The 57337-nt window shown below is 61.8% G+C and carries 53 protein-coding genes (1 of these 53 running past the window's edge); 40 read left to right on the top strand and 13 right to left on the bottom strand.

Annotated features, from left to right (window positions below; translation table 11 throughout):
• On the top strand, positions 1-613 hold the 3' portion of the coding sequence (locus WA845_RS00640) for an NmrA family NAD(P)-binding protein (protein WP_112553508.1). The gene continues 227 nt to the left of window position 1, outside the view; 613 of the gene's 840 nt are visible here — the last part of the coding sequence; its start codon lies beyond the left edge, outside the window; the stop codon is at positions 611-613.
• 23 nt (positions 614-636) lie between these two features.
• Here the strand turns inward: WA845_RS00640 and WA845_RS00635 are convergent, their stop codons facing one another.
• On the bottom strand, positions 637-2277 hold the full coding sequence (locus tag WA845_RS00635) for an alpha/beta hydrolase (RefSeq protein ID WP_162719125.1): 1641 nt from the start codon (positions 2275-2277) through the stop codon (positions 637-639).
• 339 nt (positions 2278-2616) lie between these two features.
• Between WA845_RS00635 and WA845_RS00630 the strand changes: the two genes are divergently transcribed.
• The 11 genes from WA845_RS00630 (at position 2617) to WA845_RS00580 (ending at position 11269) form a co-directional block, all read left to right on the top strand.
• Positions 2617-3144, top strand: coding sequence for a hypothetical protein (locus WA845_RS00630; RefSeq protein ID WP_006700089.1), 528 nt, complete (start codon positions 2617-2619; stop codon positions 3142-3144).
• Complete coding sequence (locus WA845_RS00625; RefSeq protein WP_022555855.1) at positions 3141-4400, top strand: DNA-packaging protein; 1260 nt, start codon at positions 3141-3143, stop codon at positions 4398-4400. Before WA845_RS00630 ends, WA845_RS00625 begins: the two co-directional genes overlap by 4 nt.
• A 557-nt stretch (positions 4401-4957) precedes the next feature.
• Entirely contained in the window at positions 4958-5596 is a 639-nt protein-coding gene (locus tag WA845_RS00620) for a hypothetical protein (protein ID WP_112553512.1), read from the top strand.
• 58 nt (positions 5597-5654) lie between these two features.
• Positions 5655-5963: a Dabb family protein gene (locus WA845_RS00615; RefSeq protein ID WP_006700091.1), complete on the top strand. Its 309-nt coding sequence runs from the start codon at positions 5655-5657 to the stop codon at positions 5961-5963.
• Positions 5964-6199: 236 nt separating this feature from the next.
• A complete protein-coding gene (locus tag WA845_RS00610; protein WP_112553623.1) occupies positions 6200-7366 on the top strand; it encodes a phage portal protein in 1167 nt (388 codons plus the stop codon).
• 187 nt (positions 7367-7553) lie between these two features.
• Positions 7554-7874, top strand: coding sequence for a DUF6107 family protein (locus WA845_RS00605; RefSeq protein WP_003509186.1), 321 nt, complete (start codon positions 7554-7556; stop codon positions 7872-7874).
• Positions 7875-7902: 28 nt separating this feature from the next.
• Positions 7903-8493 (top strand): HK97 family phage prohead protease, encoded by a 591-nt coding sequence (locus tag WA845_RS00600; protein WP_004440741.1) that lies wholly within the window; start codon positions 7903-7905, stop codon positions 8491-8493.
• A gap of 31 nt (positions 8494-8524) precedes the next feature.
• Positions 8525-9793: a phage major capsid protein gene (locus tag WA845_RS00595; protein ID WP_112553514.1), complete on the top strand. Its 1269-nt coding sequence runs from the start codon at positions 8525-8527 to the stop codon at positions 9791-9793.
• Positions 9794-9962: 169 nt separating this feature from the next.
• A complete protein-coding gene (locus WA845_RS00590) occupies positions 9963-10532 on the top strand; it encodes a head-tail connector protein (RefSeq protein ID WP_112553516.1) in 570 nt (189 codons plus the stop codon).
• 3 nt (positions 10533-10535) lie between these two features.
• Entirely contained in the window at positions 10536-10877 is a 342-nt protein-coding gene (locus tag WA845_RS00585) for a phage head closure protein (protein ID WP_112553518.1), read from the top strand.
• Positions 10874-11269 carry a tail completion protein gp17 gene (locus WA845_RS00580; RefSeq protein WP_112553520.1) on the top strand — a complete coding sequence of 132 codons (396 nt, stop codon included), beginning with the start codon at positions 10874-10876 and terminating at the stop codon, positions 11267-11269. Before WA845_RS00585 ends, WA845_RS00580 begins: the two co-directional genes overlap by 4 nt.
• 6 nt (positions 11270-11275) lie before the next feature.
• Here WA845_RS00580 and WA845_RS00575 read toward each other — a convergent pair whose 3' ends face one another.
• Complete coding sequence (locus tag WA845_RS00575; RefSeq protein WP_162719126.1) at positions 11276-12475, bottom strand: MFS transporter; 1200 nt, start codon at positions 12473-12475, stop codon at positions 11276-11278.
• 89 nt (positions 12476-12564) lie between these two features.
• On the opposite strand from WA845_RS00575, the gene WA845_RS00570 reads away from it, so the two are divergent.
• From WA845_RS00570 to WA845_RS00475, 20 genes are all read left to right on the top strand, one after another.
• Positions 12565-12972 (top strand): phage major tail protein, TP901-1 family, encoded by a 408-nt coding sequence (locus WA845_RS00570; protein WP_112553522.1) that lies wholly within the window; start codon positions 12565-12567, stop codon positions 12970-12972.
• Positions 12972-13331 carry a gene transfer agent family protein gene (locus tag WA845_RS00565; RefSeq protein ID WP_077986779.1) on the top strand — a complete coding sequence of 120 codons (360 nt, stop codon included), beginning with the start codon at positions 12972-12974 and terminating at the stop codon, positions 13329-13331. The genes WA845_RS00570 and WA845_RS00565 overlap by 1 nt, the downstream gene beginning before the upstream one ends.
• Positions 13328-13573 (top strand): rcc01693 family protein, encoded by a 246-nt coding sequence (locus WA845_RS00560; RefSeq protein ID WP_077986780.1) that lies wholly within the window; start codon positions 13328-13330, stop codon positions 13571-13573. Before WA845_RS00565 ends, WA845_RS00560 begins: the two co-directional genes overlap by 4 nt.
• 44 nt (positions 13574-13617) lie before the next feature.
• Positions 13618-14199 carry a phage tail tape measure protein gene (locus WA845_RS00555; protein ID WP_077986781.1) on the top strand — a complete coding sequence of 194 codons (582 nt, stop codon included), beginning with the start codon at positions 13618-13620 and terminating at the stop codon, positions 14197-14199.
• 94 nt (positions 14200-14293) lie between these two features.
• A complete protein-coding gene (locus tag WA845_RS00550) occupies positions 14294-14932 on the top strand; it encodes a phage distal tail protein, Rcc01695 family (RefSeq protein ID WP_112553524.1) in 639 nt (212 codons plus the stop codon).
• On the top strand, positions 14929-15813 hold the full coding sequence (locus WA845_RS00545; RefSeq protein ID WP_112553526.1) for a baseplate hub domain-containing protein: 885 nt from the start codon (positions 14929-14931) through the stop codon (positions 15811-15813). Before WA845_RS00550 ends, WA845_RS00545 begins: the two co-directional genes overlap by 4 nt.
• Positions 15810-16244 (top strand): NlpC/P60 family protein, encoded by a 435-nt coding sequence (locus WA845_RS00540; RefSeq protein ID WP_112553528.1) that lies wholly within the window; start codon positions 15810-15812, stop codon positions 16242-16244. The genes WA845_RS00545 and WA845_RS00540 overlap by 4 nt, the downstream gene beginning before the upstream one ends.
• Before the next feature lie 17 nt (positions 16245-16261).
• Complete coding sequence (locus WA845_RS00535; protein WP_337322144.1) at positions 16262-20065, top strand: baseplate multidomain protein megatron; 3804 nt, start codon at positions 16262-16264, stop codon at positions 20063-20065.
• A gap of 30 nt (positions 20066-20095) precedes the next feature.
• Complete coding sequence (locus WA845_RS00530) at positions 20096-20302, top strand: hypothetical protein (protein ID WP_004440775.1); 207 nt, start codon at positions 20096-20098, stop codon at positions 20300-20302.
• A 140-nt stretch (positions 20303-20442) separates the two neighbouring features.
• Positions 20443-20697 (top strand): hypothetical protein, encoded by a 255-nt coding sequence (locus WA845_RS00525; protein WP_003497070.1) that lies wholly within the window; start codon positions 20443-20445, stop codon positions 20695-20697.
• A 91-nt stretch (positions 20698-20788) separates the two neighbouring features.
• Positions 20789-21460 carry a response regulator transcription factor gene (locus tag WA845_RS00520; protein WP_003509815.1) on the top strand — a complete coding sequence of 224 codons (672 nt, stop codon included), beginning with the start codon at positions 20789-20791 and terminating at the stop codon, positions 21458-21460.
• Positions 21450-22850: a sensor histidine kinase gene (locus WA845_RS00515; RefSeq protein ID WP_004440792.1), complete on the top strand. Its 1401-nt coding sequence runs from the start codon at positions 21450-21452 to the stop codon at positions 22848-22850. Before WA845_RS00520 ends, WA845_RS00515 begins: the two co-directional genes overlap by 11 nt.
• A 104-nt stretch (positions 22851-22954) precedes the next feature.
• On the top strand, positions 22955-23383 hold the full coding sequence (locus WA845_RS00510) for a membrane protein (RefSeq protein WP_037091716.1): 429 nt from the start codon (positions 22955-22957) through the stop codon (positions 23381-23383).
• A 160-nt stretch (positions 23384-23543) separates the two neighbouring features.
• On the top strand, positions 23544-24707 hold the full coding sequence (gene ccmI, locus WA845_RS00505) for a c-type cytochrome biogenesis protein CcmI (RefSeq protein ID WP_162719127.1): 1164 nt from the start codon (positions 23544-23546) through the stop codon (positions 24705-24707).
• On the top strand, positions 24704-25216 hold the full coding sequence (ccmE, locus tag WA845_RS00500) for a cytochrome c maturation protein CcmE (protein ID WP_004440798.1): 513 nt from the start codon (positions 24704-24706) through the stop codon (positions 25214-25216). Before ccmI ends, ccmE begins: the two co-directional genes overlap by 4 nt.
• On the top strand, positions 25213-27204 hold the full coding sequence (locus tag WA845_RS00495; protein ID WP_004440801.1) for a heme lyase CcmF/NrfE family subunit: 1992 nt from the start codon (positions 25213-25215) through the stop codon (positions 27202-27204). The genes ccmE and WA845_RS00495 overlap by 4 nt, the downstream gene beginning before the upstream one ends.
• Positions 27205-27389: 185 nt before the next feature.
• On the top strand, positions 27390-27845 hold the full coding sequence (locus WA845_RS00490) for a cytochrome c-type biogenesis protein (protein ID WP_034495871.1): 456 nt from the start codon (positions 27390-27392) through the stop codon (positions 27843-27845).
• A 153-nt stretch (positions 27846-27998) separates the two neighbouring features.
• Complete coding sequence (locus WA845_RS00485) at positions 27999-29552, top strand: Do family serine endopeptidase (RefSeq protein ID WP_112553537.1); 1554 nt, start codon at positions 27999-28001, stop codon at positions 29550-29552.
• Between the two features lie 270 nt (positions 29553-29822).
• On the top strand, positions 29823-30581 hold the full coding sequence (locus WA845_RS00480; RefSeq protein WP_004440811.1) for a response regulator transcription factor: 759 nt from the start codon (positions 29823-29825) through the stop codon (positions 30579-30581).
• Positions 30582-30590: 9 nt separating this feature from the next.
• Positions 30591-32000, top strand: coding sequence for a sensor histidine kinase (locus WA845_RS00475; protein WP_048902668.1), 1410 nt, complete (start codon positions 30591-30593; stop codon positions 31998-32000).
• 60 nt (positions 32001-32060) lie between these two features.
• On the opposite strand, the gene WA845_RS00470 is transcribed toward WA845_RS00475, so the two are convergent.
• Complete coding sequence (locus WA845_RS00470; protein WP_072494207.1) at positions 32061-32924, bottom strand: MipA/OmpV family protein; 864 nt, start codon at positions 32922-32924, stop codon at positions 32061-32063.
• Between the two features lie 317 nt (positions 32925-33241).
• Here WA845_RS00470 and WA845_RS00465 point away from each other — a divergent pair, with 317 nt between their 5' ends.
• Complete coding sequence (locus WA845_RS00465; protein ID WP_004440818.1) at positions 33242-36211, top strand: bifunctional [glutamine synthetase] adenylyltransferase/[glutamine synthetase]-adenylyl-L-tyrosine phosphorylase; 2970 nt, start codon at positions 33242-33244, stop codon at positions 36209-36211.
• Positions 36212-36404: 193 nt separating this feature from the next.
• Here WA845_RS00465 and WA845_RS00460 read toward each other — a convergent pair whose 3' ends face one another.
• The 3 genes from WA845_RS00460 to pepN all read right to left on the bottom strand — a co-directional run bounded on the left by WA845_RS00460 (position 36405) and on the right by pepN (position 42081).
• The gene (locus WA845_RS00460; protein WP_037091513.1) at positions 36405-38741 is read right to left on the bottom strand and encodes a PAS domain-containing sensor histidine kinase; all 2337 of its coding nucleotides are present in this window, start codon (positions 38739-38741) and stop codon (positions 36405-36407) included.
• A 236-nt stretch (positions 38742-38977) separates the two neighbouring features.
• Positions 38978-39298: a carboxymuconolactone decarboxylase family protein gene (locus WA845_RS00455; protein ID WP_112553541.1), complete on the bottom strand. Its 321-nt coding sequence runs from the start codon at positions 39296-39298 to the stop codon at positions 38978-38980.
• A gap of 134 nt (positions 39299-39432) precedes the next feature.
• Positions 39433-42081 (bottom strand): aminopeptidase N, encoded by a 2649-nt coding sequence (gene pepN, locus WA845_RS00450; protein ID WP_337322143.1) that lies wholly within the window; start codon positions 42079-42081, stop codon positions 39433-39435.
• Between the two features lie 438 nt (positions 42082-42519).
• Here pepN and WA845_RS00445 point away from each other — a divergent pair, with 438 nt between their 5' ends.
• Positions 42520-43455 carry a DMT family transporter gene (locus tag WA845_RS00445; RefSeq protein WP_004440828.1) on the top strand — a complete coding sequence of 312 codons (936 nt, stop codon included), beginning with the start codon at positions 42520-42522 and terminating at the stop codon, positions 43453-43455.
• 253 nt (positions 43456-43708) lie between these two features.
• Here WA845_RS00445 and WA845_RS00440 read toward each other — a convergent pair whose 3' ends face one another.
• The 3 genes from WA845_RS00440 to WA845_RS00430 all read right to left on the bottom strand — a co-directional run bounded on the left by WA845_RS00440 (position 43709) and on the right by WA845_RS00430 (position 46294).
• Positions 43709-43900 carry a hypothetical protein gene (locus WA845_RS00440; protein WP_004440829.1) on the bottom strand — a complete coding sequence of 64 codons (192 nt, stop codon included), beginning with the start codon at positions 43898-43900 and terminating at the stop codon, positions 43709-43711.
• A gap of 152 nt (positions 43901-44052) precedes the next feature.
• Positions 44053-44952, bottom strand: a complete 900-nt coding sequence (locus WA845_RS00435; protein WP_112553543.1) for a uracil-DNA glycosylase family protein — start codon at positions 44950-44952, stop codon at positions 44053-44055.
• Positions 44953-44995: 43 nt separating this feature from the next.
• Positions 44996-46294 carry an Hsp70 family protein gene (locus WA845_RS00430; protein WP_004440833.1) on the bottom strand — a complete coding sequence of 433 codons (1299 nt, stop codon included), beginning with the start codon at positions 46292-46294 and terminating at the stop codon, positions 44996-44998.
• 414 nt (positions 46295-46708) lie between these two features.
• On the opposite strand from WA845_RS00430, the gene WA845_RS00425 reads away from it, so the two are divergent.
• Positions 46709-47686 (top strand): diguanylate cyclase domain-containing protein, encoded by a 978-nt coding sequence (locus tag WA845_RS00425; RefSeq protein WP_162719117.1) that lies wholly within the window; start codon positions 46709-46711, stop codon positions 47684-47686.
• Between the two features lie 13 nt (positions 47687-47699).
• Here the strand turns inward: WA845_RS00425 and WA845_RS00420 are convergent, their stop codons facing one another.
• Complete coding sequence (locus WA845_RS00420) at positions 47700-48488, bottom strand: SDR family oxidoreductase (protein ID WP_004440837.1); 789 nt, start codon at positions 48486-48488, stop codon at positions 47700-47702.
• A 181-nt stretch (positions 48489-48669) separates the two neighbouring features.
• On the opposite strand from WA845_RS00420, the gene WA845_RS00415 reads away from it, so the two are divergent.
• On the top strand, positions 48670-49590 hold the full coding sequence (locus WA845_RS00415) for a cation diffusion facilitator family transporter (protein ID WP_112553545.1): 921 nt from the start codon (positions 48670-48672) through the stop codon (positions 49588-49590).
• 76 nt (positions 49591-49666) lie between these two features.
• On the opposite strand, the gene WA845_RS00410 is transcribed toward WA845_RS00415, so the two are convergent.
• Positions 49667-49792: a hypothetical protein gene (locus tag WA845_RS00410; RefSeq protein WP_004440843.1), complete on the bottom strand. Its 126-nt coding sequence runs from the start codon at positions 49790-49792 to the stop codon at positions 49667-49669.
• 454 nt (positions 49793-50246) lie between these two features.
• On the opposite strand from WA845_RS00410, the gene WA845_RS00405 reads away from it, so the two are divergent.
• Positions 50247-51911 (top strand): 4Fe-4S dicluster domain-containing protein, encoded by a 1665-nt coding sequence (locus WA845_RS00405; protein WP_112553627.1) that lies wholly within the window; start codon positions 50247-50249, stop codon positions 51909-51911.
• A 350-nt stretch (positions 51912-52261) separates the two neighbouring features.
• A complete protein-coding gene (locus WA845_RS00400) occupies positions 52262-53002 on the top strand; it encodes a pentapeptide repeat-containing protein (protein ID WP_004440847.1) in 741 nt (246 codons plus the stop codon).
• 83 nt (positions 53003-53085) lie between these two features.
• Here the strand turns inward: WA845_RS00400 and WA845_RS00395 are convergent, their stop codons facing one another.
• A complete protein-coding gene (locus WA845_RS00395) occupies positions 53086-54102 on the bottom strand; it encodes a zinc-binding alcohol dehydrogenase family protein (protein WP_022555882.1) in 1017 nt (338 codons plus the stop codon).
• A 103-nt stretch (positions 54103-54205) separates the two neighbouring features.
• Here WA845_RS00395 and WA845_RS00390 point away from each other — a divergent pair, with 103 nt between their 5' ends.
• Entirely contained in the window at positions 54206-54595 is a 390-nt protein-coding gene (locus tag WA845_RS00390; protein ID WP_337322142.1) for a winged helix-turn-helix transcriptional regulator, read from the top strand.
• Between the two features lie 122 nt (positions 54596-54717).
• A complete protein-coding gene (locus WA845_RS00385; protein WP_042936481.1) occupies positions 54718-55554 on the top strand; it encodes an undecaprenyl-diphosphate phosphatase in 837 nt (278 codons plus the stop codon).
• 227 nt (positions 55555-55781) lie between these two features.
• Here WA845_RS00385 and mgtE read toward each other — a convergent pair whose 3' ends face one another.
• Positions 55782-57155 (bottom strand): magnesium transporter, encoded by a 1374-nt coding sequence (gene mgtE / locus WA845_RS00380; RefSeq protein ID WP_112553547.1) that lies wholly within the window; start codon positions 57153-57155, stop codon positions 55782-55784.
• Between the last annotated feature and the right edge of the window lie 182 nt (positions 57156-57337).

Below are 57337 nucleotides of genomic sequence, written 5' to 3'. Positions count from 1 at the left end.
CATCGACGCGCTGACGCCCGTTGTCGAGGAGGCCGCACGCCGGAAGGTGAAGATCGTGTTCCTCAGCGTTCTCGGCGTCGATGCCGACGATTCCATTCCCTATCGCCAGATCGAGCTGAAGATCATCGCGTCAGACACGCCTTACGTCATCCTGCGTCCCAACTGGTTTGCCGATAATTTCCACAGCTACTGGAAAGCCGGCATCGACCACGGCCAGATCGCCGTTCCGGCGGGCGAGGGTAAGTCAAGCTTCATCGATGTGCGCGATATCGCCGATAGCGCTGCCGCCGCGCTGACATCCACGGCCTTTGACGGCAAGGCCTTCAATCTGACCGGACCAAGGGCAGTTGGCTACGGCGAAGCGGCAGCACTGATTTCGCAGGCTATCGGCAAGCCAGTGTTTTATGCCGCCGTTTCGGACGAGGTCTTTATCGGCATCCTCACGGGTGCAGGTGTGCCGCAGGACTACGCGTCCTTCCTCGCCTCGATCTTCCATCCCGTTCGTGAGGGCTGGACGGCGGTGGTGACCGGCGACGTGGAAACGCTGACCGGCCATGCGCCGCGTTCGCTGGAGACCTATATCGCCGACAATCTGGACCGGCTTAAAGGCTGAGACTCAACAAGAGCCCGCCGCGCTTAAGCCGGATCGGTGGAGCCGCGGCGGGCCTTGAAGAACATTTTCAGCCGCTGGATATCCTCGGCATTCCAGCCCTGCGGCGCCGTCACCTCCGTCCAGGCATCGATGTAATGTTCCGGCGCATAGACATGGCCATATCCGATCGGCGCCGTGGTGGCGGCAGCAACATCGAGGCCGAGCTGCAGCAGGGTGACGACCGGGAACCAGCGGAAGGATGTGGAAACGTCTGGCCCGTGATGCACCATCCATTGCGGCCGCCGGTAAAGCGAGGCGGCTTCGAAGAAGGTGATGGGGTCGCTGGCATATTGCAGATAAACGATCCGCATCGGCCCCCAGGTCGCATCAGGCATATGCGCGGTGGTATATTGGTTGGCGAAGCGGATGACGGAGGAATCGCGGAAACGCGGCAGCCATTCCGGCGTGCCCTTCACCCGGCCATTGGTGGCCATGCGCCATGTCGGGCTGGAAAAAGGAGGGCCGCTCCACAGCGCGCCCTGAAAGGGGTCGGAGAGCACATCGTAAAGATCGGAGGACTTCTGCGAGTTGAGCGAACCGAGGCTCAAGCCGTGCAGATAAAGCCTCGGCCGCTTTTCCTTCGGCAAGGTGGTCCAGTAGCCATAAACGGCTTCAAACAAAGCGCGCGCCGTCTCGACGCCGTAATCCGGCTCCGTCAGCAAGGCTATCCAGCTTGATAGATAGGAATATTGCACGGCAACGCTGGCGATATCGCCGTCATGCAGATACTCGACGGTATCGAGCGCTTCCGGATCGATCCAGCCGGTGCCGGTGGGGATGACCACCAGGAGCACCTTGCGTTCGAAGCCACCGACACGTTTCAGTTCCTCAAGCGCCAGGGATGCCCTTTCATCCGGGGTCGAGGCGGAGTTCAAGCCTGCATAGACCCGGAGCGGCTCCTTGGCCGGGCGGTGGGTGAAGGCGGAAATGTCTGCGCTACGAGGGCCTTCAGCGACAAATTCGCGGCCGCGACGGCCGAGCGATTCCCATGTCATCAGCGACGCGCTGCTGCCGGTCTTGAGCGAATCGGACGGGCGCGGCACATCGGGTTCGATCAGCGCATCCACCTGTTTCAGCGAGGAATCGGCAAATCTGAGGCCGATGTCGAAGATCAGCCCGTTGAGCAGCATCCAGGACAGAATGATGGCCGCGGCGATGCCGAGCACATTGGCCAGCCGGCGCGGCAGGAAATGCCGGCTGCGCGTCGCAAAGAAACGGCGGATCAGCTGGAACAGCCGGCCTGCGCCGATGAGAATGGCAGCCACCAGTATGGCGATGGCGCCTGTCTTGGTGGGGTGCGCGCTGGGGAGCGGATCGAGCTCCATCAGCACGCGAATGGAGTTCTGCCAGTCTTTCGCCTGCCACAGAAACGCAATCGCCGTAATCGCGGCGGCAAGCGCAATGAGAAACCGAACGCCGCGGACATTATGACGCGAGGGTTCAGGCAGCTCCAGATAAGCCCAGATCGCATGAAGGGCGACGCCGATCATGTAACCGATCGCGAAAGAAAACCCGCACAGCACACCTTGCATCAGCCATGTTCGCGGCAGGAGCGATGGTGTGAGAGAAGCGCAGAAGAGAACCGTGCCAAAGACGATGCCGGTTGCCGAAAGACCCGCAAACAACCGCTCAACCCATTGTTTTACCAACTTGACTTGTCCCTTCTACTCACCGCCTGTGCTAAGTGTAATATGTGACGGACGAGGGTGCAAATCCCGTGATTAGGATAAAAATCACAGAAATAGGAAAATAATCCTTTACACCGTGACGGTGGTTTGATAGTGTTTGGCTATAGTCGGAGATTTGCGGCTGAACGGCAATGGTTGTCCTTGGGACCGCCCGTAGCGCTTTCCTCACCACCGTGTTCCTGTGCTTGTCACAGGAATGAGGGTGAGTGAGGTGCAAGCAAACTTGCCTTGTTCGCGGCCCCTCTTTATTTGTTCTTTCTCTCGCAGGCCAATCCCATGACAACGTCCAGCAATTGCGATCCGGCGCTCTACAGCGTCTGGCCGGAAACGCCCGCCTATGCGGCTGACGACATGCCGGAAGCCGCGCCCGAGACGAAGTCGCGGGCCGACAGGCTGGCCGCCGAAGATGCGGCGCGCAACGGCAGCCTGCGGCAATTGCTGAATGAGCTTACGGAGGAGATGCGCGAGCAGTTCTGCCTGTACCGCAATCTCCGCCAAGTGAGCGAAGCGGCATTTCTGGCGACAGCGGAGGATGCTTCGGGCAAGCTCGCGCGCGCCGATGTGAAGGCTGCGACGGACCAGCTGTCGCTGATCGTTCGCACGCTGGAGCGGATCGACGCTTTGCAACGGGTGCTGGCGGAAGAAAGGGAAGCTCTTTTCAGCGAAGACGAAACAGAGGTCGGGGATTACGAAGCGGCGGTGGCGCATTTCCTCAATCGCATCGATGAACTGGCTGAACAGAAATGCCGCGCAAAGATGGCAACCGATCCCGCTTGCAGCCCCTTCGCAGAAACCGACACATGACGGATATGTCGACCGGACCCCATCTGCCGGCGCAGGTTTTCAATCTTCTGCGCGACTGGCGTTTCATTGGCAACCTGCCGCAGCAGCCGCCGGAGGGCGACTGGCGGACATGGCTTCTGATCGGCGGACGCGGATCCGGCAAGACCCGCGCCGGGTCGGAGTGGGTTCACGCCGTCGCGTCCGCCGGCAGGCAATCGGATTTGCGCATCGCGCTGGTTGCCGAAACGCTGGGTGACGCCCGGGAGGTTATGATCGACGGCATTTCCGGCATTTGCCGTATTGCCCGCCGCCATCGTCCCGCCTTCGAGGTGTCGCGTCGGCGGCTGCTTTGGCCCAACGGGGCGATGGCGCAGGTGTTCTCATCGGAAGACCCGGAAAGCCTGCGCGGGCCGCAGTTCCACATGGCCTGGGCGGATGAGCTGGGCAAATGGAAATATCCACAGGAAACCTGGGACATGCTGCAGTTCGGCCTGCGTCTGGGTGAATTGCCAAGACAGCTGGTGACGACCACGCCACGGCCCATTCCATTGCTGAAGGCGCTTCTGGCCGATCCTTCGAGCCGGGTGGCCCGGATGCCGACGGCCATGAACGCGCGGAACCTTTCACCGGGTTTTCTGAAAGCCATGCAGGACCGCTACGGGGGCACGCGGCTCGGCCGTCAGGAAATTGGCGGCGAACTGATCGATGAGCGCGAGGGCGCGTTATGGAAACGCGCCGATCTGGAAGCGATCGTTGAGGTTGCGGCTGCGCCGCTTTCGCGGATCGTGGTGTCGGTTGATCCGCCAGCCGGCAGTGGTGAAAATTCCTGCTGCGGCATCGTCGTGGCTGGACTGGGCATGGCCGGGCGTCTCACGGTGCTTGCGGATTGTTCGGTGGAAGGCGAGACGCCGGCCGGCTGGGCTCGCGCCGTCGTCGCCGCCTTCCGCCGCCACGAGGCTGACCGCGTCGTGGCAGAGGTCAATCAGGGCGGCGAGATGGTGCGCGCCATGCTGCAGAGCGTAGACGCCAACCTGCCGCTGACGCTGGTGCGGGCAAGCCGCGGAAAGTTCGCCCGCGCCGAACCGGTCGCCGCGCTCTATGAGCAGGGAAGGGTGCGCCACGCCGCGCGATTTGAAAAGCTTGAGGACCAGATGACGGATTTCGGACCGGAAGGCCTGTCGACCGGGCGCTCGCCGGACAGGCTGGACGCACTCGTCTGGGCGATCACTGCGCTGACGACGATGGTGACCAGCGAACCGAAGGTGCGGGGGATGTGAGACGGTGATTTATTGGCTCCAGGGACCTAGAGCCAATAACGCCTCAAGCGTGCCGCCTGTTTCTCCTCCCGTTGGGCAGAAGGACCGCAACGCGGGATGAAGAGGCAACGGTCAAGATGTGCCGCGAGAGCATGGATGTCAGGACCTTGCCCCCTCGTCTGACCCTCGGGGCCATCTTCTCCCCAGCGGGGAGAAGAAAAAGTGAAGGACCCGCCCGATTTCGGGCGTCGGGCAAATATTATTTCTTCGGAGATTGCGCCGGCTTCGGCTGGGAGCCGGTTTCACGCATCTGGCGCCACTCGTTTTCGAGACGGTCATAAACGGTCTGGGGGATTGTCGCTGTCATGGTGGCATTCCTCCTTGAATGGTTAACGCTGCAGGATTGCGCGGTAAATGGAGTTAGCGCGCTAAGGTTCCGGAATTCAAGGAATTTTTTACTCCAAAACCCCGGTCCGAGGATTAAAATCGATTAAGGTTTTTTCAAATCGATTTAGTCCTGACGGACGTCAGGGGTCATGAACCCCAAGTCATATCAAGTGTCATATCAGGAGCAGGCCATGGTCTTTGACGAGGCGCGATTCGTCACGTCGGTGCGGAAATCCCTGTTCGGCGGGCGGCTGCAGACGGCGCAGCTTGCCGGGATGAAGACGATCCTGTCGGGCTTTGCGACGGCGCTACCCGGCGGCGATCCCCGGTGGCTGGCTTATATGCTGGCGACTGCTTTCCACGAGACCGCGGCAACCATGCAGCCGGTGCGCGAGACTTTGGCGACAACCGATGCCGAAGCGATCGCACGGCTCGACCGCGCCTTTGCCGCCGGCCGTCTGCCGATGGTCCGCAGACCCTACTGGCGGCGTGATGCGGAAGGGAAAAGCTGGCTGGGACGCGGCTTCGTTCAGCTGACCCATCGCCGCAATTATCAGACCATGTCAGTGCTGACGGGGGTGGATCTAACCGGCCGCCCCGCGCGCGCCATGGAAGCGGACGCGGCGACGGCTATGCTGATCCAGGGCATGGTGGCCGGCAGCTTCACCGGCAGACGTCTTGCGGATTTCTTCGGTGCAGAGCGCGAAGACTGGGATGCGGCGCGCGCCATCATCAATGGCAGCGACCGGGCCAGCCTGGTGGGCAATTATGGGCGCGCATTTCATCGGGCGCTTCTTGCGGCGCGGATTGAACCGGCGCGGCCCAGGTGATAACCCGTTACGCAGCGCCGAGAAGGCCGCCTTTGAATTTCGCATGACAGGTGACACCGTGATCCGCCATATCGTCTTTTTCACCGTTCCCGAGGAAAACCGCGACGCCGTCCGCAAGGGCCTTTCCGGCCTCACCGCGATTCCGCATGCGCTGAAGCTGGAAATCGGCGAGAATGTGAAGAAGGACCAATGGGGCAATTCCGTCGATTTCATCGTTTATGGCGAATTCGAAAACGAGGCGGCGCTGGCGGCCTACAAGGCCGATCCCGCCTATGATCTTTCCACCCGCACGGTGAAGCCGCTGCGGGAAACCCGCGTCGCCGCCGATTTCGACAGCGATACGGCAGTAAAAGCACCGATCCGGTAACGGTTCGGTTCAGCTGCGCAAGTGACGGGCATCTGCCCGTCGTCTGCCGAGAGCCGGCGAAAATCTTTTTCCGTTTGGGCTTTGAGTCCCGGTATCCCTTATTTCTGTGCCTGTCGCAGGAAACCAGCCGACGCGTGTCTGCGCGACGACAAGGCTCTCTTCGGCCCAAAGAGCTGAGCTGGATGGTTCCCTGTGACAAGCCAGGGATGAGGAACATCACAAACAAGGACACCGTCATGCGATTTCCCTTTTCCCTGCCGCGCAAGCGCCCGGCGGATGGCAACGCCATGCCCGAAAACCGGAAAATGGCTGGCGGCTTCATGGCCGTGGCCATGCAGGGCGGGCAGGCCTTCTGGTCCGGCCGGTCCTATGCGGCGCTTGCCCGTGAGGGTTTCATGAAGAATCCCGTAGCCCACCGGGCTGCCCGCATGGTGGCGGAAGCGGCCGCGTCGGTGAACTGGCTGCTTTACGACGGCGATGACGAGATAGGCGATCATCCGCTGCTGGCGCTTCTGGCGAGGCCGGGCGCCCACATGGGCGGGCCGGATTTCTTCGAGGCGCTTTATGGCCACCTCATGCTGGCCGGAAACGCCTATGTCGAGCCGCTTGTGATCGGCGGGCGGCTGCGTGAACTGCATCTTCTCCGGCCTGACCGGCTCAGCATTGTCGAAGGGCCGAATGGCTGGCCGGCGGCTTATGATTACCGCGCCGAAGGCCGGGCCACGCGGCGCATCGCCGCCGAGCGGGACGGGCTGGGGCTGCTGCATCTCAAACTGTTCCATCCGCTGGATGACCGGGTGGGGTTCGCGCCGCTCGCCTCCGCCGGCGCGGCGCTTGATCTTCACAACGCGGCCAGCCAGTGGAACAAGCGCCTGCTCGATAATTCCGCCCGGCCTTCCGGCGCGCTGGTCTATCAGCCGCGGGAAGGCGGCAATCTTTCCGCCGAACAATATGAACGGCTGAAGCGCGAGCTGGAGGAGGGCTATCAGGGCGCCATGAATGCCGGCCGGCCGCTGCTTCTGGAGGGCGGGCTGGACTGGAAGGCGATGGGACTATCGCCGCGCGACATGGACTTTCTGGAAGCCCGCAACGGCGCGGCCCGCGATATCGCGCTCTCACTCGGAGTACCGCCAATGCTGATCGGCATTCCCGGCGACAATACCTATGCGAATTACCAGGAAGCAAACCGCGCCTTCTATCGCCTCACCGTGCTGCCGCTCGTCAACCGCACGGCGGCGAGGCTTTGCGGCTGGCTTGCGCCGATCTTCGGCGTGGGCCTGCGACTGGAAGCCGATCTTGATCGGATTGCCGGGCTCGCGGGCGAGCGGGACGCGCTCTGGACACGCATCGGCGCAGCCTCGTTCCTGAGCGACGAGGAAAAACGCGAGGCCGTCGGTTATTGAACGGACGGCGTTTCTTTCGCTTTGACGGTTCAAGCATTGTCTGAAGAAGCGGATTCTCTTTGTGAGCTCATCCGTCCAAGCGATTCCGAAGATTCGTAAAATCACCCGGTGCAGGCGCGCAGGAAGCGGCTGCGTGCGACGCGGCGCGTCCGCCCGATGACAACATCCTAGAACGGAATGATTACCCATGTCTGAATTCGCCAATGAGGCCGGCATCTGGGCCGCCCGCATCACCGGCGCCGTGGCGGGCGCGGGTGTATCGCTCGTTTATCTCCTGCCGAAAAGCAAGCGCGAGGCCGCGAGCCGTTTTATCACCGGGGTCTCCTGCGGCATGATCTTCGGCGGGCCTATCGGCCTGTGGATCGTGCAGCAGCTTGATATTGCCGGCGCGCTTTCGGGTCGCGAAATCATGGTAGCGGGTTCCGCCGCCGCCAGCATGGGGGCCTGGTGGGGGTTGGGCGTGCTGGTGCGCATCGCCGACCGTTACAGCGCCCGCCCGCGCGCCTGATATTCCCCTCACATCGCAGGAGTTACCCATGCACGCCTATCGCGGGCCGCGTCCCGCCACGCGTAAATTCGCCAATCTGGAACTGCGCGGCATTGCCGGCGACGGCACTTTTTCCGGTTACGCCAGCGTCTTTGGCGAGATCGATCTCGGCCGCGATGTGATCGAGCGCGGCGCCTTCCGCCGCTCCATCGAGGAGCGCGGTGCGTCCGGTATCCGCATGCTCTACCAGCACGATCCGGCCCAGCCTATCGGCGTCTGGCGCACCATCCGCGAGGATGAGCGTGGCCTTTATGTGGAGGGTATCCTCACGCCCGGCGTCGCCCGGTCGAGGGAAGTCCATTCGCTGATGAAGACCGGCGCTCTGGACGGGCTGTCCATCGGTTTCCGCACGGTTCGTTCGAGTAGGGAAGGGCGTTCCGGCAAGGCGGCCCGCGCCGGCGTCCGGCGCATTCTGGAGGCCGATCTCTGGGAGATCTCCGTCGTGACTTTTCCGATGCTTCCCTCGGCTCGCGTCTCCGATGTCAAGCATGCCCGCTTCTTCCGCGACCGCGACACCGAACTGGTGCGCAGCATGCGCCGCGCCGCCCGTTCGCTTTTCGATACCGCCTTCAAACGCTGATTTCCGGACAAACCGCAACAAGGAAAACCACATGACAGAGCAGACAACGACACCGGCCCCGATGACGGTTGCGCCGCAGCTGAAGGCCGTCCCTGATACGATGACGGCCGCCTTCGACGAGTTCATGGAGGCCTTCGAAGCCTTCCGTGAGACCAACGATCAGCGGCTTGCCGATATCGAGCGCAAGATGGGGGCTGATGTCGTGACCCGCGACAAGCTCGACCGCATCGACAGGGCGCTCGACGACAACCGCAGGCTCATGGACGATCTGGCTTTGAAGAAGGCGCGGCCCGCGCTCGGCCGGAAGGACGCGCTGTCGCAGGATGCCGAAGAGCACAAGACCGCTTTCGAGGCCTATATCCGCCGGGGCGAGGAAGCCGCGCTGCGAGATCTCGAGGCAAAGGCCTTTGCCGGCTCGGCCGGGGCGGACGGCGGCTTTCTTCTTCCGACCGAGACGGATGGCGAGATCGGCCGGCGTATGACGGCGATTTCGCCTGTCCGGGCGCTCGCCACGGTGCGACAGGTTTCCGCTGCCGTGCTGAAAAAACCCTTCGCCGCCGGCGGGCTCGCCACCGGCTGGGTTTCGGAAACGGCGGCGCGCCCGGAAACGGCGACGCCGAAACTGTCGGAGCTTTCTTTCCCGACCATGGAGCTTTATGCCATGCCTGCCGCCACCCAGGGCCTGCTGGACGACGCGGCGGTCGATATCGAGGCGTGGATCGCATCCGAGGTGGACATCGCATTCGCCGAACAGGAGGTGGCGGCTTTCGTTGGCGGCGACGGCATCAACAAGCCCAGGGGGTTCCTCGCCTATACGACCGTTGCCAATAACGACTGGAGCTGGGGCAATATCGGTTATGTCGCGACCGGCGTATCGGCGGGCTTTTCCTCCGCCGGTCCCATGGACGTGCTGCTCGACGCCATCTATGCGTTGAAAGCCGGCCATCGCCAGAACGGCACCTTCCTGATGAACCGCAAGACGCAGGGTGCGCTTCGACGCTTCAAGGACACGACCGGCGCCTATCTTTGGCATCCGCCGGCTGCCGTCGGTCAGCCCGCCTCGCTGATGGGCTTTCCGGTGACGGAAGCCGAGGACATGCCCAATGTGGCGGCCAACAGCTTCGCCATCGCCTTCGGGGATTTCCGCGCCGGTTACCTCATCGTTGACCGAACCGGCGTCCGCATCCTGCGCGATCCTTATTCGCCCAAACCCTATGTGCTTTTCTACACCACCAAACGCGTGGGCGGCGGCGTGCAGAATTTCGAGGCGATCAAGCTGGTGAAGTTCGGGGTGAATTGAACCTCGACGGTGCCGCGCGTTTCTTCCCCCGCCGATGCCCGACAGGGCAGATGAGGGGGCAAGCTCTCGGTTTACCCTGACCCTTGCCCCCTCAACCCGCTGCCGCGACCTTCTCCCGGCGGGAAGAAGGCGAAAGACACAGCCGCTCGCCCTAATCTCCGGAGACCCCATGACCTATGCCCTCATCCATCCGCCGCAGGCGGAGCCGTTGACCCTTGCCGACGTCAAGGCGCATCTGCGTCTCGACAGCGGTGACGAGGACACCTTGCTTGCCGCGTTGATACGCGCGGCCCGCGAGCATCTGGAACGCACCACCGGGCTGTGCCTCCTGCGCCAGACCTGGCGGCTTTATCTTGATCGGTGGCCCGAAACGGGCGTGATTCTGATTGGCAAGACGCCGGTGCAAGCCATCGAAACGATTCTGGTTTTCGACGGGCAGGGGCACGCGGCAGACATCACCGCCACCGAAAAGCTGCTCGACGGCGCGGCGTGGCCGGCACGGCTGTGGCTGCGCGAACCGCCGGCCCCGGAACGAGAGCTGAATGGCATCGAGATCGATTTCACCGCCGGTCATGGCGAGGCCGCGACGGATGTGCCCGATACGCTGAAACGCGCCATGCTGATGCATGTGGCGCAGATGTTCGCCTTTCGCGGCGCCGTCGCGCCGGAAAACCAGCCGGCCGCCGTTCCGGCTGGTTATGAGCGGCTGGTGTCTCCTTTCTGCCGTCTGGGGCTTTAGGCCATGAACCTCGTCTTTCTTGATCCTGGCAGGCTGACGGCGCGACTGGAACTGGAAGTGCGGTCGGAAACGCCTGATGGACAGGGCGGCGCCGCCGAAAGCTGGAAGGCCGTGCGCGCGTTGTGGGGCGCCATCGAGCCGGTTTCCGAAGCCTCGCACGAGCGGGCTTCGGCCGAGGGGGCGACGATTACCCATCGTGTCTGGCTCGCCTGGCGCAACGACATCGACATCAGCACCGGGATGCGCTTTCGCAAGGGTTCCCGCATCCTCAACATCCGAACGGCGATGGATCCTGACGAAACCCGCCGCTTCATCGTCTGCCGTTGCGAAGAGGAAGACCGATGAGCGCCGCGAACCCGCTTCTTCAGGCGATCGTCGCAAAGCTCGCTGGCGATGCCGAATTGGCAGACCTCAACCCCGGCGGCATCGTCGACCGGCTTCTGACGCGTGGCCTTTTGCCATGTATTGTCTTCGACGAGGTCGAGACCCGCGATTATTCGACGGCGACGGAAAGCGCGGAGGAGCATTTTCTGACGCTGCAAATCTGGGGTGATGCCAATCGCCGCAGATCCACGAGTGAGATCGCCGCAAGGGTAAAAGCGCTGCTTGATGATGCCGCGCTGCCGCTCGTCGGCTTTTCGCTCGTCAACATGCACATGCTGTCCAGCCGCTCCCGCCGTGAGGCGAAGTCGCGGAACTTCGTCCTTGAAATGCGGTTCAGGGCGGTAACGGAATGAAGGGCCCTACGCTCTCTGGCCGGCCACGGTTTTCCACAGCAGGATCAGCAGCAGCAGCGAAAGGGTGATCAGGATGGAAGCGATGCCAAGCATCGCCGCCACACCGCCGCGATCGAGCGCCATGCTGAAAATGACAGGTGCAAAGGCGATGGCGAGATTTTGCGGAAGCGAAATCCGTGCGGCCTGAAGGCCGTATTGCTGCGGAGAAAACACTGCAAGCGGCAGAACGGCGCGGCTGACCGTCAGCACACCCGCGCCAAACCCGAACAGGGCGATGAAGCCGGCAAAGGCTGGTATGGCCGGAGAAAAGACGAGCAGGACCAGAAAGGATGTCAGCAGAAGACAGAGGCCGATCAGGCAGGTGATGAAGGGATTGCCGCGTTTTCCCAGCAGGAAATCTAGCCCGCGCGCGGTAATCGCCAGCACGCTGCGCACCGATGCCAGCTGGATTGCGAGCGCTTGCGATGCGCCTGAATGCACGAGAAGCAAAGGCAGAAGCGGCGAGAAGCCAAAGGCGGTGAAGGCACTGAGCGTGGTCATTGCCGCCAGAAGCAGGAAGGCGCGCCGCGTATCCAACGGCGAGGCCGGGATTTCACCAGGATGCGGGCGCTGGCCTGGATTGCCGCCCTTTCTCTTCGGAAGAACGAAGAGGTAAAGCGGCAGAAGCAGGAACAGCTGCAGACAGCCGTAGAGGATGAGGGTGCCGCGCCAGCCGAGATGCTGCTCCGCAAAGGCTGTAACGGGCAGGAACACGGCCGCCGAAAGGCCGGTAAAGACCATCAGCAGCGTCAGGGATCGACCGCTTTCCGCCCCGACGCGCTCCACCACGGCGGTGTGTGCCGCCGTTGTCAGCCCGCAGGCGCCGGCAAAGCCCATCACCGCCCAGCCCAGCAGATAGCTTGTCACGCCGCCTGCAAAAGCAAGCAGCGCAAAGCCGCAGGCAAAAAGCAGGGTGCCGCTGACCAGCACCGGCGCTGCGCCGTGGCGCACAAGCATCCGCCCGAGCAGCGGCCCGCAAAGCGCACTGATGGTCATCATCACGGTCAGGCCCGCAAAAACGACTTCGTTGGCGATGGCGAGTTCGCTGCCCATTCGTGGACCGAGAATGGCCAGCATGTCGAAACCGGAACCCCAGCTGACGACCTGCCCAAGCGCCAGCACGCCGATAAGGCGTGTACGGAACGTCGGGGAAGCAGCATCGGACATGGCAAGATCGCACAATGCGAGGGCAAGGAACATTTTTGGTCGCAGGCCCGCAACACCCTGCAACCGCAATCGAAACGGAAGGAAACAGGATGGTGGCGCAGAAGGGCAAGGATTTTCTGCTGAAATTCAACAATGCCGGAACATATGTCACTGTTGCCGGGCTCAGAACGCGGCGGCTGGCCTTTAACGCCCAGGTGGTGGACGTTACCGATGGGGAAAGCGTCGGGCGCTGGCGCGAGTTGCTGGCGGGTGCCGGCGTGCAAAGGGCCGCGCTGACGGCGTCAGGCATATTCAAGGATGCGGCGAGCGATGCGCTCGTGCGCGGCGCGTTTTTCGCGGGCACCATTCCCGGCTGGCAGATCGTCATACCCGATTTCGGCACGATTATCGGGCCGTTCCAGATCGTGGCGCTGGAGTATTCCGGCCGTCACGATGGCGAAGTGCAATTTGAGATCGCGCTGGAATCGGCCGGTCTTTTGACCTTTGGAGCGCTGTGATGCCGCAAGGGTTGCGTTACGGGCGGGCGAACCGCCATCGCGGCGAGATCGAAGCGCTGTTCGACGGCGAGAGGCGCATATTGTGCCTGACGCTCGGCGCGCTTGCCGAGCTCGAAACCGCCTTCGAAGTCGACGACCTGACAGCGCTCGCCGAACGTTTTGCGAGCGGACGCATGAAGGCCACCGACATGATCCGGGTGATCGGCGCGGGGTTGCGCGGCGCCGGCAATGTTTTTTCGGATGAGGATGTTGCCAGCGCCACGGTGGAGGGTGGCATTGTCGGCCATGCCGCCATCGTCGCCGAACTTCTGACCGCCACCTTCGGCGGTTTGAAAGGGGAGACGCCGCGGGACCCCTGAATGCCGCAGCAGGCGATGCGACGCCGCGCCCCTTTCCCTGGGATGCGGTTCTCCATGCGGGTTTCTGCCTGCTGCGGCTTTCTTCCGAAGTCTTCTGGCGGCTGACGCCCAGAGAGTTTTTCGCCATGACGGGCGGCGTGCGCTCCGGTTCACACGGCCCCGATCGACAGGAGATGGAGGCGATGATGCGGCGTTTTCCCGACAGGGAGGCATCCGATCATCGTTTCGCGAAGATGTTTTAATTCAAATACTTGAAGCTCCAGTTTGAATCGGAAAGGCAGGTACGATGGCGGGTGAAGGATCGATCGCGGAAAATCGGGAGGAGGCGGAAGCCCTGTCCGAAGTGATGGGCGATCTCGAACGCCGCTCCGAACGGTTCGGAGCGGCGCTGACGTCTGCACTGCAGGCGGCAACGACAGGCGGCAAAGGGCTGGACGATGTGCTGCGCGGCCTTGGGCAGCGGCTGTCGGGCATCGCGCTCTCCGCCGGGCTCAAACCCTTTGAGGCCATGATTGGCAATGCCGTCGGCGGGTTGTTGAACGGCGGCGGCTCGCTCTTCGCTTTCGCCGACGGCGGGATGCCGGGGCGCAGCGTCACGCCTTTCGCCGAGGGTGGTGTCGTCTCCAGCCCGGCGTTTTTTCCCATGGACGGCGGGCTTGGCCTGATGGGAGAAGCAGGGGCGGAAGCCATATTGCCTCTGAAGCGCGGCCCGGATGGTGCACTCGGTGTTGCGGCGCCTTCCGCCGGCGGCGGGTCCCAGATCATTTTCAACGTCACGGCGACGGATGCGGCAAGCTTCCGCAAAAGCGAAGGCCAGATTGCCGCAATGCTGGCGCGCAGCGTCGGGCGCGGCCAGCGTGGATTGTAATATGCAGACCTTGTCCCTGTCCCGCATGGACAACCGCGAAGGATGAGGGCCTGCGGCACCCCCCGAACAGCGAAATGAATCCAGGAACAACGATATGGTGGCATTTCATGAAGTACGGTTTCCGCTGCGGCTGGCGCTCGGTGTGAGCGGCGGGCCGGTGAGACGGACCGACATCGTCAATCTTTCCAATGGGCGGGAAAGCCGCAATCAGCGCTGGCGAAATGCCAGGCGTGCCTATGACGCCGGCTCGGGCATCCGCTCGCTCACCGATCTCTATGAGGTGCTGGCCTTTTTCGAAGCACGGCGCGGCGAGCTTTACGGCTTTCGTTTTCGCGATCCCGTGGACTTCAAATCCTGCCCGCCGGGAGACACGCCGGCATCGACCGATCAGAGGATCGGCGTGGGTGATGGCGTCACGGTGCGGTTTCAACTGGTCAAGACCTATGCCGATGCGGGTGGCTTCTTCACCCGCCGGGTGGAAAAGCCTGCCGAGGGCTCCGTCTTCGTATCGGTCGAGGGTGTCCCCGTATCCGCTTCGGATGTGTCCTGCGATTACGCGACCGGTATGGTGACATTCGGTTCCGGAAAGGTTCCGCCCGCCGGCGCGGTGGTCCGTGCCGGCTATGAATTCGATGTACCGGTACGGTTCGCGACCGACCGCATCGACATCAACCTCACCGCCTTCGAAGCCGGGCGAATTCCCGCCATTCCGCTGATGGAAATCCAGCCATGAAAACGATCGCTCCCGCCCTTGCCGGGCATCTTGAAAGCGATGCCACGACCACTTGCCATTGCTGGAAAGTGACGTTGAAGGATGGCGCCGAAATCGGATTCACCGATCATGACGAGGCGCTTTTCTTCGCCGGCACGGCCTTTCTGGCCGCCAGCGGTTTTTCGGCCAGCGATAATGACAGCGAAACCGGGCTCGGCGCCGGCGCGGGTGAAGTGGCAGGCGGTTTTTCCAGCGAGGCGATTTCGGAAGAGGATCTTGCCGCCGGCCGTTTCGACGGAGCGAGAGTGGAGCTTCACCTCGTCAACTGGCAGGCTCCGGAAGAGCATGTGCTTCTCTCCCTGCGCGAGATCGGCGACGTAACCCGGGCGGGCGGGTCCTTTCGCGCCGAACTGCGCAGTTTCGCCCACCGCCTCAACCAGCCGCAGGGGCGGGTTTATGGACGGCGCTGCGATGCCGAGCTGGGAGACGCACGCTGCGGCGTGGCTCTGGCGCGGTTCACCGGCAATGGCCGGGTGGCGGCGGTGGACGCGGCCGGCAATCTCGTCGCAACCGGGCTCGATGCTTTCCCGGATGGTTTTTTCAACGGGGGAAAGGTGCGTTTTCTCACCGGTCCGCTTGCCGGGCGCGGGTTCGATCTCGATGGCCATGAGCAGCGCAATGGCGGCGTGCTTCTTTCTTTCTGGCTTCCACCGGATGAGGCGCCGTTGCCGGGAGACAGCTTTTCCGTCACGGCCGGTTGCGACAAGAGCTTCGCCACATGCAGGCATACATTCGCCAATCAGCTGAATTTCAGGGGCTTTCCCCATCTTCCAGGGGCGGATTTCGCCTATTCTTATGCCAGCGGCGGTCACACCCACGACGGCGGGGCCTTGTTCCCATGAGCGAGACGGGAGACAAGGTGCTGGCGCTGGCCGAGCCGTGGATCGGCACACCCTATCGGCATCAGGCGTCGCTAAGGGGCGTTGGCTGCGATTGTCTCGGCCTGATCCGAGGCGTCTGGCGCGAACTCTACGGCAGCGAACCGGAACTTCCGCCGCCCTATGCGCCTGACTGGGCCGAGCGCTGTGGTGAGGACCGGCTGATGGCGGCCGTGCAACGGCATTTTCCCGGCGTTTCGGGCCTGGACGAGGCAAAGCCCGGAGACCTGCTGCTGTTCCGCTGGCGGGCCGATGCGGCGGCCAAACATCTCGGCATCCTCGCGGAATCCCGGCATTTCATCCACGCTTATGAGCAGGCGGCGGTGGTGCGTTCCGCCTTGGTGCCATCCTGGAAACGGCGCATCGCCGGCATTTTCCGCTTTCCCGATCCCTGAGATTTTTTGAGGCAGGCATGGCAACCATACTATTTCAGGCAGCAGGTGCGGCGCTCGGCGGTATTTTCGGGCCCGTGGGAGCGATCATCGGGCGTGCGGCCGGCGCGCTGGCTGGCAACGCCGTGGATCGCGCCTTGCTTTCAGACGGTCGTACCGTGTCCGGGGCACGGCTCTCGGCCGCGCGTATTCCCGGTGCGGATGAAGGCGCCGCGATAAACCGGCTTTACGGTACGGCGAGGATCGGCGGCACCCTGATCTGGGCGACACGTTTCGAAGAAAGCCGTGTCGTGCAGAGACGTGGTGGCAAAGGCAACCGCGGCCCAAGGGCGGAGACCTATCGATATTTCGCCAATCTCGCCATCGGTCTCTGCGAGGGGGAGGCGGCCCTCGTGCGGCGCGTCTGGGCCGATGGGCGCGAAATTGACCTGACCGGCATCGAGATGCGCTTTTATCCCGGCAGCGCAACGCAATTGCCCGATCCGCTGATCGAGGCGAAACAGGGGAGCGGCAATGCTCCCGCCTTTCGCGGCCTCGCTTATGTCGTCATCGAGCGCCTGCCGCTTGAAGCCTATGGCAACCGCATTCCGCTCATGCAGTTCGAGGTGGTGCGGCCGGTCGGCGGGCTGGAGAAGTCGATCCGCGCCGTGACCGTCATTCCGGGCGCAACCGAACATGGTTACGCAACGGTACCGGTTTCCGAGCATACGGGCATGGGTGAAAGCCGCGTGATGAACCGTAACGGCCTGACGGCCGAGACGGACTGGCGCGCTGCCATCGATGAATTGCAGGCGCTTTGCCCCGCTCTTCAAAGCGTGGCGCTGGTGGTGAGCTGGTTCGGCACGGATATGCGGGCGGGCGAATGCCGCATCCTGCCGGGTGTTGAAGTGGGGGACCGGGAGGGCGAGACGGCGCCGTGGTCCGTTGCCGGCCTGACACGCGCCGGGGCGCATCCGGTCAGCCATCATCATGGCGGTCCCGCCTATGGCGGCACGCCGAATGATGAAGGTGTGCTGCAGGCGATAGCCGACCTCAAGGCGCGGGGCCTGAAGGTCTGCCTTTATCCCTTTGTGATGATGGACGTGCCGGCGGGCAACGGGCTGCCGGATCCCTATGGCAAGGCCGAACAGGACGCCTATGCCTGGCGGGGGCGCATCACCTGCTTTCCCGCACCCGGGAGGCCCGGATCGGCCGATCGTACCGCCGGTGCGCGGCTGGAGATCGATCGTTTCTGTTCCCGCGCCGAGGGCTATCGACGCATGGTGCTGCATTACGCCGACCTTTCGGTAAAAGCGGGAGGCGTCGACGCCTTCCTGATCGGTTCCGAACTGCGGGGGCTGACGGGGTTGCGCGACGACAACGGCGCCTTTCCCTTCGTGGAGGCGCTGGTGCGGCTCGCGCGCGATGTACGGGCTGTCGTCGGAAGGGCGACGAAACTAACCTATGCTGCGGACTGGAGCGAATATTTCGGTCACCAGCCGGCCGACGGCTCTGGGGACGTGTTCTTCCATCTCGATCCGCTCTGGGCGAGCCCCGACATCGACGCCATTGGCATCGACAATTACATGCCGCTCTCCGACTGGCGCGACGAAGATGCCGCAAACGGCAATCCTGACGGCATGACCGGCCCGGATGACGCTGTGGCCTTCCGCCGCGCCGTTACGGCTGGCGAGGGTTTCGACTGGTTTTATGCAAGCGAAGCCGACCGCACGGCCCGGCGGCGAACCCCCATTGCCGATGGCACAACCGCAAAGCCATGGGTATTCCGCTACAAGGACCTTCGAAACTGGTGGGAAAATCTCCATTACGATCGGCCCGGCGGGAAGGAGAGCACCACGCCGACCGCATGGAGGCCGGGCTCGAAGCCCATCTGGTTCACGGAACTCGGCTGCCCGGCGGTGGACAAGAGCGCGACACGCCCCAATGTCTTTCCCGATCCGAAATCGGCGGAAAACGCCTTTCCCCATTTTTCCCGCAAAAGCAGGGCGGACAGCCAGCAGCGGCGTTTTCTGGAGGCGCATCTGGGGCACTGGGAAAATGGCGATGCCGCGATGGTGGATACGAGCCGGATCTATCTGTGGACCTGGGATGCGCGGCCTTTCCCGGCTTTTCCGCAAAACGGTGCGACGTGGAGCGATGGCGGTAACTGGCGCACGGGCCACTGGCTTAACGGCCGGCTGGGAACGGCGACGCTTGCCGACACCATCGCCGCCATTTTGACGGATCACGGCTTTTCCGCTTTCGACGTCTCCGCCATCAGCGGCGATCTCATCGGTTATGTGCAAGGCGAGGTAACTTCGGCCCGCAGCCTGCTGGAGCCGCTGATCGCGGCATTTCAGCTGGATGTGGCGGAGGATGCCGGCACCCTGCGTTTCCGCTCCCGCAACGGGGCTGTCACGCCCGTTCGGGATATTTCCATTCTCGCCGATCCGGAGGGTGAACCGCTGTGGTCGGAAAATCGCGGCCACGACAGCGATTTCCCCGCGGAAGCCGTTCTGACCTCGTTCAACCCGGCGCTGGAGTACGAGCAGGCGAGCGTGCGTTCGCGGCGCGTGGAGAATGCCGGCAGCCGTGTCATGCGGCTCGATCTCAACGCCGCTCTATCTTCGGAAACGGCGCAAGCGGCGATCGAGGCGGCCTTGCGCGACAGCCGCCAAGCACGGCGCAGCCTGCGTTTTGCCCTGCCGCCGGGGCAGATTGCGCTGGAACCGGGTGACTGCATCCGTCTCTCAACGGATGCCTTTCCGCAGGCGCCCGCAGGTCGGTTCATGGTCAGCCGTATCGAGGATGGCGCGGTGCGGCAGGTGGAAGCGCGGGCCTTTTCCCCGGCCTTGTCAACTTTTGCCGGTGTGGCGGACGAGCGACGTGCCCGTGGCGCAAGCGGCAGCGAGGGTTTCGCGCCGGAAGTGCTGTTTCTCGATCTGCCGTATCAGGACGGTGCGGCGGCCGAGCAGTCGGCGCGAGTTGCCGCCTTCGCGAAACCCTGGCGGCACATCGTCGTCTCGGCCTCATCAGGCACGGAAGGATACGGCCAGCGCGTGACGCTCGACCGTCCGGCCAGGATCGCAACGCTGGCAATGCCGCTGAAGCCTGGACCCTCCGGTCGCTTCGACCGTGCAAATACCATCGTGCTCGATCTGCCTTTCGGCGAAGTTGCATCGGCCGAACCGCTTTCGGTGCTGAACGGCGAGAACCGCATCGCCGTGAGGGCGGCGAATGGTGTCTGGGAAATCGTCGCTTTCGCGAAGGCAGAGGAAACCGCGCGGTCGCGCTGGCGGCTTTCTGTTCTCCTGCGCGGCCTTGCCGGCACGGAAGACGCGTTGGCCATCGGTGCGCCGGCAGGGGCGCCGGTGGTTGTTCTGGATGCCGCGGTACAGCCGCTCGGTCTGCTCGCCGGAGAGCGTGGCCGGCGAATGAACTGGATTGTCGAGGCAGCGGAACAGGCCGGCGCGCCGGTCGGGCCTTTCTCCGTCGAGGCCGGATTTCGGGCGCTGACGCCGCTTGCGCCGGTGCATCTTGGCGGGCTGCGAAAAACGGATGGCGTTCTCATCAGCTGGAAACGCCGGGGGCGGATGGACGCCGATGGCTGGGACGCAAGCGAGATTCCGCTGGATGAAGCTTTCGAACGTTATCGGGTGGAGGTGCTGGACGGCGACGAGGTGCGGCGTACCGCCGACGTCTCGGAACCCTTCTGGTTTTATCCAGCAACAGCCGAACTCACAGATTTTCCGGCGCTGCGGGATCACATTTCCGTGCGAGTCCGCCAGCTCGGCCGCGCGGTGCCCCTGGGAGTGGCGGCACAGGCCGTTCTCCCGCTTTCATAAATGCCTGAAAACAAAGCAAAGGACGACAAGATGGACAGTACCAAACCGTGGTATCAATCCCGCACGATATGGGGCGCGCTGATTGCGGTCTTCGCCCCGCTTTTCACCATTGCCGGCTTTGATCTGCCCGCCGGACTTCACGGTGAGCTGGCCGACGGCCTGATGACCGTGGCCGGCGGAATTGGCGGTCTCATCGCGCTTTACGGCCGCCTTTCGGCGACCCGTGCGATCCGCTGACGCAGCCCGCGCAAGCGCCGCTCCCGTTCCGTCTTCCCGCTGCGGGGGCGGCATTCATTTGCCATTCAGACGCTTTGCGCTACATATTCGGTCACAATACGGTTCAAGACGCACCCGTTTTTTTTGTGGAAGTTTGTAGAATGGCATCACCTCTCATCATCGCGACGCTTGCAGCCGGGCTTTCCGGTTTCACGGCGCCCGAGGCTGATTTGCAGGGCCACTACATTCTCGCTGCCAGCGACTGCGGCGCGGCCGTGGCCCGCGTTGTACGCGAAACCGGCGGCCAGCTTCTTTCTGTCTATCCTTCCGGCGACGGTCAGTCCTGTGTCGTCACCGTTCTCGTCCAGGGAAATGGCGAGCGCCCGCGCAAGGTGACGATGCGCGTGCCGATGTAGCTTGCCCGCATCGCCGAAATATCGGAAAACGATCCGAGACATCTAGCATGACCGGCCACGCACGCGGGCCGGGAACAGGAAAGGGCGGACAATGCGTATTCTCGTTGTTGAGGACGATGCCAATCTCAATCGTCAGCTGACCGATGCTCTCAAGGAGGCCGGTTATGTCGTCGATCAGGCATTCGACGGCGAGGAAGGCCATTATCTCGGTGACACCGAGCCCTATGACGCCATCGTTCTTGATATCGGCCTGCCGCAACTCGATGGCATCACCGTCGTCGAAAAATGGCGCGCGGCCGGAAAGGCCATGCCTGTTCTCATCCTGACCGCCCGCGACCGCTGGAGCGACAAGGTGGCGGGCATCGACGCCGGCGCCGATGACTATGTGACGAAGCCTTTCCATGTCGAGGAAGTTCTTGCCCGTGTGCGCGCGCTCATCCGCCGCGCAGCCGGCCACGCTTCTTCCGAACTCGTCTGTGGCCCGGTCCGGCTCGACACAAAGTCCTCCAAGGCGACCGTCAACGGCACGACGCTGAAACTCACCTCGCACGAGTTCCGGCTCCTGTCCTATCTCATGCATCACATGGGTGAGGTCGTATCGCGCACGGAGCTGGTCGAGCATATGTACGATCAGGATTTCGACCGCGATTCCAACACGATCGAGGTATTTGTCGGACGTCTTCGCAAGAAGCTCGGGGTTGATCTGATCGAGACGATCCGTGGTCTCGGTTACCGGATGCAAGCGCCGGCAGATGCGAAGTAATTCTCTCACCGCCCGCGTCCTGCTGCTCGCCTCGCTCTGGTCGGTGCTGGCGCTGGTGGTGATCGCCGTCGTGATCTCGACGCTTTACCGCCAGGGCGTGGAGCGCAGCTTCACCGATCTTCTCAGGGCACAGCTCTATAACGTCATCAATTCCGTGACGATTTCCAACGAAAATACGTTGGCCGGCAGCCCGCAGCTTGGCGATCTGCGCTTTTCGCAGCCCGATACCGGCTGGTACTGGGTTGTCGAGCCGCTCGGAAATTTCCAGACCGCGCCGCTGGTCTCTTCCTCGCTCGGCGTTTCCACCCTTCCGGTGCCGAGCATTCTCGACGCCCCCTTCGACAACCGCTACGAGCGCTTTTATGCCGTCACCGACGAGGCCGGCAATCAGGTGCGGGTGGCGGAAACCGAAGTCGTGCTGGATGGCGAGGGGCGTGCAGCGCGTTTCCGTGTCTCCGGCAATCTGAACGTCGTGGAAGACGATGTGCGGGACTTCTCCAACAGCCTCTATCTGGCGCTTGCCGTTTTTGGTGTCGGAAGTCTTGTCGTCAATGGTCTTGCCATTCTCTACAGTCTGCGGCCGCTCGATCAGGCTCGCGTCGCACTTGGCAAGATCAGGGGCGGAGAGGCGGAAAGCCTCGAAGGCGAATTCCCGCGCGAAATTCAGCCGCTCGCCAACGAGGTCAACGCACTGATCGATAGCAACCGAAGGCTTGTGGAGCGCGCGCGCATGCAGGTCGGCAATCTCGCCCATTCACTGAAGACGCCGATTGCCGTTCTCCTGAACGAAGCCCGCACGCTCGATCCGCAGCACGGCGATCTGGTGCGGGCGCAGGCGGACGCCATGCAGGCGCAGGTGCAATCCTATCTCTCCCGCGCCCGCATCGCCGCCCAGCGCGGCTCCATCCTTGCCCGCGTGGAGGCCGAACCGGCGCTGGAACGGCTGGTGCGCGTCATGCGCCGCCTGAACCCTGACAAGCAGTTCGTGCTGAATTTCGAGCAACCCGGCGCGGTACTCGGCATGGAGCAGCAGGATCTGGAAGAGGTCGTCGGCAATCTTCTCGAAAATGCCGCGCGTTTTGCACAGACGCGTGTGGTCATTACGCTGGCGACCGGTACGCACCCATCCTCCGACGCCGAAATCGCCCGTCGCGCCTGGGTGGAGCTGACGGTGGAGGATGATGGGCCGGGGCTTGAGCCGGAACAGATCAGCGAAGCGATGAAGCGTGGGCGGCGATTGGATGAGAGCCGCCCCGGCACGGGCCTCGGATTGTCGATCGTTTCAGAGGTGGTGTCAGAGTACCATGGCCGCTTTTCGCTGTCGCGCAGCGCCATCGGCGGGTTGAAGGCAGATCTGATTTTGCCCGGCCTTTCGAAAGAGCTTGCGTGAGCCGAGAAAAAAGGCAAGAAATTCAACGCTGGTATATTGATGCAATGCGGTAGGAAAGAGGACAGGGTTTGGTTGACGTGTATGATGGCTGCCGCTCCGTGACGATGCGTTCGCTGGTGTCACGCCCGGCACTTCTCTCGATCCTGTGCGTTTCCATGCTGAGCGCCTGCACCACCACGGGCACCCGCCCGGCAGGCGGCGGTCTTTTCGGCCGTTCGTCACAGCCCTCCACGCCCTTCCTTGCCAATCTGGAAGGCGGTATTGTCGGGCGAAGCGGCGTGCAGCTTGACAGGGGTGACCAGACAAAGGCGCTGGAGGCCGAATATAAGGCGCTGGAAACGGCCCCGGTCGGCACGCCTGTCACCTGGACGGGCGATGACGCCAGGGGCCAGGTGGTCGCCAATGCGCCCTATCAGGTTGGCAACCAGAACTGCCGGCAATATTCGCACACCCTGACGGTAGACGGACGCGAAACCCGGGCGCGTGGCGCAGCCTGCCGCAATGCCGATGGAAGCTGGTCGCCGCTGACATAACCGGTTTGACGCAAATCAAGGTCACGGGCCCTTTGCGATGACAAGAGAGGCATGGCGGTGCAGCCGGGGGAGGGGCCTGCGGTGCGGCGTGATGTCTCAAATTCGCGTCATCCCTGCGCTTCATGTTTCCATGTGCCGCGCATTCGAGTAATTGAGCCTTATGTTCTGGATTGTCGTTGCGATATTGACGGCGGCTGTTGCCATCGTCCTGATGTACCCGCTGATGCGGAAGACCGAGGCGCCGCAGACGCGCCGTGACGGTGAGGTTGCCGTTTATCGTGACCAGCTGGCCGAACTGGACCGCGAACGCGCCGCCGGCCTGATCGGGCAGACCGAGGCGGATTATGCCCGCGCCGAAATCGGCCGCCGTCTGCTTGCCGCCGCCGAAGCGGAGGAGCAACCCGGCAAGGAAACCCGGCCGCGCCGGCACAATCTCGCCGCCAGCCTGATCACCATTCTGTTGCCGGCGCTGGGTCTCTGTCTCTACATCTGGAACGGCAGTCCGGAGGTGCCGGACATGCCGCTCGAGGCACGCCTTGAAAAGCCCGGCAACGACATGAATCTGCTGGTCGCAAGGGCCGAAAGGCATCTGGCGCAGAACCCGGATGATGGCGCGGGCTGGGACATTCTGGCGCCGATCTATTTCAAGATGCAGCGGCTTGGCGACGCCGAGCTCGCCTATCGCAATGCGCTTCGCATTCTGGGCCCGAGCGCCGAACGATTGACGGGCCTTGGCGAAACGCTGGTGGCCGGCAATGACGGTATCGTCATCGAGGCGGCGCGGGATGCATTTGCCGAGGCGGAAAAGCTGAAACCCGGCAACCCGCGTGCCCGCTTCTATCTCGCGCTGTCGCTGGAACAGGCCGGCAAGGCGGAGGAAGCACGCGCGGCCTTCACTCAGCTGGCGGCAGACGCCCCGGCTGGCGCGCCATGGCTGCCCCTGGTGCGCGAGCATATTGCCCGGACTGGCGGCGAAACGAAGCCTGCCGCACCCGGCCCGACGACCGAGGACATGGCGGCGGCAAAAGACATGACGGCGACCGACCGGCAGGCGATGATTGAAGGTATGGTGGCGAGCCTCGACGCCAAGCTGAAGGATAACCCGGCCGATTTCGAAGGGTGGATGCGGCTCGTGCGTGCCTATTCTGTGCTGAAGAACGAAGCCAAGGCCGGAGAGGCGCTGCGGGCGGGGCTGAAAGCTTTTCCGCCGGAGGGTGAGCAGGGCAGGCAGCTTCTGGCGCTGGCGAAGCAACTCGGCGTTTCCGCCGGACCGATCCGCATGAACGGGAAACACGATGCCGCGCCGCAGGGAGTGACACAATGACCCGCAAACAGAAACGACTCGCGATCATCGGCGGCGGCATGAGCTTCATCGTGGCGGCCGTGCTGCTGGTCATGTTCGCCTTCGGCCAGTCCATCGCCTATTTCTACATGCCGGCCGATCTGGAAAAAACGCCCGTCAACCCCGGCACGCGCATCCGCCTTGGCGGGCTGGTGGCGGAAGGGTCGATCAAGCGCGGCGAGGGCCGCACGGTGAGCTTCACGGTGACGGATGGCGAAGCGACCGTGCCGGTCAGCTATACCGGCATCCTGCCCGATCTCTTCCGCGAAGGGCAGGGCGTGGTGACCGAAGGCATGTTCGATGCCGCGACCCACGGTTTCGTGGCCGACAGCGTGCTTGCCAAACACGACGAGAACTACATGCCGAAGGAAGTTGCCGACCGGCTGAAGGACAAGGGTCTGTGGCAGCAAGGCGCAGAGGGAGAGAAACCCGCGGCCGCAACGCCGGCCGCCGGCACGGCTTCGACTGACAAGACCGGAGCAACCAAATGATCAACGAGATCGGCCATTACGTTCTGGTGCTGGCGCTTGGCGTGGGGCTGATCGTGTCCACGCTGCCGGTCATCGGCGCGCGCCGCAACGACCGGGCGCTGATGGACATCGCTTCGCTCGGCTCGGTGCTGATGTTCCTGCTCGTTGGTTTGTCCTTCGCGGCGCTGACGCGGGCCTATGCCGTCTCGGATTTTTCCGTGCGCAACGTCTGGGAAAACTCCCATTCGCTGATGCCGATGATCTACAAGCTGACCGGTGTATGGGGCAATCACGAGGGCTCCATGCTGCTTTGGCTGCTCATCCTCGTGTTTTTCAGCGCGCTCGTCGCCACCTTCGGCCGCAACCTGCCTGAAACGCTCAAAGCCAATGTTCTTGCCGTGCAGGCATGGATTTCCGTCGCCTTCCTGCTGTTCATCCTGCTCACCTCCAATCCGTTTCTGCGGCTGGAGCCGGTGCCGGCCGAAGGGCAGGATCTGAACCCCATCCTTCAGGATTTCGGCCTCGCCATTCATCCACCGCTGCTTTACCTCGGTTATGTCGGCTTTTCCGTCTGCTTCTCCTTCGCCGTTGCCGCATTGCTGGAAGGCCGTATCGATGCCGCCTGGGCGCGGTGGGTGCGGCCATGGACGCTCGCCGCCTGGACCTTCCTGACCGCCGGCATCTCCATGGGTTCCTACTGGGCCTATTACGAACTCGGCTGGGGCGGCTGGTGGTTCTGGGACCCGGTGGAAAACGCCTCCTTCATGCCGTGGCTTGCCGGCACCGCGCTGCTGCATTCGGCGCTGGTCATGGAAAAGCGCGAGGCGCTGAAAATCTGGACCGTGCTTCTGGCGATCATGACCTTTTCGCTCTCGCTGCTCGGCACCTTCCTCGTTCGCTCCGGTGTTCTCACCTCCGTGCATGCCTTCGCCACCGATCCGAGCCGCGGCATCTTCATTCTCGGCATTCTGACCGTCTTCATCGGCGGCGCCTTCGCGCTCTTTGCATGGCGTGCGCCGTCGCTCAAAGCCGGCGGGCTATTTGCGCCGATTTCGCGTGAGGGATCGCTGGTTCTCAACAACCTGATCCTGACGGTCTCCACCGCGACCGTGCTGATCGGCACGCTCTATCCGCTCATTCTGGAAACGCTGACAGGCGAAAAAATCTCGGTCGGTGCGCCTTTCTTCAATCTCACCTTCGGCCTCCTGATGATCCCGATCCTGATCGTCACCCCGTTTGGGCCGATGCTCGCCTGGAAACGCGGCGATCTCCTGGGCGCATTCCAGCGGCTCTATGTGGCGGCAGCGCTCGCCGCTCTGGCGGGACTGACGCTCTGGTACATTGAAAATGGCGGCCCGGTACTGGCCGCACTCGGCATCGCTGCCGGTTTCTGGCTGATCCTCGGCGCATTTGCCGATCTCTGGTATCGCGCCAATTTCGGCAAGCTCGCTTTCGGTATTGCGTTTCGCCGCCTCAAAGGCCTGCCGCGCTCGGCCTTCGGCACGGCGCTGGCGCATATGGGTCTTGGAATCACCGTTCTCGGCATCGTCATCGTCACCACCTATGAGACCGAGACGGTGCTGGAAATGAAAGAGGGCATGGCGGCGGAAGCGGGCGGCTACAGCCTGACCTTCGACGGCATCCGCCACGCCGTCGGACCGAACTTCACCGAGGATCGCGGCCATTTCACCGTGCGCAAGGCAGGCGTGGAAGTTGCGGATGTCTGGTCGTCCAAGCGGCTTTACACGGCCCGGCGCATGCCGACGACGGAAGCCGGCATCCTGACCTTCGGTCTCAGCCAGCTCTATGTCTCGCTTGGTGACCCCATGGCGGATGGCGGCATGGTGGTGCGCATCTGGTGGAAACCCTTCATCCTGTGCATCTGGGGCGGCACGCTGTTCATGATGGCGGGCGGGTTCATTTCTCTCTCGGACAGGCGATTGAGAGTGGGGGCGCCGAATCGCAAGGCGAAGCCGGTGCGGGCTGCAATGCCGGAGGCGGCGGAATGAGTGTGGAGCGTGCGGCAGGTTTCTTCTCCCCCACGGGAAGAAGTGCCGAGCAAAGCGAGGCGATGAGGGGGAAGCCGCATACACTGAGAGTTATGGCTGGCGTGGTCCCCCTCATCCGACCCTTCGGGCCACCTTCTCCCCGGCGGGGAGAAGAAATGCGCCGCACTCTTTCGGGATTGCCTCGGATGCTGGCGGGTTTTCTGCTTCTCTTCGCTGTGCTTGTCTCAGCATCTCCCGCTTCCGCCTTCAACCCGGATGAAGTCCTCAAGGACCCCGTGCTCGAACAGCGAGCCCGCAACCTCACCTCCCAGCTTCGCTGCATGGTATGCCAGAACCAGTCGATCGATGACAGCAACGCCGAACTGGCGCGTGACCTGCGCGTTCTGGTGCGCGAACGGCTGGTCGAGGGTGACAGCGACAAGGCGGTCATCGATTATGTCGTGTCGCGCTATGGCGAATTCGTGCTTCTCAAACCGCGCCTCAGCCTGCGCACCGTGCTTTTGTGGGGCGCACCCATCGGCCTCACGCTCGTGGGAATTTTCGCCGTCTTCGTCTTTTCGCGTCGCCGCGCCACCCTTGAACAGCCACAAAAACTGAGCGCGGATGAAGAAGAAAGAATTCGCAACCTCATTGAAAAATAACTGTTTTTCATTTTTTCCCACGGTTCTTTTTCAACATTACGGATTTTTCATTCCTCAGACACTTCGCCGTAAGGTGTCGCCTCCTATATCTTCATCATCCACCGCTTCCCCGGTCACACGGGTTCCAGTCTGAATGAAGAAAGAAGGTACACCATGTCTCATTCGCAAAAAGGCCATTCCTCGCTGAAGACAGCCCTGAAGGCCACGACGGTTGGCGGCCTTGCGGCGCTGATGCTTTCCACCGGCATTGCCGCACCTATCCTCCACTCTTTTGCGGCCCCCGTCGAGGTGACTGCGCCGCAGGTTCCGAGCTTCGCCAATGTGGTCGATGCGGTATCGCCCGCCGTCGTCTCCGTTCGCGTTCAGTCGAACGTGCAGCCCGCTTCCGATGATTCCAGCAATTTCTCCTTTAATTTCGGTGGCCGTGGCCTTGACCAGCTTCCGGATGACCATCCGCTCAAGCGCTTCTTCAAGGAATTCGGCGGCCCGAACCAGGATCGCTCCGACCGCGGCCCCAATCGCCACCGTGACGGCAAGGGTCCGCTGCGCCCCGTCGCTCAGGGCTCCGGCTTCTTCATTTCCGAAGATGGTTACATCGTCACCAACAACCACGTCGTCGATGACGGCTCCGCCTACACGATCGTGATGAATGACGGCACCGAACTCGACGCCAAGCTCGTCGGCCGCGATCCGCGCACCGATCTGGCGCTCCTCAAGGTCGATGTGAACCGCAAGTTCACCTACGTTCAGTTTGCCGATGACAGCAAGATCCGCGTCGGTGACTGGGTCGTCGCCGTTGGCAATCCCTTCGGCCTTGGCGGCACGGTGACTTCCGGCATTATCTCGGCCCGTGGCCGTGATATCGGCTCCGGCCCCTATGACGACTACCTGCAGATCGACGCCGCCGTGAACCGCGGCAACTCGGGCGGTCCCGCCTTCAACCTCAACGGTGAAGTGGTTGGCATCAACACCGCCATCTTCTCGCCCTCGGGCGGCAATGTCGGCATCGCCTTCGCCATTCCGGCATCGGTCGCCAAGGACGTGATCGCCGACCTGCAGAAGGACGGCAAGGTAGAGCGCGGCTGGCTCGGCGTGCAGATCCAGCCCGTCAGCAAGGACATCGCCGAATCGCTCGGCCTTTCCGAAGCCAAGGGCGCCCTGGTCGTTTCGCCGCAGTCCGGCTCGCCGGGCGACAAGGCAGGCATCAAGCAGGGTGACATCATCACCGCCGTCAACGGCGAACCCGTCAAGGATGCCCGAGACCTGTCACGCCGCATCGGCGGCATGGCGCCGAACAGCAAGGTGGAAATCTCGCTGTGGCGCGGTGGCAAGTCTCAGTCGGTCACGGTGACGCTCGGTGATCTCGCCAGCGACGATGCCTCCAAGGCGACCCCGAGCCAGAACGACGATAAGGGCGGTCAGTCTTCCAGCGAGAAGGTGCTGTCCAGCCTCGGCCTGACGGTGGCCCCCGCCGATGACGGCAACGGGCTTGCCATCACCGATGTCGACCCTGACAGCGATGCCGCTGCCCGTGGCCTGAAGACGGGTGAGAAGATCACCTCGGTCAACAACCAGCAGGTCGCATCCGCCGCCGATATCGAGAAGATCCTCGAGCAGGCGAAAAAGGACGGACGCTCCAAGGCGCTGTTCCAGATCCAGACGGATGACGGCAGCCGCTTCATCGCTCTGGATATCGACCAGGGTTGATAGGCTGAAAGGCGATGCCGGTTCTTTCGGGAGCCGGCGTCGCTAAGGAATGTGTCTCGCCTATAGGACGAGGCAGAACATATGGAGTGAGCGCGTGCCACTTGTTTCTTCTCCCCGAGGGGAGAAGGTCGCGGCAGCGGGATGAGGGGGCAAGGGTAGCGATAGACTGCGCGCTTGCCCCCTCATCCGACCCGTCGGGCCACCTTCTCCCCTGCTGGGAGAAGAAAGGACCCGCAACGCCGGTCCGGGCAGTATCGCGGAGGAAACCTCATGGAAAACAAGGTTCAGGAAATGTCTGTCGCATCTGTTTCCGGTTGTGCGGAAAAGGGCGAGGGCGCTATTGTCCCGCACATGAAGATTCTTGTCATTGAAGACGACCTCGAGGCTGCGGCCTATATGACCAAGGCGTTCCGCGAAGCCGGGATCGTCGCCGACCACGCCAGCGATGGTGAAAGCGGCCTGTTCATGGGCTGCGAGAATGTCTACGACGTCATGGTGATCGACCGCATGTTGCCGCGCCGCGACGGGCTTTCCGTCATCAGCGAACTGCGCCGCCGCGGCATCGAGACGCCGGTTCTTATCCTTTCAGCGCTGGGGCAGGTGGATGACCGCGTGACCGGCCTGCGTGCCGGCGGTGACGATTATCTGCCGAAACCCTATGCCTTCTCCGAACTGCTCGCCCGTATCGAAGTGCTTGGCCGACGCAAGGGCAAGCCCGAGCAGGACATGATCTATCGCGTCGGCGATCTCGAGTTGGACCGCCTGTCCCACGATGTGCGCCGGGGTGGCAAGGAAATCCTCCTTCAGCCGCGCGAATTTCGCCTGCTGGAGTATCTGATGAAGAATGCCGGTCAGGTGGTGACCCGCACGATGCTTCTCGAAAATGTCTGGGATTACCATTTCGATCCGCAGACCAATGTCATCGACGTGCATGTTTCCCGCCTGCGCTCGAAGATCGAGAAGGACTTCGAGAAGCCGCTGCTGAAGACCATTCGCGGCGCGGGCTACATGATGAAGGACGAGGGCTGATTGCCGAAAATGGCCCGCCTCAGAATATTGTTCAGGTCGACAGCGGTGCGCCTTTCGGCGCTCTATATCCTGCTGTTTGCGCTCTGCGCGGCGTTCCTTGTTTTTTATGTCACTGCGCTTTCCGAAAGGCTGCTGAACCAGCAGACGCGTGACGCTGTGCTGCAGGAAGTCTCGGATGTGCAGCGCATCTATAATCGCGGCGGTATCAATCCGCTGCTGAGGATGATGGAGCGCCGTGCCCGCCAGCCGGGAGCGAGCCTTTACATCATCGCCGGACCGAATGGTGAAATTCTGGCCGGCAACGTCGCCTCCGTGCAGCCCGGTGTTTTCGACAAGGAAGGCTGGACCGGCTTTCCCTTCCGTTATGAGCGTTATTCCGAGAGCGGCGACAGCGTGCAGCATCTTGCCACGGCCAATGTTTTCGTTCTGGACAACGGGCTGCGCATCCTGATCGGCCGCGACCTCGGCGAGCCGACCAAATTCCGCGCCCTGGTGCGTAATGCCCTGATGGTGGCGCTCGCCATCATGAGCGGCGGCGCCCTGCTGATCTGGTTCGGCATCGGCCGCAATGCACTGAAACGAATCGACCGCATGTCGGCGGCAACCAAGAAGATCATGGCCGGCGACCTTTCGCAGCGTCTGCCGCAGGGCCGCTCCGGCGATGAGTTCGACAGGCTGTCCGGCTCGCTTAACGCCATGCTTGGCCGCATCGAGAAGCTGAATGAAGGCCTACGGCAGGTTTCCGACAATATCGCCCATGACCTGAAGACGCCGCTGACGCGCCTGCGCAACAAGGCCGCCGCGGCACTGGACGATGATGACGAAACGAAACGCCGCGCAGCCCTTGAAGGCATTATCGCCGAGTCCGACCAGCTCATCCGCACTTTCAATGCGCTGCTGATGATTTCCCGTGTCGAGGCCGGTTCCATCGCCGCCGAAATGACTGAAGTGGACGTCTCGGCGATTGCCGAAGACAGCGCCGAACTCTACGAGCCGGTGGCCGAGGATGCGGGGCTCGCGCTGGAAACCGAAATCGAACAGGGCCTCATCGTCAAGGGCAACCGTGAATTGATCGGCCAGGCGCTTTCAAACCTGATAGACAACGCCATGAAATATGCCTGCGAAGGCGAGGGTGACAAAAAACTCGTCGTTCGTCTGGCAAAGGCCCCTGGCGCAATCCTGCTTTCCGTTGCCGATAATGGTCCCGGTATTCCTGCCGACAAGCGCGGCGAGGTGCTGAAACGCTTCGTGCGGCTGGATGAAAGCCGCTCCAAGCCCGGCACGGGCCTTGGCCTGTCGCTGGTAGAAGCGGTGATGGAACTGCATGGCGGGTCGCTGGAGCTTTCGGACACCGACGCTTCCAACACCGCCTGCCCGGGGCTGACAGTCTCCATGGTTTTTCCAGACAATGGCCGCTGAAGAGAGCCGGCGAGTGTATTCCGGCGGGGAGTTGTGCCCCGCCAGACGACAATCCTCGCGTTAGAATGTGTAGGCCAGGCCTACCATCGCAAACGGCTGGATATCTTTTTTGGACAGCGGGCTGTCCTTGGCATCGCCCAGCAGGAAACCGACGCCTCCGGTGCCGGTGATCGACCAGTTCTCGGTCATCAGGTAGGTGACGGAAGCGCTGGCGTCGACGCGCTTGAAGCCGGATTTGGCGTCGAAGCGACGCAGGCCCGAACGGGCGGATTGCGCCGAGGTCACACCGAAATAGGATTTCATGTGCTTGTCGTCAGCCCAGGTGGCGGAGAGGTCCGCTCCGAGGATGAACTGGTCGACCTTATGGGAAACGCTCGCGCCGATCGAGGCTGTCAGGCCCTCGCTGCCATTGATGGTCTTGTCGACCTTGGCGTAGATTTCGAAGGGTTCAGCGTCATAGGCGATAACGCCGCCAATGACGCCGCCCGCCTTGATATCGCCCATCCCGCGCAGGTTTTTCCTGTCGTCCTTTTCCTTGCGCCCGGGCTCCCAGCCGCCTTTCACTCCCAGCCGGAAGCCGTTGCTGTTCAGCAGGTTGACGGTGACGCCGCTGAAATCGATGCTCAACATGTCCCCATAGGCGACGGAGACCAGCGGCACGGCGCCGGCCTCCAGCTTGTCCGACCCCTCATATTTCGGGGCATAGGCGGCGCCGACACCGAGCGTGATTTTCCAGTCGCTGGAACTGCTGTAGCGGGAATTATCGAAACCGGTCTGCGGATCGGCAATGCGGTCCGATTTCCCGATATCGGCGGCGAAAACCGGCGCGTAGACCGCTTGTGCCACCGGCAGCGCCGTCAGGCAAAGCGCCATGGCGCACAGGCTCTTTTGCCATTTCATTGTAAAAATCTGTTTCATGATCATATCCGTTGCAGCACCGCGTGTTTGAAAACCGGGGAGTCGGGTTTCGTTGAGGAGAACGCTACGTGGGCACAATTGCGGAGACATTACGCGGCATTGCGATGCGCCGCCGAAACCGCGGTCGCGCCAGCAGGGTTTCGGAAAATTCGGCAAAAGCGGTTTTCCTGATCGCAAAGCGCGCCGCATTTGTTACAACGCAGGTGATATGTGCCTGCAGGCTTCGGTGATGCAACGGCAGGATGGCTACCGTGGGAGAGCGGCCCGTCCTGAAAATCCGGTATGGCCGAAGGACAAATGGGCTCGGGAGAGGGAGAGAAGCATTGACGAAACCGGAAAGCGCCGAAAGGCGGCTGAACGACGTGCTGGCGGGCGTGATCCGCCCCTATACGCAGACCGAGCTGAAATCCGTGCTCTCCACTCTGAAAGACATCGGCAGAAGCGAGCCGGCGGTGGCCGCGCTGCTTGCCGACGAAAGCGCCCTGAAAGACTTCGTCGCCGCGGCCTTCACGCTCTCCCCCTACCTGCGCGACATGGCGGCGGCCGATGAGGGGCTGTTGTCACTGGCCATTTCAAAACCTCTGGAGCCACTGCTCGCCGATCTCGTGCGTCAGGCGCGCGATTGCTGGAAACCGGGAGAGGACGGCGGCATACCGAGCGAAAACGAGGTAATGTCGAGGCTCCGGATCGCCAAACGGCGGCTCTCCTTCGTCGCGGCACTTGCCGATCTCGCCCGAATCTTCACTGCGCGTGACACGACCCGCTGGCTGAGCGACATGGCGGATGCAGCACTCTCCGCTGCCATCGATCATCTTCTGCTGTCGGCCCATGAGAGTGGCAAGCTGAAACTGAAGGATGTTGCCGCCCCCAGCGAAGGATCGGGCCTCATCGTGCTCGGCATGGGTAAGCTCGGTGCCCGCGAACTCAACTATTCCTCCGATATCGACGCCGTAGTGTTTTTCGAACCCTCCGCCGGGATCATGGACGACCCCTATGACGCGACGGAGAATTTCGGACGTATGATGCGCCGTCTGGTCCGCATCATGCAGGAGCGCACGGCCGATGGTTATGTCTTCCGCACCGATCTGCGGCTGCGGCCAGACCCGGGCTCCACACCGCTCGCCATCCCCGTGGAAGCGGCCCTGCTTTATTACGAGGGCAGGGGCCAGAACTGGGAACGCGCTGCCTATATCAAGGCACGGCCGGTGGCGGGCGATATCAAGGCGGGTGAGAATTTCCTGCGCGAGCTCACGCCCTTCATCTTCCGCAAATATCTCGATTATGCGGCGATTGCCGATATTCATTCCATCAAGCGGCAGATCCACGCCCATAAGGGCCACGGCGCGATTGCGGTGAAGGGCCACAATGTCAAGCTCGGGCGCGGCGGCATCCGCGAGATCGAGTTTTTCGCCCAGACGCAGCAGCTGATCGCCGGCGGCCGAATGCCGGCGCTGCGGGTGCGCGCAACGCAGGAGGCGCTGGCGGCGCTGACCGAGGCGAAATGGATCGACGCCGAGACCCGTGACAGCCTGACGGATGCCTATTGGTTCCTTCGCGAGGTGGAACATCGCATCCAGATGGTGCGCGATGAGCAGACCCATGTGCTGCCCGATACCGAAGCCGAACTGAAGCGCATCGCCTTCATGCTGGGTTTCGAGGATACCAAGGCCTTCTCGGAAAAGCTGGAAGAGGTGCTGCGGCTGGTGGAGCGGCGTTATTCGGCGCTGTTCGAACAGGAAGTGAAACTGTCAGGCGAGGCCGGCAATCTGGTGTTCACCGGTCAGAAGGACGATCCCGATACGTTAAAGACGCTCTCCGCCCTCGGTTTCGAGCGGCCGGAGGATATCTCCCGCGTCATCCGCACCTGGCACAATGGCCGCTACCGGGCGACGCAGTCGGTCGAGGCCCGCGAGCGGCTGACGGAATTGACGCCGGACCTGCTGCGCGCCTTTGGTGAGAGCAAGCGGGCCGACGAGGCGCTGCTGCGCTTCGACAATTTCCTCTCCGGCCTGCCGGCAGGCATCCAGCTTTTCTCGCTGCTCGGCAACAACCCGGCGCTGCTCGACCTGCTGGTAACGATCATGTCCTCCGCGCCGCGTCTGGCCGAAATCATCGCCGCCCGCCCGCATGTCTTTGACGGCATGCTGGACCCGGCTTTGATGAGCGACATCCCGACACGCGATTATCTCGCCCACCGCATGGGCAGTTTCCTCTCCAATGCCCGCCATTACGAGGATATTCTCGACCGGCTGCGCATCTTTGCCGCCGAGCAGCGCTTCCTCATCGGCGTCAGGCTTCTGACCGGCGCGATCCGTGGCGAAGTCGCCGCCCGTGCTTTCACCCATCTTGCCGATCTGGTGATCGAGGCGGCGTTGAATGCGGTGCTGGCGGAGATGGAGGCGGCACATGGGCCCTATCCCGGCGGCCGTGTCGCCGTGATGGGAATGGGCAAGCTCGGCTCCTTCGAACTGACGGCCGGATCGGATGTCGATCTCATCCTGCTTTACGATTATGATGATGCCGCCCATGAATCGACCGGCGCAAAACCGCTCGATGTGGTGCGTTATTTCACCCGCGTGACCCAGCGGTTGATTGCCGCCCTGTCGGCCCCCACGGCAGAAGGCGTGCTTTACGAGGTCGACATGCGGCTTCGCCCCTCCGGCAACAAGGGGCCGGTGGCGACCCGCATTTCCGCCTTCGAAAAATACCAGCGTGAGGAGGCCTGGACCTGGGAACATATGGCGCTGTCGCGCGCCCGCCTGATCTGCGGCGATGCCTCGCTGATGGAAGATGCGCGCCGCATCATTGCTTCCGTCCTGTCGCAAAAGCGGGATGTGGCCAAGGTCTCGGCCGATGTGCTGGAAATGCGCAGCCTCATCGAGCAGGAAAAACCGCCGGAAAATAATTGGGACTTCAAACTCATCAATGGCGGCCTGATCGATCTCGAATTCATCGCCCAATATCTGGCGCTGGTAGGGCCTGCGAAGGGGCTTGCCGCGCACGAACCGGGGCGCAACACGGCCGAGGCGCTTCAGGCGCTCGCCGCTCCGGTGATGGAGCCGCAGGCCTTCGATGACTGCATGGCGGCGATGGGGCTTTATACCGAGATATCGCAGATCGTAAGGCTGTGCATCGACGGCACGTTCAATCCGAAGGAAGCGCCGGCGGGCCTCACTGATCTCGTGTGCCGAGCGGGGGATTGCCCTGACATTCCGACGCTGGAGGGAGAGGTGAAGCGGCTGGCGAAGGCGGTGCGGAAGGCGTTTGTGGCGGTGGTGAAGAATGGGGGGTGATGTCGGTGGGTGTGGCTTACCCCCCTCTGCCCTGCCGGGCATCTCCCCCACAAGGAGGGAGATCGGCAAGATGCGCTATCGCCACTTCATTCTCTAACGTCGAGATGGGCAAAACCTTGCCGCATATCTATCTCCCCACCTGTGGGGGAGATGCCCGGCAGGGCAGAGGGGGGTGAACCACGCCCACCAAGCTTCAATGCACCGTCCCACAAACCCCCGCCGCATGCGGAATAATAATCGTCACCACCGTCCCACGCCCCTCACACGAGCGGATCTTCATCGTTCCGCCATGCAGCTTCACCAGCGAGCGGGAAATCGCAAGCCCGAGACCGGAGCCGCCCTGGCTCTTGGCATATTGGCTCTGCACCTGCTCAAAGGGCTGACCGATCTTTTCCAGCGCCTGTGTCGGAATGCCGATACCGGTGTCGGCGATGGTGAGGATCATCGCAGCCTCATGCACATGGGTGCGCAGCGCAATGCTGCCGCCGTCGCCGGTGAATTTCACGGCGTTGGAGAGCAGGTTGAGCATGATCTGCTTCATGGCGCGGCGGTCGCCCTGCATGGTGAGGCCGGCGCAGACCTTCTGCTGCACGGTGATGTTCTTCTGTTCGGCCTGGATGGCGGTCAGACGCAGGGTCTCTTCGATCAGCGGCGCGAGATCGATGGTCTCGCGGTTGATGCGCATATGGCCCGCCTCAATCTTCGACATGTCGAGAATATCGTTGATGACGTTGAGCAGATGTTTGCCACTGTCATGGATGTCGCGCGCATATTCGGAATATTTGGGAGAACCCACGGGGCCGAACATCTCGTTCAGCAGTATTTCGGAGAAGCCGAGGATGGCGTTGAGCGGCGTGCGCAGCTCATGGCTCATATTGGCAAGGAATTCCGATTTCGCCCGGTTGGCGGCCTGGGCGCGCTCTTTTTCGGCAAGGTAGTTGGCGTTGGCGTCAGAAAGCTCGGTCTTCTGGCGCTCCAGCTTGTGCTGCGAGGCGGAGAGATCGCCGATGGTGGCCATCAGTCGCCGCTCGGAATCGCGCAGCCGTTCCTGGTGGCGCTTCAGAAGCGTGATGTCGGTGCCGACTGAGACGAGGCCGCCATCGCGGGTGCGGCGTTCGTTGATCTGCAGCCAGCGATCGTCGGCAAGCTGCACCTCCGTGGTGCGGGACAGGCCGGACTGATCGGGATCGGCAACGCGACGTTCGACGACCGGCCGGGCTGCTGCGGCATAAACCGTGGATTTCTCCGTGCCTGCCACCAGCACGCTGTCCGGCAGGCCATAGGCCTTCTGGTAATGGGTATTGCACATGACGAGACGGTCGTTCTTGTCCCACAGCACGAAAGCTTCGGACGTGGATTCGATGGCGTCGGCAAGGCGCTGGTCGGCCTCGGCATAGCGCTGCGCAAGGCGGTGCTGTTCGGTGACATCCATGGCAATGCCGATGACACGCGGCCCATTATTGGTGCGGATGACCTGGGCGCGGGCACGCAACCAGACATAATGGCCCTTGGTGTGGCGCATGCGGAAGATCTGGTCGATCTGGCGCAGGTTGCCGCAGCCGACAGCCCGGGCGAGCTCATAGAGATTGCCGTCTTCGGAATGCATCATTCGCGCCGCATCGGAGAAGGAGAGCGGTGTCGCCCTGGGCGGCATACCGAGAATCTCGTAAAGCGAACCGGACCAGAACATGCGCCGGGTGGAAAGGTCGAAATCCCACAGGCCGCAACGGCCGCGCGAGAGCGCCGTCTCTACCCGCAGGTTGGATTCGGCGAAGATGTCGTCGGCATCGCGGGCGCGCTTCACCTGCATGTAATAGGCATAGAGCACCACGAGCAGGATGGAGGAAATGCCCGCGAACAGCGTGACATTCATGGCGATTTCGCTGCGCCAGAACGAGCGGATCGGCTGCAGCGACCGCGCCGCGATGACCATGGCACCATCGTTTCCGAAGGGGATCATCGTCGCGTAATGCTGCTGGCCGTCTATATTGGTCTCGATGGTTCCGGGAGCGCCGGGAAAACGCTGCACGATGGCGATTTCCGGCAGCAGGGCAGGCAGGGAGGTGCCAATGTAAAGCATTGCCTCCTTGCCGGAACCGGCAAAAATACGACCGTTGCTGCCCGACAACAGCACCATGGTGCCATCGGCAAGACTTCCCTGCGGCAACGCGGCGACAAGGCTTGCCTCGGCGCGGGTGCGGTCCTGCGAGGTGAAAACAGTGCCGTCGTTCAGCAGGGCCGCCTTGGCGGTCAGCGCCGTCAAAGCCGTGGAGTGGCGGGCGGCTTCTTCCATGCGGCTGTATTCGGCGACGATGCCCAGCATGCGCGAGGCCGCCACGACCACCAGAAATGCGAGGATGAGAATGGGAATGAGGCGCTTCAGCAGGGTCTCGACCTGCGGCATGGGCCGTTCCGCGCCGCTCATCAAACCCATCAGGTCACTGGAAAGCTTTTCGCCCCAGGCCGCTAGATCAGAAAATTTGGCATACGGCCGCTCATCGCCCGCAGTCGCCCGCCGCACGTTCGTCATTGTCCCGCCTTTTAGATGTCCCCGTGATTCGAAGCGCCGCCGCTCGAATATCTCTAATGAATCAAATGCGATTCGCCCTGTCCAGAGGCAAAAGTTAAAAGAATTTTAACCCCTTGAACCGACTCCGTATTTTTTCGGGACAGTCTGCTTCCGCTTCGGCAAAAGCGGGATTCATGAAGAAAAACAGTGAGCCGGCGCTTCAATTCCGGCTGCTTGGGAACGCCGCGTGTAACGTTTCAGGCTCCGTCGAAGGCATCGAGAGCAGGACCAAGCGCGCTGATCACGCCATTTCCGGCGGCAGGAAGACCGGTGAGCACCGCGCTGATGATATCGTCACGGCTCGCACCGCGCGCCTTGGCTTCCATCACATGAAAACCGACGCCGCTTTCCAGGCGGAGGGCGGCAAGGATGCCGATGTAGATCAGGCTCTGTGTCTTCACGTCGAGCGTGGACGCGGTCCCGAGGGCCTGCACGGCCTGAAACCACGCCGCCTTATGGTCTGGAGCATCGCTGATGAAACGCTGAAACGAAGCGCTTGTTCTGGACATATCCGTCATCTGAGGTTCCTGTCTGATCCCGGGCCAACCGCGGCCCTTCGCACGAAGGATGCTGCATGATGCACGACGCCGCCTTGATGGAAATCAAGACGGCGTCGCGGAATGGGTCAGAATGTCGGAGCTTCGGCGGAAAGTCAGCCCTTCAGGATACGCCCGACGATATCGCTTACATCCGTCGAGAGGCCTTTCGCCTCGGCAATGGTGGAAAGCGCTGCTTTCGCATGGTCGGCGCGGCTTGCCTCAAGTGAGCGCCAGGAGCGCATGGACGTGAGAATGCGGGCGGCAAGCTGCGGATTGCGTTTGTCGATGGCGATGATCTGCTCTGCGAGGAACCGATAGGCGGCGCCATCGGCACGGTGAAAGCCGGTAGGATTGGAAAAGGCGAGCGTGCCGACGAGCGAACGTACCCGGTTCGGATTGGTGGCGATGAAATGTTTCGATTTCATCAGTGCCTTGATACGATCAAGCGCGCCTTCGCCGGGAATGGCGGCCTGCAGCGAAAACCACTTGTCGAGCACCAGTGCATTGTCGGCGAAGCGTTTTTCGAAAGCGGCAAGCGCTTCCTTCGTTTCCGCGCTGTCGGGGAAGCGCTGCGTCAGCACGCTGAGTGCATGGGCGAGATCGGTCATGTTGGTGGCGCCGGCATAGGCCTTCGCCGCCCGCTCCGGCGTTCCCTCGGCAAAGGCGAGGAAGGTCAGCGCACCGTTGCGCAGTGAACGCCGCCCGGCGCTTCCGGCATCGGGGCTGTAGGCCTCGCCATTGGCAGCATCGTCGGCAAGCCGCCGCAGTGTGTCCTGGCCGGCTGTCGCAATCGCCGTGATCGTGGCGTTGCGCGCCTTGTGGATGGCATCGGGATCCGTGTTTCTGCCGAGTTCGCGGGCGATATCGGTCTCGCTGGGCAGGGCGAGTGCCTGCGCCCGGAATGCCGGTTCAAGCGCGTCGTCGCCGATGATTTCGATGAGCGTCGCGATCAGGTCGGCATCGGTGCGGACGTCTTCGCCTTTCTGCACCGCCTTGGTGGCGGCGATCAGCACGGGCAGGGCGAGATCGGTCAGCGCCTGGAAACGCGCGAACATATCCGTCTCATGCCGGGCAATCTGCACCAGGTCGGCAGCATTCTGCTCGAAATGCAGGTTGATCGGCGCGGAGAAGCTGCGGTTGATCGACAGCACCGGCCGCGAGGAAATGCCGGAGAAGGAGAAGGTCTGGTTGCGCTGGGTCAAATGCAGTACGCCGTCGCGATACTCGCCGCCTTCGACGGCCTGCGGTTCGGCGATCTGACCATTATCGAGGATCAGCGCCAGCGAAAGCGGAATGTGGCGTGGCTGCTTCACCGGCTGGCCGGGGGTCGGCGCGGTCGTCTGTTCCAGCGTCAAGCTGAAAGTGGCCTTGCCGGCATCGTAAGCGGACGAAACGGAGACTAGCGGCGTGCCGGCCTCGGTGTACCATAGCGAGAACTGCGAGAGATCGCGACCGCTGGCATCGGCAAAGCTCCTGACGAAATCTTCGACCGTTGCCGCTTCGCCGTCATGGCGTTCAAAATAGAGGTCCATGCCCTTTTTGAAGTCTTCAGCGCCGAGGATCGTGGCGATCATGCGGGTGACTTCGGCACCCTTTTCATACACGGTCGTCGTGTAGAAGTTGTTGATTTCGCGATAGGTATCCGGGCGCGGCGGATGCGCCAGCGGACCGGAATCCTCCGGGAACTGCTCCGACTTCAGGTGGCGCACATCGGCAATGCGCTTCACCGGCCGCGAGCGCATGTCGGAGGAAAATTCCTGATCGCGATAGACCGTCAGGCCTTCTTTCAGGCACAGCTGGAACCAGTCACGGCAGGTGATACGATTGCCTGTCCAGTTGTGGAAATATTCATGCGCAATGATGCGCTCGATATTGGCATAGTCCGCATCCGAGGCGGTTTCCGGGTCGGCCAGCACGAATTTGTCGTTGAAGACGTTGAGACCCTTGTTCTCCATCGCGCCCATGTTGAAATCCGACACGGCGACGATCATGAAGATGTCGAGGTCGTATTCGCGGCCGAAGCGCTCTTCGTCCCATTTCATCGAACGCTTCAGCGCATCCATGGCATAGGCAGCGCGCGGCTCCTTGCCGTGCTCGACATAAATCTTCAGCGCCACTTCCCGTCCGGACATGGTCGTGAAAGTATCTTCCACCACGCCGAGATCGCCGGCAACGAGAGCGAACAGGTAGCTCGGTTTCGGATGCGGATCGAACCAGGCCGCGAAGTGACGGCCTTCGTCGTAATTGCCGCCGCCCAGGAAATTGCCGTTCGAGAGCAGCAGCGGATTACCTTCCTTTGCCGCGATGATCGTCACCGTATAAGGCGCCAGAACATCCGGACGGTCGGGGAAATAGGTGATGCGGCGGAAACCTTCCGCTTCGCATTGGGTGCAATAAACGCCATTGGTGCGGTAAAGCCCCATCAGCTGCGTATTGACCTGCGGGTTGATGTAATTGGTGACGCAAATCTCGAAGGGAGATTCAGCGGGAAGGTCGCGGATGGTCAGGCTGTCCGGTGTGGCCTCATATTGAGCGGCGGGCAGCTCCACCTGGTCGAGCAGCAGGCTGGAAAGCTTCAGCTCGTCGCCATCAAGAACCAGCGGTGCATGCCGGTCGGCGCTTTCGCGCCGGTGGAAGATCAGACGGGCTTCGACCTTGGTATTTTTAGGGTCGAGTTCGAAGGTGAGATCCACCCGCTCCAGAACGAAATCGGTGGGGCGGTAATCCGCCAGGTGAACGATCTGGCCCGTGTCTGTTCGCATGACTGTCCCTGAATAACTTTGCGTGGTCTTCCCGGCATCATGTCGTCATAAGGCCCGGATGTAAAATGGGTAGAATATTCGTCACGATCATGTGCGCGTCGGAGGACATTCTGTCCCGCCATGGAAGGCTTTGCCGGCCATGCAGACGATCCTCCCCGCTGCCGGACCAACGGACCATCGCAGCAAATGTTGAACGATTGCTGAAATTATATTTTATTTTCTTCAAATTTTAGCGCGTGCCACTTTTTGCCTTCGCGCCTGCCTTGCGAGGCTTCGATTTCTCCACGCCATCAACCGAATTCAGGGATAAATCACAATTTTTGTTGTAAAGCGCCGGAGGAATGCTCTAGCCTTGCGCAAATCCAATTCCCCCGCGTCGTCTCCCCCGCATGAAACCTCCCGATGGCGTGTCTGCGCAGCCGATATGAGTAACTGCTAATGAACGCCGAACCGATGAATCCCTTCCGCGGGATCAGCATGAAGCTGATTTCGGTTGGCTTTTTTCTTGTCATGCAGACCTGTATAAAGGCCGCGGGGGATGTGCCGGCCGGCCAGATCACCTTCTTTCGTTCGGCTTTCGCCATCATTCCGATTGTCGTTTATCTTGCCTGGCTTCACGCGCTCGCAAGTGCGCTGCACACCAACAATCTCCTCGGCCATTTCAAGCGCGGTTTTCTTGGAATCCTCTCAATGGCCTGCGGCTTTTACGGGCTGACCATGCTGCCGCTGCCGGAATTCATCGCCATCGGTTATGCCTCGCCACTTCTCGCGGTGGTTTTTGCCGCCTTTATCCTGCATGAGAAGGTGCGTATTTATCGCTGGAGTGCAGTCTTCGTGGGAATGATCGGCGTGCTGGTCATTCTCTGGCCGAAGATGACGCTTCTCAGGGAAGGCGGGTTTGCCGCGGGTGAGGGGCTGGGCGCCATTGCCGTGCTGTGTGGTGCCGCCCTTGGCGGGCTGGCGATGATCCAGGTGCGGCAACTGGTGGAAACGGAAAAGACGCCAACCATCGTGCTTTATTTTTCGCTCACCGCCACCCTGCTGTCGCTCATCAGCGTTCCCTTCGGCTGGAGCGTGCTGACAGTGACGCAGACCCTGCTTCTGATAACCAGCGGCATCTGCGGCGGCGTCGCGCAAATCTTCCTGACGGAGAGTTACCGGCACGCCGAGGTCTCGGTCATCGCGCCCTTCGAATACAGTTCCATCGTCTTCGGCATCGTGGTTTCCTACGTCCTTTTCGGAGACATACCCACGCTGACGATGCTCATCGGCACGGCGATCGTGATCCTGGCCGGCATCTTCATCATTTTCCGTGAACATCAGCTGGGATTGGCGCGACGCGCGGCGCGCAAGGCCTCGACGCCGCAGGGGTGAGGAGCGCTATTGCCGGTGTTTCAGGGCAACCGCTTCCGTCATCCCGGCCTTGAGCCGGGATCCAGCCGACGCGCGTCCGCGCGGCGAAGGAGTACTTTCAGCCCAAGGACTTGGGCTGGCTGGATGCCGGATCAGGTCCGGCATGACGGAGACTTATGATCGTACACCCACAAAAGCAAAAGGCGCCTTCCCGAGGAAAGACGCCAGCGCGCAATCATATCTGTAAGCCAGTGTAAGCCGGCCTGAGTGCTTCTCAGCGCTCGCGGAAATCCGCGAAGACTGCCGAGGGACGCGTCACGCGGACCTGCTGCATGGCAGCGCGTGCGGTCAACTGTTCGTTAGCGGCTGCGCCGAAACGATGGTAGCCCTGACTGGAGCGAGGGCCGAGGCCCGCCAGGCGGAGCGATTCAAAGCCGGAATGTACCGGACGGAAGCGAGTGGTCATTGCCTTGGTTCCTTTAACCGAAATTCCTCCCAAGACATGGCCGTATATCGCAGCGCAGCATGGATTCGGCAAGTTGACCAAATGCGCCGCTGTTATGCGTAATGCGCATGGCTATTTTCATAATTCATTTACATTGAGCAGGAATGAGGCAATCAGCCTTCGGCGATCTTTGCCTGAAACATCAATAAATCCTGCCATGCCAAGGACTTACTGGCCGGGGCGTTCAATAGTTCCTGGGGGTGCAGGCTGGCGAGCGCCGGCAAAACAAGGTGTCCGGCTGCGACATCACGCCACTGTCCGCGCAATGTATGGATCGTGCCGGTGCCGCCAAAGAAGAAACGTGCGGTAAAGTTGCCCAGAAGCAACAGGTGTTTTGGCTCCGCAAGGGCGATCTGGCGCTCGATGAAGGGGCGGCAGATATCCATTTCGGCTTGGGTCGGCGGGCGGTTGCCCGGTGGCCGCCACGGCACCACATTGCCGAGCATGATGGTGCTGCGCTCAAGGCCGATGGCCGCCAGCATCCGGTCAAGCAGCAGGCCGGTCTTGCCGGCAAAGGGCAGGCCCTCGCGATCGTCATCCGCATCCGGCATGGGGCCGATGACCATGATGCCCGAGGAAGCGTCACCTTCGGTGAAGATCGTATTGCGGGCGCTGTTCTTGAGGTTGCATCCGGAAAAACCCTCAAGCGCGGTTTTCAGTTCGGCAAGCGATCTCGCGCTTTCTGCGGCAAAACGCGCCGCTGCCACCGCCTGCTCATCCGGCATGGCGACATTCTGCTGAACGGCTGGACTTGCCGGCGCTCCGCGCGCGGGAGCACTGCGCGTTGCTCCCTGCCGCTGCGGCACATCGGCGCCGCGATCCGCGGGCCTTTCAGTCTGCCGTGCAGATGTCGCCGCCGCCTGAACAGGCGCGGACCGGGCAGGGCGGGCGGCGGCAAATTCGGCGAAACGGTCTACGGGCGCCTCTTCCAGCAACCAGTCGACGCCCGCATCCGCATGGAAATGCAGGAGGGCGGCGAGTTCGGCCGGGGAGAGGTCTTGAGCGGCGATCATGGGCGGAAATTACCCCATGTTCCCCGCCCGGGGAACCCGCAAATCACACTGTCCAGCGCTGAATATCGCCGCTTTCGCCGATCATGGCCAGACCATGGGCAATCGAAAGCAGCTCGCCGCCGCTTTCGATGCGGTCGGCGTCGAAACGGCGGGTGAAAAGCTCCCGCACCGCCGGCACGAAGGAGGTTCCGCCGGTCAGGAACACCTTGTCGATCGCATCTGGCGAAACCTGCGTCTTTTCCAGAACCTCGTCGAGCGCTTCTTCTATCTTGGCAAGGTCCTCGGCGATCCAGCTGTTGAAATCGCTGCGCTTCACCATCTTGCGTCCGGCCTTGCCGAGCGGCGCAAAGTTGAACTCCGCTTCTTCGGCCGAAGAGAGCGCCATCTTGGTGGCGGAAATAGCCTGATAGAGCGGGTAGCCCTCATCATGCTCAACGAGGTCGATGAACATTTCCAGCTTTTCCGGCTCCAGCGCCGAGCGCACCAGCGACTTCAGATCGGTAAATTCCTTCGAGGTCTTGAAGATCGACAGCTGGTTCCAGCGGCCGAAATTCACGTAATAGCCTGAGGGCACATCCAGCACCTTGTCGAAACTCTTGAACTTGCTGCCCTTGCCGATCTCCGGCGACACCAGATTGTCGATCATGCGGAAGTCGAAATGATCACCCGCAACACCGACGCCGGAATGGCCGATGGGGGTGGCGGAAAGCTTGCCGGCATGGGTTTCGAAACGGATGAGCGAATAGTCGGTGGTGCCGCCGCCGAAATCCGCCACCAGCACATTGGCGTCCTTCTTCAGGCTTTGTGCGAAATAATAAGCGGCCGCCACCGGCTCATAGACATAGTGGATTTCGGGGAAACCGGCCCGGCTCAGCGCCTCGTTGTATCGGGCAAGCGCCAGCGTCTCGTCCGGATTGCTGCCGGCAAAACGCACCGGCCGGCCGGCAATGACAGTCGATACATCATCGGGCCATTCCGTCCCGGCATAGGTCTTCAGCTTGCGCAGGAACACTTCCATCAAATCCTCGAAGCTCTGCCGCTTGGCGAAGATCAACGTGCCCTGAAACAGCGGTGACGCCGCAAACGTCTTGATCGATTGCAGGAAACGGCAGTCGCCGGCATTGTCGATGAACTGGCGGATAGCGGCGTGGCCCGCCTCCACATGCAGGGCGGCCGCGCCGAGGCCGGCGTCCTTCATGAAGGAGAGGGCCGTGCGCATGCTGTCATCCGTGCCGGCGCTGCTGGTAAAGCGCATGGAATGGCTTGCGCCGCCATTGTCGGAAAGAGCCATGACCGTATTTGTCGTGCCGAAATCGAGGCCGAGAGCCCGCTTTTGCGTCATCGCCATATTCCTTGTGTCGATAGAAGAACCCGCCCGGCCTTGGATGGCCCGGCGTGAAAATAAGGGATGCTCTTGGCACCCCGATGTCAGAGGAGGGCGGTTGATTGCACAGGGCGGGCGGAATGGCAAGCGCCGTGGGTCTTTTTTCGGTCGAACGCCCGTGCCCGCGCGCCAGTCGCAAAGTTGCGGCAATCCTGGCAACGCATGGTAAACGGGATTACAATTCCTTTAAGAAAGAACAGTGTAGTTCTAGGCGACGGCTTTAAGGGAATTCTGTTAAAGTCAGCTTTGTCGAAGTAAGCGGATCGAAGACGTATCCACTTTGCTGTCGAGCGTAAATATTTATTAAATTTCGGAATGTCCATATGGACATGCTGTATTTGGTTTTCGGTCGTTTTTAGTTTTGGAAATTATATGCCCCACAAAATCAGCCAGCATGCAGTGGAGGATGCAGCGCCGGACGATGCCGGTGTCGTTCAAGGCGATATGGGCGTTTTCTCCCGGCAGCTCATGGCCCTTCTGGAAGCATCGCAGCAGGGATACGCTTTGTTTGATGGCGGCGATGAGTTGCGGTTCGCCAACAGCGCCTTCCGCGCCGCGCTCGGTATCGGACAGCGCGATTTCCCGAGCTGGGTGGAACTGATGCGCAGTGGTTTTCGCAACGCGACCGGTACGGCCATCGAGACATCGGATTTCGAACTCTGGCTGCGCTCGGCCAAGACGAGGCGCGGCAAGCTGCCGTTCCGGACCATTGAGACCAGTCTCAATGACGGGCGCTGGATACTGACGACCGAGACCACGCTGCCGGGAGGCTGGATGCTATGCGTGGTCACCGATGTTTCCGAACTTGGCATCGAATTGCGCGATCTGCGCCAGGAGCGGGACAGGGCGCTGAAATCCGCCCTGAGCGACGAGCTGACCGGGCTCGGAAACAGACGTTACGCCATGGATGCGCTCAACCACCTGCTTGGGCCCAACAAGGCGCAGGCGCTCGCCGTCATCATCATGGATATCGACCACTTCAAGAGCGTCAACGATCGCTTCGGCCATGCCTACGGCGATCTCGTGCTGAAGGATTTCGCAGGACGACTGTCCGCCGCTGCCGGGCGTGACGACCTTCTCGGCAGGATTGGCGGGGAAGAGTTTTTGCTGGTGCTCAGTGGCTCGCGCATGCACGGCGCCGAAAGCCTGATGCGGCAGCTCCTGTCGTCACTGGCCGATGCAGCCCCTCTGCGCGACATGCCCGAGTTTCGCTACAGCTGCTCCGCCGGGATCGCCTTTGCCAATCCCGGCGAGAGTACAAGCGACGTTTTGCGCCACGCCGATACCGCGCTTTATGAAGCCAAGAATACCGGGCGGAACCGCTACGTGATTTACGGAACGGCGTCGTGACAGCACCCAGTCGTCAGTTCGACTTTGCCGCGCCGCCATCTACCCTGAGCATCGTGCCGGTGATGTAGCTTGCGGGCACCGAGCAGAGGAAAGCGCCGGCGGCAGCGAACTCCTCCACCGTGCCGAGGCGGCCAGCGGGAATGCTCTTGACCGAGGCCTCGCGGATTTCCTCGATGCTCTTGCCGAGACGCTTTGCATTGGCGCCATCGAGCTCATCGATGCGGTCGGTGTGGATGCGGCCGGGCAGAAGCAGGTTTGAGGTGATGCCGAAACCGGCCACTTCGGAGGACAGCGTCTTGCTCCAGCCCACAAGCGCGCCGCGCAAGGTGTTGGAAAGGGCGAGATTGGCAATCGGCTCGAATACGCCTGACGAGGCAACGGTGAGGATGCGGCCGAAACCCTGCTCCTTCATGCCGGGCAGAAGCGCATTGGTCAGCGTGATGACCCGCAGCACCATCGACTGGAAGAACGTATCCAGCTTCTCCGCCGTCATCTCCTGAGCGAGGCCCGGCGTCGGGCCGCCGGTATTGTTGACGAGAATGTCGATGCCGCCGAGCTTTTCCCTGACGGCCTGAACCATGGCCTCGACAAAATTGTCGTCGGCAAGATCACCCCAAACCCAGTCGGCCTTGCCTTTGCCAAGGGCGTTGATGGCCTTGCAGTTCGCTTCCAGCTTTTCACCGCTCCTGCCGACGAGAAGGACATTTGCACCCTCCTTTGCCAGCGCCGTCGCAATGCCAAGCCCAAGGCCGCGTGAAGAGGCGAGAACGAGGGCGCGTTTGCCGGAAATGCCGAAATCCATGGGTTTTGTCCTGTCTTGTGAGTGCTGTATGTGGTGTTTATAGAGCATTTCCAAGGAAAAGTGGACCCCGGTTTTCCGTCTGGAAATGCGCCGAAACAAAGAGTTAGGCGTTTTCTCGATTCGAGGAAAAGCAAAATCCCCCTGTGAAGGCGGGCCCTGTTTTGAAGGTCGAACAAGTGTCATGACAGAACAATCTTTGCTGAAATTCTCGATTGCCGTCACGGTTCTGCTGGCGTTGTTCGGCATCGGGGCGGGCCTGTTTTCCGGCTCCTTCGCGGTCGTCTTCGACGGTGTCTACGCCCTGACGGATGCTTTCATGACGATGCTCGCATTGCTCGTGGCGCGGCTGATCGCCGCCGCCGCGGCACCCAGGCCGGGCGGCCGGCTGGTGGAGCGCTTCACCATGGGCTTCTGGCATCTGGAGCCAATGGTGCTCGGCCTCAACGGCACGCTTCTGATGGGGGCGGCGATTTACGCGCTCATCAATGCCATCGACAGCCTGATGGATGGCGGCCGGTCGATCGAGTTCGATTACGCCATCATCGTCACCTTCGTCAGCTTTGCCGTCTCGCTCGCCATGGCATGGTTTGTCAAACGGCAGAACCAACGGCTGAAATCCGCCTTCGTGGCGCTGGACGCTAAAAGCTGGCTGATGAGCGCGCTGCTGAGCGTGGCGCTGTTCATCGCTTTCGCCATCGGTTACGGGCTGACGGGAACGTCGCAGGCATGGCTGTCGCCCTATGTCGACCCGGCCGTGCTGGCGCTGGTCTGCCTCGTCATCATTCCCATGCCACTCGGCAATGTGAAACAGGCGCTAGCCGACATACTTCTTGTCACCCCGCTGGAGTTCAAGCAGCATGTCGACAGGGTGGCAGGGGAGGTCGTGGCGAAGTTCGGCTTTTCCTCGCATTACTCCTATGTGGCCCGGGTTGGCCGCGGTCGCCAGATCGAACTCTTCTTCATTGTTCCCAGAAACTGGCCGCCGCGGCGCCTTGAGGAATGGGATGCGATCCGCGACGAGATCGGCGAAGCGATAGGCGGCGAGGGGAGTGACCGTTGGCTGACGATCGTGTTCACGACGGATGAAGAATGGGCTGTTTGAGCGGGGTGTGGAAAGCAAGGTCTGCTTCGTCCCCGGGAGTGGGCCAAGTGCCCCGCGCCTTTAAAACTGGCGGCGCTCACGGTCCCTTGGTTTCGTTTTCCTTCTTCGCCTGATCATGATGCCATTTGATGGCGAAGAACATGCCCGTTCCCAATACGAGAATTTTGAACGGCAAGAAGACGATAGGGAAGAAGTCCCACATTTCAGATATTTCCAGCTATGACGCGACGATATATTTCTTGGGAATATTAGCTCAAAACCGCTGCGTCCGACACCGGCCATATTGACGCAGATGCGGTCCCGATCTCCCTTGTCATGCGATCGGCCCGCCCATCAATCGCTTTTGACCGCCTGATTATAGGCGGGCTATGCCTGCCCAATGCCCGCAACCCTTGACGCATTCCCCCGTCGATCATATCCTCATTATTACGTGAACGTAAAAGTAATAAACAATCATCAGGTTGTCTGACAATTGACTGGCGTGCGACATGTTTTGCCGCTATAGAAGCTCGACAAAGGCGTGCCGCTTTGCAAAGACGGATGCTGATGGATACGGTGTCGCGGATGGACTTTTTGTCCGGCGCAGGCGGTGCGTCGCAGGTGTGGAAAAGACGATAACAACAGCCGGATGGGACCGGCGATCTGAGAGGATGGAAATGACGGAAGCGATGGAACTGCCCGAACGCGAAGCGATGGAATTCGACGTTGTGATCGTCGGTGCGGGTCCGGCCGGTCTTGCCGCCGCAATCCGACTGAAGCAGGTGGAGCCGGAGCTCTCGGTCGTCGTGCTGGAAAAGGGCGCGGAAGTCGGTGCCCACATCCTCTCCGGCGCCGTGGTCGACCCCATCGGCATCGACAGGCTGCTGCCGGGATGGCGCGACGAGGAGGGGCATCCCTTCAAGACCGAGGTCAAGGACGACCAGTTCCTGTTCCTGGGGCCGGCGGGCTCCATCCGCCTGCCGAACGCCATGATGCCGCCATTGATGAACAATCATGGCAATTACATCGTCTCGCTTGGCCTCGTCTGTCGCTGGCTGGCGGAAAAGGCGGAAGGGCTCGACGTCGAGATCTATCCGGGCTTTGCCGCCACGGAAGTGCTTTATAACGACGAAGGCGCTGTCATCGGCGTTGCCACCGGCGATATGGGCATCGAGAAGAATGGCGAGCCGGGCCCGAACTTCACCCGCGGCATGGAACTGCACGGTAAATACGTGTTGATCGGCGAGGGCGTGCGCGGATCGCTCGCCAAGCAGCTGATTTCCAGATTCGACCTGTCCAAAGATCGCGAGCCGCAGAAATTCGGCATAGGCATCAAGGAGCTCTGGCAGGTCAAGCCGGAGAAGCACAAGCAGGGCCTCGTACAGCACTCCTTCGGCTGGCCGCTGGGTTTCAAGACCGGCGGTGGTTCTTTCCTGTATCATCTGGAAGATAACCTCGTTGCCGTCGGTTTCGTGGTGCATCTCAATTACAAGAACCCCTATCTCTATCCCTTCGAGGAATTCCAGCGGTTCAAGACGCATCCGGCGATCCGCGATACGTTCGAGGGCGGCAAGCGCATTTCCTATGGCGCGCGCGCCATCACCGAAGGCGGTTACCAGTCAGTGCCGAAGCTCACCTTCCCGGGCGGCGCGCTGATCGGCTGTTCCGCCGGCTTCGTCAACGTGCCACGCATCAAGGGAAGCCATAATGCGGTTCTCTCGGGCATGCTCGCGGCGGAAAAGATCGCCGCGGCGATTTCCGCCGGCCGCGCCCATGACGAGGTTACCGAGATCGAGGCCGAATGGCGTGAAGGCGATATCGGCAAGGACCTGAAGCGGGTCCGCAACGTCAAGCCGCTCTGGTCGAAGTTCGGCACGCTCATCGGCGTCGGCCTCGGCGGTCTCGACATGTGGACGAACCAGCTGTTCGGTTTCTCTTTCTTCGGCACGCTGAAGCACGGCAAGACGGATGCGCAGAGCCTGGAGCCCGCCTCCAAACACAAGCCGATCGCCTATCCGAAGCCGGATGGCGTTCTGACCTTCGACCGGCTGTCCTCCGTCTTCCTGTCGTCCACCAACCATGAAGAGGACCAGCCGGTCCATCTTCAGGTGAAGGACATGGAGCTGCAGAAGCGCTCCGAACACGACGTCTTTGCCGGTCCCTCCACGCGTTATTGTCCAGCCGGCGTTTATGAGTGGGTGGAGAAGGACGGCCAGGAAGTCTACGTCATCAACGCCCAGAACTGCGTGCACTGCAAGACCTGCGACATCAAGGATCCGAACCAGAACATCAACTGGGTGCCGCCGCAGGGCGGCGAGGGGCCGGTTTACGCCAGCATGTGACGGTGAAGCGATCTTGCCTCATGATGCTCGGGCTTGTCCCGAGCATCTGCAACGGTGATTTTACGATAGGTGGACGGATACTCTGCGGAGCGCCGTTTCCGTCGGCGAAAGCTCGTCGCGGTCATGCAGCTCGTCGGTCCGCCTGGTTCATTGTGTCTGCCACGGCACCAGAGCAGCGCCATTGCCCTCTTTCCCGTCAGTATTTGTGGATTGCTCTTCGATTTCTTACATATAGGATGTTGGGGTGTTGTAGCATCATGTGGCCTGTGGATCGCGGGCAGTGAATGCGATAACGCCTTGAACGTGCATATGGTCCTAGGTGCCGTCGCCAGACGGCAGGGAGTGAAGGAATGTCCGGCTTTCAAAGGCTGAATATCGTGCGGAAGACAGGCTTGGCTGGCAGCGTCGCGGCGCTTGCGATGGCTGCCTTTTCTTTCACTGGCAATCCGGTGGCTGCCGCGAGCTGTCGTTCCGATGCCATGGCCGGCATAGACTGGCGCGAATGCAACAAGCGCCTCCTGATGCTGGGCGGCAGCAATCTCGACTCGGCGATGCTCTACGGTACGGATTTCACTTATACGGATCTGCGCGGTTCGTCGCTGAAGGGCGCTAACCTTGAGAAGGCCAAGCTCATCCGCGCTGCCCTTGGCGAGGCGAACCTTCAGGGCGCCAATCTGACGAAGGTGGAAGCCTATCGAAGCGATTTTTCCGCCGCCGACGCCACCAACGCGAAATTCGTGAATGCCGAAATGCAGCGAACCAAATTCGAAAACACCAAGCTGGACGGCACGGATTTCACCAAGGCTGAACTCGGCCGCGCCGATTTCGAGGGCGCAACGCTGAACGGCTCGAAATTCTCGCTCACCAACCTGTCGCGGGCCCGGTTCGGTGGCGCGAAGCTGGGTGGCCCTGTCGATTTCACCAGCGCCTTCCTGCTGCTGACTCGGATTGAGGGGGTCGATCTTTCCACGGCCACCGGCCTTGACCAGAAACAGATCGACATCGCCTGCGGCGACGCCAAGACCAAACTGCCGAATGGCCTGACGGCGCCCGCCTCCTGGCCGTGCCCGGAAGATCCCGACGACGAGTGATAAAAGGCCGCGCGGTTTTGCGCGGCCCGAACCTCTCCGTAAGCGGAAGGGAAGCGTTCGCCATGCGAACGCTTCATCGGCGATCAGAAGCCCGAAAGCACGATCTTGCCCTTGGCCTTGTTGCTCTCGATCAGTGCATGCGCCTTGATAAGATTTGCGGCATTGATGGTGCCGAAAACCTCGGTCAGCGTCGTCTTGATCTTGCCGGCATCGACAAGCTCGGCCACGTGGTTGAGCAGCTTGTGCTGCTCGATCATGTCAGGCGTCTGGAAAACGGCGCGGGCGAACATCATTTCCCAATGGATGGATATGCATTTGCGCTTGAACGCCATGATGTCGAAACCGCCAGCCGGATCGTCGATCAGGGCGAAACGGCCCTGCGGTGCGATGGTCGCCACGCTGTCGGCCGCGTGGATGTCGCTATGGGTGGTGGAGAAGACGAAGCCCGGCGCACCAAGGCCAAGCGCTTCCACCTGCGGCGCGATGGGCTTGCTGTGATCCACAACGTGATGCGCGCCGAGTTCCTTTACCCATTCGATCGTTTCCGGCCGCGAGGCAGTCGCGATCACGGTCAGGTCGGTCAGCGCCCGCAGAAGCTGAACGGCGATGGAACCGACGCCGCCCGCGCCGCCGATGACGAGAACGGCGCTGGCTGCACCCGGAACCGGCTCATTCACCCGCAACCGGTCGAATAGGGTCTCATACGCGGTGATGGCGGTCAGCGGCAGCGCGGCGGCTTCCTCGAAATTCAGGGACTTCGGCTTGGCACCGACGATGCGCTCGTCGACCAGATGGAATTCGCTGTTGGAGCCGGGACGGTTGATGACGCCGGCGTAAAACACCTCATCACCCGGTTTGAACAGCGAAACCTTGTCGCCAACGGCCTTCACCACACCCGCTGCATCGAAGCCGAGCACACGGGCCTCGCCGTTTTCCGGCGACTGGTTCCGACGTACCTTGGTATCGACGGGATTTACCGAAACGGCTTTCACCTCCACCAGAATGTCGTGTCCCTTCGCTTCCGGCTGGGGCAGATCGATGTCGATGAGGGCATCCTTGGCAGTGATGGGCTGGCTCGTCCTGTAACCGATGGCGCGCATGAAAAGTCTCCTTTGCTTGTTTGCGTGCCTCTTACTTGATACATATGAACAACGATCGCAAGAATGCACATTTTGTGATGATACATACAAAAAGGATACTGTGATGTCGCGAGCACGCGCCAAGCTCACCGGCAACTTTCCCGGCTGCCCGGTGGAATCGGCCCTGAGTTTTCTCGATGGCAAATGGAAAGGCGTGATCCTCTATCACCTCATCAATGAGGGGACCCTGCGCTTCAACGAACTGCGCCGCCATATTCCAAGTGTCACCCAGCGCATGCTGACCAAGCAGCTGCGGGAACTGGAGGAGGCGGGTTTGATTTCGCGGACCGTTTTCCCCGTCGTGCCGCCGCGCGTGGATTATGCGTTGACACCGCTTGGCGAGACGATGCGACCGGTGATTTCGGCACTGAAAAGCTGGGGCGATGCGCACGTCGTCTGCAAAAACGGCGCGAAATACACGCAGCTTCCGCAGGTGGCGGAGAAGGCGGCCTGAAAGAAATCACGGGTAAGAGCACGTGCCGTGGACATCATTTTTCATGGTGCGATGCAACACGGATTTGCCCCGATTGATGCATAATGCTGCCATCTCGATTCGCAGCAGGGACATCAAAGCACATGAGCATGGGTTGGATGGAGGCCGGATTTCTCGGTCTTTTGCAAGGACTTACGGAGTTTCTCCCAATTTCGTCGAGCGCGCATCTGAGGATCGCCGGGGAGTTCCTGCCCTCCGGCGCCGACCCCGGCGCTGCCTTCACCGCCATTACCCAGATCGGCACGGAAATGGCCGTGCTGGTCTATTTCTGGTCCGACATCATGCGGATCGCTGCCGCCTGGCTCCGGCAAAACCTTCGTCTCGGCCCCTATGACAAGGCCGATGCACGTCTCGGCTGGCTGATCATCGTCGGCTCCGTGCCCATCGTGCTGCTCGGCCTTCTCTTCAAGGACGCCATCGAGCATTCGCTCCGAAACCTCTACATTACTGCCGTGATGCTGATCGTGTTCGGTATCGTTCTTGGCGTTGCCGACAGGATCGGGAAAAAGCGCTACAAGCTCAACCAGCTGATCTGGCGTGATGGTATCCTCTTCGGTTTCGCGCAGGCCATGGCGCTTATTCCCGGCGTTTCGCGTTCCGGCGGCACCATCAGCGCCGGCCTTCTTCTGGGTTATACCCGCGAGGCGGCGGCCCGTTATTCCTTCCTGCTCGCCGTACCCGCCGTCTTCGGCTCCGGTTTCTACCAGCTGTTCAAAAGCATCGGCGAAGACAATCCGGTGGGCTGGGGCCCGACAGGCCTCGCGACCCTGATCGCCTTCATCGTCGGTTACGCCGTTATCGTGGTTTTCCTGAAGCTGGTTTCGACCAAAAGCTACATGCCCTTCGTCTGGTACCGCGTGGTCATCGGCTTTATTCTTTTGGGGCTGCTGGGAACGGGCGTGATCAACGCGGGTGGGTGAGGGGCTTTCCAGGAACCATGCTTTTGGCAGAGTTGCATCATCCGCACGCCGTCACCTCGGACTAGATCCGGGATCCAGCGCGATCAAGTCATTGATCGCAAAAGACTCTTCTCACAGCGCAGACGCGCCGTGGCTGGATGCCGGATCAAGTCCGGCATGACGGAGGAGAGATTATGACGTGCCGCGAAATGTAGAAGGCCCGCTCTTTCGAACGGGCCTTTCGTCTTTCAGAGCAACGTGCCGCTCAAGATCACCAGCGCCACCGAGAAATAGATGACGAGCCCGCTGACATCCACCAGCGTGGCGACGAAGGGGGCCGAAGCGCTGGCGGGATCAAGCCGCAGACGTTGCAGCACGAAGGGCAGCATGGAGCCGGCGAGCGAACCGAAAGTGACGATACCGACGAGGGCCGCAAAAACCGTGGCACCAACCAGCAGCCAGTGCTCACCGTAGTCGTAGAAGCCAGCCTGCTGCCAGACCGTGAGCCGCAGGAAGCCGATGGCGCCCAGAATGCAGCCGAGCGTCAGGCCCGTCGGGATTTCCCGAAGCAGCACCCGCCACCAGTCGGAAAGCTTCAGTTCGCCCAGCGCCAGCGCCCGGATGATGAGCGAGGTGGCCTGCGAACCGGAGTTGCCGCCCGAAGACATGATGAGCGGAATGAACAGCGTCAGCACCACGGCCTTTTCCAGCTCGCCTTCGAAATGCTGCATGGCGCTGGCCGTCAGCATTTCGCCGAGGAACAGTGCTGCGAGCCAGCCGGCGCGCTTGCGGATCATGTCCGGAAAGCCGATCGTCATGTAGGGCTTGCCCAGCGCCTCCATACCACCGAACTTGTGGGCGTCTTCCGTGGTATCGGCGATCATGGTGTCGATCACGTCGTCAACGGTGACGATGCCGAGAATATGCGAGCTGTCATCCACGACGGGCAGCGCCAGAAGGTCGTGCTTGCGGATCAGCCGCGCGACATCCTCCTGTGACATCAGGGGGCTCGCACAGACAATGCCTTCCTTGGATGCGACCGAAAGAATGGAGGCGCCCGCTTCGCCGGTCAAAAGGCGGCGCAGCGTCACGACGGTGGTTAGCGTCCCGTCCTCGGCCAGCACATAGATGGCATAGACCGTTTCACGCGACCGCTCGACGACGCGGATGTGCGAAAGGGTCTGTTCCACCGTCCAATTGTCCGGCACGCTAACGAATTCCGTGGTCATGATCGAGCCGGCCGTGCGCGGCGGGTAACCCATCAGGTGCTTGATGGAGAGCGCCGTGGTGCGGTCCAGCCGGGCAAACAGCTTGGCGCGCGGCTCTTCGGCCATTTCTGCCATGACGTCGGCGACGCGGTCGTCCGACATCAGGTTGACGAGGCGCGCGGCCTGTTCGACCGGAATATCGGCTATGATCGCGGCGGCACCATGCAGTTCCGGCCGGTCGAGAATGGCGACGGCCTTTGCCTGCGGCATGGCGAGAAGGGCGGCTGCGGCGGCGCCGACATCCAGCGTGTTGAGGTGCTCGACGCGTTCGGCAATGGTGGTGGAGCCGGCATTTCCGCTACGAAGAAGGCGTGCGGCCTTGCTGGCCCTCTGGGAGAGGTTGTGGAAGTTCATGATTGCTCACCTTTCCGTCGATTCGCCGATCACGGCGAACGCGGTGGTGAGCCGACAGCGGTCGGATCAGTTCACGTTCGCCGGTCTCGGCAAAGGCAATCGACTGCTACTGTCGCTAGACATCTAATGATGCTCCGTTGAAATCCGCGCCGTGCCCAAGGCATGCGCGTAAGGCCGTGTTG

This window comes from Agrobacterium sp. CMT1, from assembly GCF_037203725.1.
Taxonomy (GTDB): Bacteria; Pseudomonadota; Alphaproteobacteria; order Rhizobiales; family Rhizobiaceae; genus Agrobacterium; species Agrobacterium pusense.
The sequence above is the reverse complement of the archived record's forward strand: the minus strand, read 5'-3'. Positions and strand labels throughout refer to the sequence as shown.

Excerpts from the sequence above, each read along its gene's own strand:
- WA845_RS00605 (WP_003509186.1), top strand. The coding sequence starts at position 7,554 with ATGTCTGAATTCGCCAATGAGGCCGGCATCTGGGCCGCCCGCATCACC.
- WA845_RS00585 (WP_112553518.1), top strand. The coding sequence starts at position 10,536 with ATGAACCTCGTCTTTCTTGATCCTGGCAGGCTGACGGCGCGACTGGAA.
- WA845_RS00520 (WP_003509815.1), top strand. The coding sequence starts at position 20,789 with ATGCGTATTCTCGTTGTTGAGGACGATGCCAATCTCAATCGTCAGCTG.
- WA845_RS00555 (WP_077986781.1), top strand. The coding sequence starts at position 13,618 with ATGGCGGGTGAAGGATCGATCGCGGAAAATCGGGAGGAGGCGGAAGCC.
- WA845_RS00525 (WP_003497070.1), top strand. The coding sequence starts at position 20,443 with ATGGCATCACCTCTCATCATCGCGACGCTTGCAGCCGGGCTTTCCGGT.
- mgtE (WP_112553547.1), bottom strand. The coding sequence starts at position 57,155 with ATGAACTTCCACAACCTCTCCCAGAGGGCCAGCAAGGCCGCACGCCTT.
- WA845_RS00565 (WP_077986779.1), top strand. The coding sequence starts at position 12,972 with ATGCCGCAAGGGTTGCGTTACGGGCGGGCGAACCGCCATCGCGGCGAG.
- WA845_RS00590 (WP_112553516.1), top strand. The coding sequence starts at position 9,963 with ATGACCTATGCCCTCATCCATCCGCCGCAGGCGGAGCCGTTGACCCTT.
- WA845_RS00595 (WP_112553514.1), top strand. The coding sequence starts at position 8,525 with ATGACAGAGCAGACAACGACACCGGCCCCGATGACGGTTGCGCCGCAG.
- WA845_RS00625 (WP_022555855.1), top strand. The coding sequence starts at position 3,141 with ATGACGGATATGTCGACCGGACCCCATCTGCCGGCGCAGGTTTTCAAT.
- pepN (WP_337322143.1), bottom strand. The coding sequence starts at position 42,081 with ATGCGAACAGACACGGGCCAGATCGTTCACCTGGCGGATTACCGCCCC.
- WA845_RS00390 (WP_337322142.1), top strand. The coding sequence starts at position 54,206 with ATGTCGCGAGCACGCGCCAAGCTCACCGGCAACTTTCCCGGCTGCCCG.
- WA845_RS00580 (WP_112553520.1), top strand. The coding sequence starts at position 10,874 with ATGAGCGCCGCGAACCCGCTTCTTCAGGCGATCGTCGCAAAGCTCGCT.
- WA845_RS00620 (WP_112553512.1), top strand. The coding sequence starts at position 4,958 with ATGGTCTTTGACGAGGCGCGATTCGTCACGTCGGTGCGGAAATCCCTG.
- WA845_RS00440 (WP_004440829.1), bottom strand. The coding sequence starts at position 43,900 with ATGACCACTCGCTTCCGTCCGGTACATTCCGGCTTTGAATCGCTCCGC.
- WA845_RS00510 (WP_037091716.1), top strand. The coding sequence starts at position 22,955 with ATGCGTTCGCTGGTGTCACGCCCGGCACTTCTCTCGATCCTGTGCGTT.
- WA845_RS00420 (WP_004440837.1), bottom strand. The coding sequence starts at position 48,488 with ATGGATTTCGGCATTTCCGGCAAACGCGCCCTCGTTCTCGCCTCTTCA.
- ccmI (WP_162719127.1), top strand. The coding sequence starts at position 23,544 with ATGTTCTGGATTGTCGTTGCGATATTGACGGCGGCTGTTGCCATCGTC.
- WA845_RS00570 (WP_112553522.1), top strand. The coding sequence starts at position 12,565 with ATGGTGGCGCAGAAGGGCAAGGATTTTCTGCTGAAATTCAACAATGCC.
- WA845_RS00540 (WP_112553528.1), top strand. The coding sequence starts at position 15,810 with ATGAGCGAGACGGGAGACAAGGTGCTGGCGCTGGCCGAGCCGTGGATC.
- WA845_RS00400 (WP_004440847.1), top strand. The coding sequence starts at position 52,262 with ATGTCCGGCTTTCAAAGGCTGAATATCGTGCGGAAGACAGGCTTGGCT.
- WA845_RS00470 (WP_072494207.1), bottom strand. The coding sequence starts at position 32,924 with ATGATCATGAAACAGATTTTTACAATGAAATGGCAAAAGAGCCTGTGC.
- WA845_RS00610 (WP_112553623.1), top strand. The coding sequence starts at position 6,200 with ATGCGATTTCCCTTTTCCCTGCCGCGCAAGCGCCCGGCGGATGGCAAC.
- WA845_RS00415 (WP_112553545.1), top strand. The coding sequence starts at position 48,670 with ATGACAGAACAATCTTTGCTGAAATTCTCGATTGCCGTCACGGTTCTG.
- WA845_RS00430 (WP_004440833.1), bottom strand. The coding sequence starts at position 46,294 with ATGACGCAAAAGCGGGCTCTCGGCCTCGATTTCGGCACGACAAATACG.
- WA845_RS00410 (WP_004440843.1), bottom strand. The coding sequence starts at position 49,792 with ATGTGGGACTTCTTCCCTATCGTCTTCTTGCCGTTCAAAATTCTCGTA.
- WA845_RS00495 (WP_004440801.1), top strand. The coding sequence starts at position 25,213 with ATGATCAACGAGATCGGCCATTACGTTCTGGTGCTGGCGCTTGGCGTG.
- WA845_RS00475 (WP_048902668.1), top strand. The coding sequence starts at position 30,591 with ATGGCCCGCCTCAGAATATTGTTCAGGTCGACAGCGGTGCGCCTTTCG.
- WA845_RS00435 (WP_112553543.1), bottom strand. The coding sequence starts at position 44,952 with ATGATCGCCGCTCAAGACCTCTCCCCGGCCGAACTCGCCGCCCTCCTG.
- WA845_RS00455 (WP_112553541.1), bottom strand. The coding sequence starts at position 39,298 with ATGACGGATATGTCCAGAACAAGCGCTTCGTTTCAGCGTTTCATCAGC.
- WA845_RS00530 (WP_004440775.1), top strand. The coding sequence starts at position 20,096 with ATGGACAGTACCAAACCGTGGTATCAATCCCGCACGATATGGGGCGCG.
- WA845_RS00480 (WP_004440811.1), top strand. The coding sequence starts at position 29,823 with ATGGAAAACAAGGTTCAGGAAATGTCTGTCGCATCTGTTTCCGGTTGT.
- WA845_RS00395 (WP_022555882.1), bottom strand. The coding sequence starts at position 54,102 with ATGCGCGCCATCGGTTACAGGACGAGCCAGCCCATCACTGCCAAGGAT.
- WA845_RS00630 (WP_006700089.1), top strand. The coding sequence starts at position 2,617 with ATGACAACGTCCAGCAATTGCGATCCGGCGCTCTACAGCGTCTGGCCG.
- WA845_RS00550 (WP_112553524.1), top strand. The coding sequence starts at position 14,294 with ATGGTGGCATTTCATGAAGTACGGTTTCCGCTGCGGCTGGCGCTCGGT.
- WA845_RS00515 (WP_004440792.1), top strand. The coding sequence starts at position 21,450 with ATGCGAAGTAATTCTCTCACCGCCCGCGTCCTGCTGCTCGCCTCGCTC.
- WA845_RS00575 (WP_162719126.1), bottom strand. The coding sequence starts at position 12,475 with ATGTCCGATGCTGCTTCCCCGACGTTCCGTACACGCCTTATCGGCGTG.
- WA845_RS00545 (WP_112553526.1), top strand. The coding sequence starts at position 14,929 with ATGAAAACGATCGCTCCCGCCCTTGCCGGGCATCTTGAAAGCGATGCC.
- WA845_RS00405 (WP_112553627.1), top strand. The coding sequence starts at position 50,247 with ATGACGGAAGCGATGGAACTGCCCGAACGCGAAGCGATGGAATTCGAC.
- ccmE (WP_004440798.1), top strand. The coding sequence starts at position 24,704 with ATGACCCGCAAACAGAAACGACTCGCGATCATCGGCGGCGGCATGAGC.
- WA845_RS00490 (WP_034495871.1), top strand. The coding sequence starts at position 27,390 with ATGCTGGCGGGTTTTCTGCTTCTCTTCGCTGTGCTTGTCTCAGCATCT.
- WA845_RS00460 (WP_037091513.1), bottom strand. The coding sequence starts at position 38,741 with ATGACGAACGTGCGGCGGGCGACTGCGGGCGATGAGCGGCCGTATGCC.
- WA845_RS00425 (WP_162719117.1), top strand. The coding sequence starts at position 46,709 with ATGCCCCACAAAATCAGCCAGCATGCAGTGGAGGATGCAGCGCCGGAC.
- WA845_RS00445 (WP_004440828.1), top strand. The coding sequence starts at position 42,520 with ATGAACGCCGAACCGATGAATCCCTTCCGCGGGATCAGCATGAAGCTG.
- WA845_RS00600 (WP_004440741.1), top strand. The coding sequence starts at position 7,903 with ATGCACGCCTATCGCGGGCCGCGTCCCGCCACGCGTAAATTCGCCAAT.
- WA845_RS00535 (WP_337322144.1), top strand. The coding sequence starts at position 16,262 with ATGGCAACCATACTATTTCAGGCAGCAGGTGCGGCGCTCGGCGGTATT.
- WA845_RS00485 (WP_112553537.1), top strand. The coding sequence starts at position 27,999 with ATGTCTCATTCGCAAAAAGGCCATTCCTCGCTGAAGACAGCCCTGAAG.
- WA845_RS00385 (WP_042936481.1), top strand. The coding sequence starts at position 54,718 with ATGAGCATGGGTTGGATGGAGGCCGGATTTCTCGGTCTTTTGCAAGGA.